This is a genomic window from Sorangium sp. So ce117 (assembly GCF_051524395.1).
Classification (GTDB): Bacteria; Myxococcota_A; Polyangia; order Polyangiales; family Polyangiaceae; genus Sorangium; species Sorangium cellulosum_B.
In genome coordinates, this window is the sequence record NZ_CP150309.1 from 4,750,586 (window position 1) to 4,808,256 (window position 57,671).

A 57,671-nucleotide genomic window follows, 5' to 3' on the forward strand; every position below is an offset into this window, starting at 1 on the left:
CGCAGTCCAGTACCGCAAGCCGGCGGAGTGTCTGGACCGGGTATTCCAGATCATCTCCGAGCGGCGCTACAAGAAGGGGCGCGACGACGAGGATCTCCTGCGCGTTCGGATCAGGCCAGGCTCGGCTCGACGCGCCGAGGTGCTGAGCCGCTGCCCGGATCTCGGTCGCCTCCTCGACGTGCTCGGGCCTTGAGCTGGGGCCGAGGAGGGAGCTCGCGCGATTGGATGGAAGCGTCGCGCCCCTTCATGTCGACCAAGATGCGCACCGCGACCGCCGCGGTGAGGAGCTCGACGAGGTAGCGCCGCGCTGGCGCGACGGACGGGGGGGTCCGGGGTCGTAGCTCGTCCGCTCTAGCCTAAGCGCGCCGGAGGAGCGCATGCTCGGCGACGACCACGAGGCACGTGCGACGACACGGCGTAGGTGGCGAGCACGCTGTCACGGATGACAGCGGGCACAGCAAGACTGTAGCCTCGTCGTGCATGCTGAAGGCGCTCCTGCACGGGAAGCTCGGCCGGGTGGCGGTCGGCGTCGACGAGGAAAGCGACGGAGACACGCTGGAGGAGGGAAACACCCAGGAGACGGCGGCGGACGGGCTGACGGAGCTCGAGGACCCGCTCACGTCGATGGTGTTCGAGCGGCTGGAGTACCTGCCGGCCGAGCTCGCGTGGGCCATCCTGCGTGGCGCGAGCAAGCCCTTGGGCGATGGTCCGCCGATGCCCGCGATCCCTCCCGTGGGGGTGCCCTCGTGGTCGTTCTGGCCCAGCCTCCGGCCAGGCGATGGCGGGCGGAACAAGGTGCGGGTCGAGCCCGATGTGCTCGTCTCGTGGGGCGACACGCTGCTCCTGATCGAGGCCAAGCATAGAGGATTCCAGGACCCGGCACAGTGGGTGGAGCAGATTCGCGCGGCGCGGGCGACTCCCGTGCACTCAAGCAAGCAGCTATGGCTCATCGCGGTGGGGGGGCTCGTGATGCAGGAGGGGCATGCCTACCTTGCTCGTGTCCGGCGCGAGGTCGCGAGCGATGTCGCCGGGGTGCTCACGATCCGATGGGAGGATCTGCGCGAGGTGCTCTATCCGATCGAGGCCTCGGTGCGCGCATCACCGCAAGCGGCGCTCCTGCGCGACATGGCTGCGGCGCTCGAAGCGTGGGGGTACCGTAGGAAAACCTGGTTCTCGTCGTTGCCAACGGCCACAAAACGACTCGGGAGCGAAGGCTCGGTGTGCATGATCCAGCGGTGGAGGATCCGGTGAGCGAGAAGAACGTCGATCTGGCTGGGGCGCTCGTCGATGTGCGTCGCGCGTACAGGCTCCTGCACGCCTACCATCGGCGGCTGTGCGATCTGCTGCAACTGACAGACGAATTTCTAGCCGAGCGGGGCTTCGAATTCGAACGATGGGCTCCCATCAACGTCGCGAGGCTCCCCCAGTCGACGAAGCCGTTCTTCCGGCCTGAACACTGGGCATGGGACCTGACGCCGGCCTACCAGGTCGAGTGCGTCTGGCAGGCATCTGGCAACGGAGCTCATTGCAAGGTCCATATCCATGCCATCGCGGATACGGGTTACGATGACTCCTGCGACGGCGAACCTGACCCTGCCAGCCTCAAGCTCGCCGAGATGGCGGCCTCCGAGCTCCGGATCGGCTTGCACCGCACACGAGCCAAGAAGCCCGATTGGAGCTCCGCCTGGAGCCAGCTCTCGCGCTCTGCCAACAGGAAGAATGGGGCCGAGCACAAGGTCAGGGTCGGCGGAGATGAATACGCGTATCGTTACTTCGATCTGAATCTCGCCGCGCTCGGGGACGAGGGTGCCATCAACGAGAAGCTGCTCCTTCCGCTCGACAGGTGGCGGCTGGGGGCGTGATCCATCTCGGGAAGCGCCAGCGTCTCGGACACGTCCGGGATCTTGCGTGACCTTTCCACGGTCCGCTACCCGGCGCCGTGCCGTACCGCGCTCGAGCGCGATGAGAGGCCCCCTCGCCGCCGCTTCGCCTCAGTCGAGCCCGATCACCACCTTGCCGAAGTGCTTCCCCGCCGCGAGCTTCGCGAGCGCCTCGTTCGCCCGCTCGATCGGAAAGACCTCATCAACCACCGGCCGGATCCCGTGCAGCTCGAGCGCCGCCCCGAGCTCCACGGTCGCCTGCCGTGACCCCACCATGGTCCCCTCGACGCGGATCGCCCGGAACAGGATCGGCATCGGATCGATCTGGCTCCCAACCCCGCTGAGCAGCCCGATCAAGCTCACCACGCCCCCCGTCTTCACCGCCTGCATCGATCGTGGCAGCGTCCCCGCGCCGCCCACCTCGATCACCCGATCCACCCCTTCGCCCCCCGTCAGCCGCAGCACCTCTTCGTGCCACTCCGGCTGCTTCCGGTAGTCGATCGCCTCGGTCACGCCGAGCGCGCGCAGCCGCTCGATCTTCGCCGCGCTGGACGACGTGGCGATCACGCGCAGCCCCGCCGCGCGCGCCAGCTGCGCCGCGAACAGCGACACCCCGCCGGTCCCCTGGACGAGCACCGTTGCCCCCGGCGCCGGCCGCGGCCCTGACTCGAACAGCGCGGTCCACGCCGTCACCCCGGCGCACGTCAGCGTCGCCGCCTCGTTGAACCCGAGGTGCGCCGGCGCGCGGACGATCGCGTCCTCCCCGAACACCACCAGCTCCGCGAGTACCCCGTCGTTCCCGCCCGCACCGAGCGTCGCAGCGCTGTACTCCCTCCGGAACGGCCCCGAGGCCCACGCCGGGAAGAACGTCGAGATCACGCGATCTCCCTCCTTCCAGCGCCGCACGCCCGCTCCGACCGCAACCACCTCGCCCGCCGCATCGCTCAGCGGGACAAGCTCGTCCTTGCGCTCCCCGCCGTACCGGCCGCGCACGACCATGAGGTCACGGTAGTTGAGCGACGCCGCGCGGACGCGCACGAGAACCTGCCCCGGACCGGGCCTGGGTGCGGGGCGCTCGGCGAGCGTCCACGCGTCGGACTCCGAAGCGTTCTTCCGAATGATGACAGTCTTCATGGCGTGTCCTCCAATCTTTCCTGGACACCCCATCCGTAGATCCGTTCCTCCGGGTGCAGTAGTCCGCGCGAGGGAACGTCACCTGTGCCATTTCAGCACAGATCATGGTCTCGCTCGCCGCGATCGAGCTGCTCGTCGCCGCCCACAGTCGAGACCGGGAGCTTCTCGCGCGCCGCGCGCCGCGCGCCGCGCCGCGCACCGCGCGCCTGCACGATCACGGCTTGCTCGTGTTGCGGAGGCGCCACGCTCGGTACGAGGCACGGGCCGCCTCGAACGCGCTGCGCTCGGCGGCGTTCTGGGCGAGCCTCGCCGTCCAGGTGGCGTCCACGAGCGTCCTCTGCGCGGGCGTGAGGCCGTAGCGACGGAGCGTCTCCGGGGTGCGCTCCGGATCGAGCGAGAGATCGACGGTGAGCGATGCGTATTGCTCCAGCGAGAGCTGACCGGGCCCGCCGGCGGCGCCTTGCGTCTCGGCGCTCGCGCTCGCGGTCGGCCTCGGCGCGGGCGAGGAACCGGCCAGGAACGGCAAGATGGGCGACATCACGACCTCGCCCGGATCGACGGTCCTGTTGAAGTCGACGCGCCGCTCGGCGGCCGGAGGGGTGGGCGCCTGCACGATGGCCGGCTGTCGTGGGGACGATCGCTCGGGAGCGTGTTGTCCCGCCTTGGCGCGGGCTGCCTGATAACGATCCACAGCGACCTTCACGCGGCCCCTGAGCGCGGCGTCCGCGTCGACTCGACCCTTCCAGTACTGGAACGCCTGCGCCCGTTGCGCAGGCGTCAGCTGGTGTTTCTCGCAGAGCTGCGCCTCCGTCATGCCGAAGAGCGTGTGGTCGGCGAGCATCACCGCATACCGCTCCAGCGGGATGGGCGGCGGTGCCTCTTCCGCCTTCGCCTGACCCGGCGGGGCGGGCCGCCGGAACGGCAGGCCTTCGGGGAACGGGACGGCCGAAACCGCCACGGTCCTCCCCATCGGGATGCTCGCCGGGGCAGCACGAGCGTCGCGCATCGACGGAGGCGTCGGAGGCGGAGGCGGAGGCGACCGAGGCGGCTCCACGATCTCGCTCGCGACCTGCGCCTGAACCACCGCGGGGGGCTGCACGACCTGCTGCGCCACGACCTGCTGCGCCACGACTGCCGGCGTCACGATCGCCGGCGACGCCACGACCATCGCCGGCGCCAGCTCCGCGTCCGTCGCGGCGAGCAGCGGCGAAGGCGTCCTCGTCAGGGCAGGGCAGTCCTCGAGAGCGCCCTCCATGTGGCCTCGAAGCGTCGCGGCGAGCATCTCGTCCAGAAGGACGCGGTTCGCCCAGCCCGCCTCGATGCGCGCGTACGTCGCGAGATCGAGGTCGTGGCGCGCGAGGAACGCGATCGGCTCCGCCGCGGTCACGAAGTGCCGGCGGAAATGGGCCCACGCGCGGACATCCGACTCGATGGGCTCGAACGTCGGCTCGAACCGCCGCTTCGCGGTCAGCAGGGCGGCGTCGAAGGCCACAAGCACGGCGAGATCCGACGCGGCGCTCTCGTCGATCCTGGCCTGCCACTGCTCGGAAGCCTGCTCCCACGCCGCCGGAGCGACGCCGGCGTGCGCGAGGGCTCGCCGCAGGTCGAGCCCCGCCCCGAGGCCGGCCATCACGGCAGCGTACGATTCCAGCGAGATGACCGTCTCCTGTGACATAAGCCCTCAGCGCGCGAGGCGAGCCAGTTCGGACAAGGCTCCTTCCAATGTCGCCCCGAACGCGTCCCACGCCACCTGCGCCGGTCGGCCGGCCCGCGCGAGGAGCTCGTCGGCGCGCACGCGCAAGGCCTCGGCGGACAGGTCCGGGCGCCTCATCTCCTCGAGCACCGATCGCGGAGAATGAGGCTCGCCCCCCCGGAGGCGCGTCGGCGCGGCGGTCGCGGGGAGGGACGCGATCGCCTCCTCCCACGCCTTCGCGGAGGGCCACGCGACGCGCGATCCGAGCGCGGTCACGAGCGCGCCGTGCGCGTCCTCGTGGAGCTCGTCGCTCCCCACCTCCGCGAGGAGGCGCGGAAACAGGGAAGGCAGCCCGATCCGCCCCATGGCGTCGAGCGAGCGCGGGGTCGTGGGAAAGCCCGCCGCGAGATCGCGCGCGAGGGCCTGATCGCCCGCATCCCCCGCGAGCGCGATCACGTCGAGCGCGTACGGGCCGAGCGCGGCGACGGCGCGAGGATCCATGCTCCGTACCCGGTGCAGCGGCTCGAAGTCCCGCTGGAGGATGCGCGCGCGCGCCACCTCGTGGGCGAACGCAGGGGTCGCCACGTCGAGCCACGACGCGCGGCCCGGCGCGGCGGGCGCGGCGCCGCGCGGCGCCCGCGAGAGATACCGCTCGAGGGCCGCCTGGACGATGGGGCTCTGCGCCCGCGCCAGGGCGGCGAGCGCGTCACCCGGGAGCTCGCCGGGAGGCGTCACCTCGAGCGCGATCGCGGAGAGGACCGGCTGCTCCAGGCGCGCCGCCCAGCGCCGCGCGCGCTCACGCAGATCCGCGCTCGGCTGGGTCGCTATCGCGTCGGCGAGCTCGACGATGCCTCGGTAGGTGGGGAAGGCCGAGCCGTCCAGGGACGTGAGCCACGCCTCGAACGCGTCCTCCACGCCATGCACCTCCAGGCAGCCGAAGAGGACCGCCAGCGCCCACGAAGTGCCCGGGTGATCGAGGTCCGCCTCCTCCGCGAACGCGGCGAGCTCGACGGGCGTCAGCCCGGCCTCCGCGAGCGCGTCGATGTGCGCGAGGAGGCGGCGCGCGGCCTCGGGCCGATCGAGGTGCGGCCCCGCGCGGTGATCGGCCCCCAGCACCAGCGCCCGCTCCAGGAGACCGGTCCGCACGTGCCGCTGCCAGAGCGCCGCGGTGAGCCCCGCCGCCCGCTCGGCGTCGAGGCGGACCTCGCCTTGCCACGCGAGCGCGTGCAGATCCCGATCCGCGGGCAGCGGCTCTCGCTCGGTGAGGGGCGGGGAGGGGAGCACCCGCCGGAGCCCAGCAGAAGCCTGCCGGACGCTCATGACCGCTCGTCTCCCACGAGCGCGGCGCCAACGGTTCCATCGCACGATCGAGCCCAGGCCAGCGCGACACGCTCGCGCGCCGGCCCGGGGAGGGGGAGGCCGTGCCGCAGCCAGGCCAGCGCGAAGACCGCCGACATCAGGCCTGCGGCGCTGCCGAGGGCGCCGATCTGCCCCTCGAAGCTCGGCATCTCCGCGCGCCCGAGCCTCGCGTGGTGACGCACGGAGGCGAGGTGGAAATCGCGGATCCGGAGCGGATCCACGTCGCGAGGGCCGACGACGAGCGGCACCGTCGGACGGAGCCGGAGCGCCGCGAACACGCGCGTGAGCGCGGCGCCGTCCGTGGGCAGATCGTTGTCGTCGCGGGCCTCGCTCTCCGCGACGGCGTACGAGTGCACCTTGCCCGCGAGCGGCGCCTGCGCGCCCGCGACGAGCCGCATCGCGGCGGCGCCCTCCGAGGGCGGCAGCGGATTGCGCGTGAAGGCCGAATAGCGCAGCTCGAGCCACCGCTCGATGTCCGGCCGGTGGATCCGGGAGTCGACGGCGAGCACCACCACCTCTGGATCTTGCCGGAGAACATCTTCCGCCTCCTTCAGGGCCAGCACATACCCCGCTGCCCCCGATCGCTGGCTCACGACGGCGTGACCCGCGAGCGTCAGGAACCGCGCGACGTCCGCCTCGCCCTCCAGCGCCTCGCGGGGCGCGACGAGGAGGATGGGTGTCTTCCTCGACCCGGGCGCCGCGCGCGCGAGGGCCTGCTTCGCGAGCAGGCGGATCCGCGACGACCACGGGCGTGAAGCGGCGATCCACGGGCAGTGGTGGACGGGGAGGGACTCCCCGTCGCGGGTCGTGAACGCGCCGCTCGCGTGCGGATTGACCTCCGCTCGATGGAAGAAGACGTGCTCGCTCGGGCTCGACCCGAGCGGCGAGACAAGGGCGATCTCGGCGACGGAGAGCGCCATCAGCCGGCGTTCTCCTTGCCAGTGTGCTGGGTCTCGCCGTTGATGGTGATCGTCGCGGACTCGAGGGTGAGCCCGCCGCCGTGCACCGAGACCGTGGACGCGCCGTCGCCGACGTCGAACACCACGGTGCCGCCGTCGAGCGTGATGGCCCCACCCGCCTGGATCGACAGCGCGCCACCGGCCTTCACGGCGAACTCCGCGCCGGCATCGAGCTGGATGGCGCCGCCCGCCTTGAGGGTATGGGCGGTCTTGACGTTGCGCCCGAGCCCGGCCCTCGCCCGGAGCGAGGTCGCCGCCGCGGTGTCCGCCGACGCGGCCATCGTGAGGCGCGAGATGCGGACGGCGGAGGTGGCGTGGCTCCCTCCGATGGCGAAGCTCGATGCGCCGAGGGTCGTCCACTTGAGAGATCCCGGCGTCTGGATGGCGTGGACGGCGCCTATCACCTCGGTGGTCGTGCCGTTCACGACCAGCTTCCGGTGCCCCGGCGCGGCGGCGGCCGCACCGGCGCCCGCGCCGCCGGGGCCCGCAGCGCCGCCTCCGCCCTGCTGTTCGGCCGCGCGTTGCTGGGCCTGCTCGGACCACGGCGTGAGCCCGGCGCTGTCGGCGGCCGCGACGATGGCGTCGCCGCCGGGGATCCGACCGGCGACCTCGCCAAGGCCCGTCCGCACCGCGGCCGTTCCCAGGCCGCTCCACCCGCCTCGGCGGTATCCCTCGCCCAGCGCCTTTCCCCAGGTGTAGCCCCTCGAGAGGGCGGCGCCGACCCCGGGGATCTGGCCGACCCCGGCCAGCACCGCCGATTCCGCGAAACCCTTGAGCCCGCTGATCGGATCACCCACCTGCTCGATGAGGTTCGCGCCGATCGAGACGCTCTCGCTCCCCACCTTCGTCATGCCGGTGGCGTTGATCGTGATGTCCTGATTGCCACCCACGGAGGCCGTCTGGCTGTCGACGCCGACCGTCCACGCGTTCTCGAGCGACAGCGTCTCATTGCCGCCGATCTGCCACGATTGCGCTCCCTTGATGTGGATGTTCTCGAACCCCACGGTCTGGTTCTGCATGTCGGCCCCGACCGTCGTCGTCTTGCCGAAGCCGGCGTTCCACACCATGTGCTGCCGCCCGGCGGCGTCCTCCAGCGTGATCATGTTGGCCTTGCCGCCGCCGGGAGAGCTCACCGTGCCGAACGCCGTCATCGTCTTGTTGGCGGGCAACCCGAACGCTGGCAGCTGCCGGCCGTTGAACGAGCGCCCGAGCACGTAGGGCCGATCCGGATCGCCGTCCTCGAAGCCCACAAGGACCTCCCAGCCCACGCGCGGGACGAGCATGGACCCCGGGAGATGGGCCTGCATCACGCGGACTGGCAGGCTCGCGGTCTCGTCCTTCGGACCCCCGCGATCCCAGGGAAACGTGACGCGCACGCAGCCGGCCGCGTCGGTGTGGATCTCCTCGCCGCTCGCGCCGGTCACCGTGGCGCTCAGGATCCCCGGGACGCGCGGGCGAGGGGTGGCACGCGGGAGCCTGTACGGCACGCCCAGCGGGATCGCCTTCACGGACATCCGGCCTTCCGGCTCGCCCGCGCGCCACGTCAGCGAGGTCTCGACGACGAAGTACTTGCCGCTCGGCGCCAGCCCCACGGCGAGCGTCGCGTCCGCCTCGAACTGCACGCCGGGGCGGAGCTCGAGGGCCGTCGTGTCGAACTCGAGCACATCGGCGTCGGCCCGCAGCGCCTCGAGCCGCAGCGTCGCCTCGCGCTGCCCCTCGCCGTCGGTCCGGAACCGGCCGGGCGCCTGGTAGACCTCCACGGCCTTCTCCGGCTCGAGTCCGCCCTCGGCCCTGGCCTCGAGCTTCACGGCCGGCCTGGCCGGGTCGTGATCGCGGAGGGCCACCTTGCCGGGCCGGCGCCTGCGGATCTGCCTGGCGGCGAACGCCACGCGCTGCCCCGGAACCAGGCCCGATCCATCGACGAACATCAGGGGATCCGACAGGCCGTCGGGCGCCGCGTCGGACCGGTCGCACAGGACGAACGCGTCGAACCCTTCCTTCGGATCGAACCGGAAGAACAGGCCCTCTTCCTCGCAGATCCGGCGCAGGAAGACGGCGTCGGTCTCGTTCCACTGGGTCACGTGGTCGCGCTCGGGCGGCGGCTCTGCCTCGTTCACGAAGGCGTCGTCCCGGATGCCGACACCGGCGAGGAGCTCCTCCACGATCGCCGCGGCGGTCGTCTTGCGGAACACCCGCGCGTCCTTGCGCAGCGTCAGCCACTCGATGGCCGAGCGGACGTCGAGCGTGTAGAGCCGCTGCGCGCCCGGGTCCACGGTGGCGCTCGCGGTGATCCCGGCGACGATGCCGTGGTGCACCGCGATCGCGCCGTCGTCGCCGCTGATCTCGATGCGCGCGGGCGTCCCCGTGAGGGCCTCGCAGTCGAGCGGCTCCGGCGCGGACACGTCGATCTCGGCGCGCGTCGCGCCGCCGAGCGCGCTCGCGACCCGGAGCGCGATGGAGCGGGTCGTCGCCGGGGGATCGAGGGAGAGCGTGACGTGCATGGGAGTCAGCCCGAGCGCCTTCGTTCGGCCTTCGGAGGCCGCACGAGCAGCGCGTCCATCGCGGGGCCGAGGCCACGCCATCCGTGCTTCTCCCGCCGCCAGAGCTTGCCGTCGCCGGTGAGGGCGTAGCCGGCGACCCCCAGCGGCCAGCTCGTCCGCCGATCCTCCTCGGCGAAGAGCTCCTCCTCCTGAAGATCGCGGTCGAGCCGAGGCCGCACCTGGTACAGGGGGCCGAGGTGCTCCCCGGACGCGCGGCAATACACCCTGTACCGGTCCGGGTACCCCGCCGGGAAGGCGCCTTCCAGGCGTGCCGCGGAGACGCCGAGGCGCGACGGCGGCCAGAGGCCCGCGTCGACGAGCGTCTGCCTCGCGAAGCCGGGCGCGATCAGCTCCGCGGCGAGCCGGAGAGCGGTCAAGCTGCCGCCGTCGAACGCGGCTCCGATCTGCTGGAGCGCGCTCTTCAGCAGCGGCTCCAGGTGCCTCTCGCGCGTCACACGGCTCAGCGCCCACCAGTCGATCAACCGGAGCCATTCTGCGCTGCGAAAGCGTCGGTCCACCGACCGGAGCTCCTTGAGCGCCCGTCCGAGGGGAGACTTCGGCGCGATCGACGGCGTGAGGGACTGCACGTGCGCCCGGTACTCCCGGAACGTCCTCGGCCGCGCCACACCATCCCATGGGACCGCGTCGACCTCTTCCGCCGTGACCCTGTGTGGATGACCGAGCACCCGGCTCCCCTTCAGCATCACCTCACACTCGCTAGGTCCATACGTGAGGAACTGAACCTCGCGGGGAGGCCCGGAGAGCTCGCCGTCGGTGAAGAAGAAGTCCGGGAAGCCCAGCTCCTGATAGAGCTCGATCTCGGGCGCGCGGCGCGCGGCGAGCTCGTTCATGAAGTCGACGGTGGGTCGCGGCAGGAGCATATCAATGACCCTTGTGGGCGATGAGCCTCGCCAGAGCGGCCCTGACCTGTTCCATCCTCGCGGCGAGGGCCCTGTCGCTCGGGGTCCCTGTCGAGGCGCGCTGGATGCCCTCAGAGAGGTTCCGGAGCAGCTGCCATCGCCAGCCCGCGTCGGTCCTCAGCCTCTCCCTCGCGGTGTTGATCTCGGTCTGCACCGGTCCAGGTCTCCTCTCGGTGCCCGTGACACGCTCGAAGGTGACGTTGCCCCTGCCGTCGGTCCGGACTCCCAGCTCGACGCCCGGGTTGTTGGTGTAGAAGTGCGTGCCTTTCCCGTCGTTCCAGTCCTGGGTACCGGGGGAGTGCGGCTGCCATGGGTCATACGCCAGACCCAGGGGATCTACCGTCTCGGTCGGCGCCCCGCCGAACGCCATCAGGTTCAACCCGCCATGGATGTTGATGGGATCCGGCGAGAGCCACCTTCCACACGCCGGCTCGAAGTACCTGAACCTCGTGGAGCAGAGGCCCGTCTCGTCGTCCGCGACCTGGCCGAGGAGCCGGAACGGGCTCTCCACGGGCAACGTGTGCGGGTCCCTCTCGACCGACACGACGTCGCCCCACGCGCCGTGACGGGCTCGCCAGGCCACGCGCCCGCGCTCATCCACGAGCTCCTTCGGCGTGCCGACCTGATCGACGACGACGCCGAAGACCATGCCCTGCTCGACCTGGAGCAGCGGCGTGAAGGTGCCGGGATCGTGGACGTGGATCCGGGATCGCAGTCCCTGCGCCGTGACATGTCTCTCCTCGCACACGACGTCGCCGTCCCACAGGAAGTCGACCGACGCCTCCACCACCGCGCCTCCGCTCGCCCCGCCCTCGAGGGACGAGCGATCCCAGGGTGAAAGGACGGTCTTCCGGACCCGCCGGCCGAACGCGTCGTAGGTGAAGCGCACCCGCCTGCCGTCGGGGAGGACGACCTCCCTGAGCCGATCCCTGGTGTCCCAGCCGTAGATCGTCACCTCCTCGCCGCCGCCCGCGCCTCTCTCGATGCGCTGGATACGCCTGCCGCGACCGTCGACCCGATAGCGCGCGCCGCCCGCCGCTCTCAGCACGTTCCCCGGGCCGAGCGACCAGCGTCGCGCGACATCCGCTGATCCACCACCGCGCACCGCGCCCACGAGGGAGCCCGTGGGGTCGTACTCGAACGCCTCGCGCAGCCTGCTGCTCGCCGCCTCCAGCAGCTGATCCGCGCGATCGTAGCGGTACGTCGTTGTGGCGCCGCCCTGCCCGTCGGGCCCGTCGCTCACCGACGTCAGGCGGCCTGCCGTGTCATAGCCATACAGCCGCCTCACGACCAGGCTCGCGGCGCCCGCCGCTTCCGTGGAGATCACCTGCTGCTGCACGAGCCGCCCCAGGGCGTCGTGGTCGTGCTCCAGTCGAAAGGCGCCGAAGTCGCGGCGCCGCTCCCGGCCCTCCCCGTCGCGCAGGATGGATACAGCTCGTCCTTCGTGCGTGATCCCCACGAGCAGATCGTCGTCGTCATAGCGGTACTCCGTCCGCTCGCCTCCCGGCGCGACGCGCGCCGTGCGCCGGCCGCATGCGTCGACTTCGTAGCGGATGGTGCGCCCGTCCTGGCGCTCGGCGACGACCTGCCCCAGGCTGTCACGCTCGATCTCCGTCACCACCTTCGCCGTGGCGTCGGCGCAGACCGCACGGACGATCCGCCCGAGCGCGTCGCGCTCGAACGTGATCTGGACGTCGGCCCCGCGGTCCTCCACGACGTTCCCGAGCTTGTCGTAGGCGAGCTCGCGCCATTCGCCGTCGGGATAGTCGATCCGCGCGACCCGCCCCCCACGATCGTGGCGGTACGTGATCAGCCGTCCATCGAAGGTCCGCTCCGACACCACGCGATCGGCGCGGTCGTACTCCAGGCGATAGCGCTCGAGCAGCGCGTTGATGATCTCGATCGGCCGCTCGTCCGCGTCGTGCAGGAGGGCGACCACCTGCCCGTCCGGCGGGACGATCCTCGCCAGGTGCCCTGTTCCGCTGTACTCGAAGCGGGTCGTCCTGCCCGCTGCGTCGGTCGCGCTTGTGACGTTTCCCACCGGGTCGTAGCTCGCCGTCAGGCGCGCGCCGTCGGCCCGCACCAGGGCGAGCACCTGGCCGAGCCGATCGAGCTCGGTGCGCGTGACATGGCCCGACGCCTCGACCCGCGCCACGGGCCTGCCGAGCGCGTCGTGGTGGTACCAGGTCGTCTCGCCGCGCCCCGAGGTCTCCGACGCGAGGTTCCCGTGCTCATCGTAGGTGAACGTCGCGAGCGTGCCGTTCGGACCGAAGGCGCCGACGACGCGCCCGTCCGTGTCGCGCGTCAGGCTGAAGGACGCGCCCGTCGGGAGCGTGACGCTCATCAGCGCGCCATGCGCGTCGTACCGGTAGCGCATCTCGCGGCCCGCAGCGTCGATCCGCCGCACAGGCGCGTCGGCCTCGATCTCCCACGCCGTGGCGTTGCCCGCCGGGTCGGTCTCCTTCACGAGGTTCCCGCGCGCGTCGTGCTCGTACGTCATCGCCTCGCCGGCGGCGTTGCCCCGGCGGATGAGGAGCCCATCGCCATCGAGCTCGCGCTCCGACGCCCAGCCGCCGTCGAAGGTCTCCTCGCGCACCACGATGCCGTCTTTCACGTGATATCGCCGCGCGCGGCTCGTGCCGTGGGTCCGCGCCTCGCCCGCGTCGTCGTCGGTCACCAGGCGGACGTCGTGGAGGCCCCCGTCGCCCCAGGTCCGCACGCACCGGCCGGTCTCCTCGTCGTACTCGTAGCGGAACGAGATCCCGTTCCGCGCCGTCGTCTTCACCATGCGGTGCAGACCGTCGTAGTCCCATCGCTTGACGTGCGAGAGCGCATTGGTGTGGGAGGCGAGCGTCCCCTCGACATGATAGTCGTAATCGAACCAGGCCTGGAGCGCAGGCGCCTCGTCGCTCCCCGGGGCGCGCGCCCAGACCTCGACGCGGACCACGCGGCCTTTCTCGTTGCTCATCACGCGGACGTCGCGGCCGCAGCTGCCGGCGATGCGCACGAGCGAGCTCCCGCGGTACTCGAGCTCGATCCGGTGCTGGTACGGATCGGTGATCGCGGCGAGCGCGAAGCGGCCGTTCGGCAGCGCGCTGAACTCCCGCACGAGCCGGTCTTTCAGGCTCCGGACCTGGTAGCGCTTGCCGACGGCGCGGAGCTCCAGGCGCCGGCCCCGGTGGAAGCTGACCCCCTCCGGCGGCGGGACGGCGAAGTCGACAGGCAGCCCCTCCTCGTCGTGGAGCCGGATCACCCGCTCGCTCGGCTGTATCCACTGCTCGAAGGAGTGCACCCACCCCCCCTTGCCGAGCGCCGTCGTCCTCCTGTGGTAGCCCGACGAGTACGTCCTCCGCCACACCAGCTCGATCGGTCCGGGCAGCCTCAGGTCCGTGCCCTCGTCGACAACGAAGCCGGTGCCGACGTCGATCGGATCGCCGACGTTCGTCTGGTTGGCGCGCTCGGGGTGGAACGCGCGATAGTACTCCTCGTTGACCCTGTGCGCGTGGGCGGTCGACTTCGACGCACGGGCGAGATCGACCTTGTTGAGCAGGGGAACGACCATCTGAGCGATGCTCTGCTCGGCGGTCAGCACGTTCATGTTCACGAGATCGCCGGTCCCGCACACGTTCTTGCCGGCCGCCTTCACGACCATCGAGCCGGTCTTCATGACGGCGATCTTCGTGTCGGCGTGCGTCACGAGGTCTCCGCCGGCGGTCTTCGACGGCGCGTTCGCGGGCGGGTCGACGTCCATCTGGCTGCCCTCGACCAGCGCCTGCGTGTCCCAGATCCAGTAGCTGGAGTTGTGCTCGGTCCCGCTCTTGTTGGCGCTGCGCGCCGTGTACAGGAAGGGCGTCGGGACGGGGGGCGCCGGCGGGCTGACCGGGCTGATCGCGCCGGGGGCGACGGCGCCGTGGCCGCTCTTCTTGGTGGCGATCTCCTTCTTGCCGACGCTGCTCATGGTCGCTCCGGTGGGCTCATCTAGGGGATCTCGACATGCGCGCTCGCCAGCCGCACCTCGCGCGGGGCGTCCACGGTCACGGCGTCGGCCGACAGCTTCACGCGGCCGTCGGCCGACAGCTCCAGCCGCGATTTGCCCGCCCGGAGCACCAGCCGCCGCGGCGCCTCCACGACGACCTCCTCCGTCCTGCGCTCCCTCGTCTGAAGCGCGCCGAAGATCACCGCGCCGCCTCCCGCCATGCCCACGAGGACGATGCTCTGCTCGGCGAGGCACCTGTCGGCGAGCTCGAGATCCACGTCGGGCAGGACGCCCACCTCGATGGGCTCGCTGCCGAAGAGCGAGGCCTCGTACCGCCCTTCGGCGAGCTTCCTCAGCAGCTTCGCGAAATGGGCGCCGCCTCCCAGCAGCGGCGCTGCCTCCGTGCGGTGGCCGAGATTCACCACCTTGCCGGCCCGCTTCATCGTTCTCGCAGAGCTCATTTGACCTCCTCCCTCGTCGTCACGACGCTCGTCGAATCGCCCTTGAGCTTTCCCTTCACCGTGATCGACGCCGGCGTGATCGTGACCGTGACGCCGCCCGCCTTGAGCACGATCCTCGACTTCGCCTTGAAGGACACGTCGGCTCCCTTGGCCCGGATGGCCCCGCCCGCCTTGAGCTTCACGATGGGAGCCCCCACCGTGAAATCCGCGCCGGCGTGCGCCTTGTACAGCCCCGCGTAGGTCTCCGAGAGCACCGACGCGTTGATCGACACGCTCCTCGCGCTCACCGAGAGGGGCCCGCCGGCGGTGAGCGTGCTGGCGCCGAGCACGCCGGTGGACGCCGTGATGCCGCCGATCTCGGTCCACGTGCCGCCCACGGCGATGGTCGAGGCGCCGGTCACGTGGCGGTTCGTCCCCTGGATCGCGACGACGTTCTCCGCGGCCCCGACGATGCGGCCGACGGTGGCCGCCTTCATCTCGTAATCGCCCCCCACCGTGAGCTTCCGCGTCGCGCCCACGCTGACGCTCTCGCTCGCGGCGAAGATCCCGAGCGCGCCCGTCGTCGTCAGGTCGCGATTGCCACCCACCGAGTACGTCTGGGCAGATTTCACCGCTGTCACCTGCTGCAAGGTCACCGTGCTCGTGTGGTTGCCCCCGACGACGTTCTCCTCGTCGGCCGCCACGCTGACGACCTTGTCGTTCTCGGTCCTCTCGTTCGCGTCCTTCGACGCAGCGAAGTGCATCCCCTCGTTGCCCGCGGCGTCGTCGAGCCGGATCTGGTTCTTCTTCCCGCTCCCCCCGGTGCTCTGGGTCCCCCAGTTCGACCGCACCTTCTGCTTCGGCAGGCTCTCGGCGGGGGGCGCCTGCCCGTTGTCGAGGCGCCCGAGCGACAGCGGGGTATCCCCCGTCGGCGCAGGATCGTTCATGAACCCGACAAGCACCTCCCAGCCGACCCGCGGCAGGAAGAACCCACCGCTCAAGGGCGGCTGCATCGGCCGGACCCACGCGCTCGCCGTGTCGTCGTCCGGTGAGAGGCGATCCCAGCGGAAGCGGGCCTTGACCCGCCCCTGCGGGTCGGTGTGGATCTCCGCGCCCGGCGGCCCCATGATCGTCATCGTCTGGAGCCCGCCCAGCCCCTTCGCCGGCTGCCGCCTCGGCCGCACGGGTCGCGCCGCGGGGACCGCGGTGAACTCGGCCTCATAACGCAGATCGCCCGCGCCGCTCGCGGCGAAGTCGCGCCCCTTGTGTCGCACCTCCAGGACGCGAAAGCGCCCGTTCTCATCGTCCCGCGGGGCGCCCTCGAGCTCCACGATGTACCCCACAGCGACATGCCGGCAGGTCGTGCGCGCCCGGAGGATCACGCCTTCGGTCTGCTCCTCCTCCAGGAGGAGCCGCGCCCGCGAGGCGCCTGCCCCGGGCGAGCGATGGTGTCCAGGGTACGCGAAGCGCTGAAAGCGCTGCCCACCCACCGACGCGGCCTGATCGACCGCGGGATGATCGGGATCGTAATCGGATACCGCCACGCCGTCGTGCGTCACGCGGTGCAGCAGCCGCAGATCCGTGACCACCTCGCCCGTGGTGAGCCCTCCGTCGTGCGCCACCGTGACGCGCGCGCCGCCCGGGAGATCGTGGCAGGCCGAGTCGTCCTGGCCGAACACCACCACGTCTTCCGACTCCTGGTGCTCGACCCACAGCGATATCCCGTCCTCGGCAAGGATCCGCCGCACGAACGCGAGCACGGACTCGAAGGCCTGGACGCACTGGACCCGCGGCTCGGGTCGGGTCGCCACGCGGATGTCGAGGGCGAGGCCTGCCTCGCGCAGCAGCCCCTCGGCGATGGCGACCGAGTCCTGCTCCAGGAAGATACGGTGATCCGATCCGTCCTCGAGCGGCATGAGGCGCGGAACGATCGTCAGCAGCGCGCCTTGCCCCGAGCTCTCGATGACGTCGACGACCCCGTGAAACCTCCGCGGGACGTCGCGCAGCGCGTCCTTCGGCGTGATCTCCAGCGTCGCCTTCCTGCCGAGCAGCTCGTCGGGGACGAGCGCCTCGTCCCGCCCTGGAGCGACGCGCGCGAGGACACGCACGCTGCCGCCGACATGCGTCCTCTCGTGGGCATCGAACGACTGGACCGAGAGCGGCGGGGCCCCCTCGATGGTCAGATCGAACGCAGCCCTCACGGCCCCACCTTGACCTTGTCGTTCTTCTTGACCGTCGGCGCGTCGAGCTTGACGGTGGACGTCGACTTCATCGCCCCTGCGAGCTTCATCGTGCTCCCCCCCTTCGCGGTGAGCGTCGCAGCCTTGACGGAGATCGTGCTCGCCTCGAACACGACCTTGCCGCCGGCTTCGATCGACAGGACACCGCCCGCCTGGAGGGTCGCCCGGGCGCCCGCGTTGAAGGCCACCTTGGCGTCCGCGCTCTCGTTCGCCGCCCCGGCGGTGACGCTCTTTCGACCCATGGTCCCGTCGGCGTACGCGAGGCCGGCCGTGAAGCTGCGGGCGCCGCTCACGACCTCGGTCCGCGCGCCCGCCACCGACTGGTTGCTCCCGAGCCCCGCCGTGGTCGAGAGCGCCGCGCCGATGACCTGCGTGAACGCCCCCTGGATCTTCGCGTTGTACTCGTTGCAGCGCAGGCTGTAGAGGGCGCCTATCAGCTCGACGTAAGCGCCATCGACGGTCGTCTTGTAGGTGCCTGTCACGCCGATGTTCTCGCTGCCGCCGATGCTCTCCGAGCGCGCCCCCTTGACGACGATGTTCCCGTCGGCGCCCACGACGATGGACTGGTTGCCCCCGATCGTCGTCGTCTGCGCGCCGTCGACGAGGAGCTGTTGCCCTTTCTGCACGGTGTCCAGCCGGTTCGCCCCGACCTCGATCGCGTGAGCGCCGCCGACAGATACCGTCTGATCCCTCGTCGCGTGGACGAAGGTCTGCTCGCTCCCCCCGTCGTCGCCCATCCGGATCTCCTGCGTCGTCCCGTCGCTCGGCGAGGTGGCCGATTGCAGCGTGCTCGTCGCGCGCCTGTCGGGCAGCCCGTAGGGCGGCGCGGAACCGCCGTTGTAGACGCGCCCGAGGACGAAGGGCCGGTCCGGATCGCCGTTCTCGTAGATGACCGGGACCTCCCATCCGACGCGGGGCAGCATCTGCGGCGTCGTGAGGTTCATCTGAAGCGCCCGGACCCAGCGTGAGCTCTTGTCGTCGCCCACGCCCGAGCGATCCCAGAAGAAGCGCACCTTGATGCGACCGAGATCGTCGACGTGGATCTCGTCCCCCGCAGGGCCGGTGACGATCGCGCTCTCGATTCCTGCCACGATGGGCCGTGAGCGCGGTATCCCGGGCCGGTACGGCGCGTCCGGGGCGAAGGGGACGAGGGTGGCGCGATTGCGGTACGGCGTGCCCCGGGGCTGCTCCCGTGAGGCTTGCTCGAGCTCGTGCTCCACCGCGGTGATCAGGAACCTGCCCGAGAAGCAGGCGTCCGCGGCGCCGGTGATCTGCACGACCCGTCCGGCGCGGAGGCGCCCATTGCCGCTCTCGCCCACGAGCGTCGAGCGATGGCGGCGGAGCTGCTCGAGGCGGACCTTGGCCCGCGCGGTCGCCGCCGTCGGCATCATGAGGTTCGACGGATACTCGAAGACCTCGAGCGCGCCTTCGCCTGCCTCGCCGTCCACGGGCACGCCGGGGTTCTGCACGTTGATGTCGCGCAGGCTCGCCCTCGTCGAGGCGATGGACCAGCTTCGCCGCAGGGCATGGAAGGCGAACGCCATCGAGCTCATGCCGCTCGCGTCCTCGAACGGCACGACGCGGCTCGGCCCTTCGATCCCTTCATGGGAGCTCGGGTGATCGCCGAAGACGAGGAGCGGAGCGTCGTCCTCTCGATCGAGCCAGTGGTTGATGCCGTCGTCGGCGAGCAGGCGCGCGATGAACGCCCACTCGCTCTCTCCGTACTGCACCGTGTAGTCTCGCTTCGCGTACTGCCCGGCGAGGCGCCACTTCACCTGGGCGGCGGGGATGCCCGCGCGGAGCAGGAGCTCGGCCACGATCTCCTGGGTGGTCTTGTCCTGGAAGATCGCGTGGCTCACGCGCAGGGCGAGGCGCTCGGCCGCGGGCCCGAGCGTGATGTGATAGCGGTCGCTGCCGCGAAAGTGGCCGCCGTGGGAGGCCTCGAGCGCGATCAGGTGGAACGTCGTCGTGTGTCCGCTCGCGTCGGCCAGCCCGAGGGTCGCGTCCTTGTCGACGAGCGCCGCCGGGTCGAGGTGCGGGTCGGGGTGCAGGATATCGACGACGAAGGCGCCGAGCTCGTTCATGGCTTCACGCCCGCGGACCCGCACGATCTCCGCGCCCTCGAGCCCATCGAGCCGGAGCTCTGCCTGGTTGATCACGGGCGCTCCTCCGGCGGTGGGAAGACGAACGGAGACACGGTGAGCGCGGGCAGGGGCGCGAGCGGGCCCGACATCGCCGCTTCGGCCAGGGCGACGATCTCGGGCTCGGCCTCGACCAGCCGCCCGCGCCAGAGGCGCGCGAGGCGCAGCTCGTCACCCCGGGTGAGCCCCGCGCGGCGGGCGAGCTCGCCCGGATCGTCGGCCTCGAGCGCGTGGCGTTGAAACGTCATCCAGGCGCCGAACTCCCTGTCGAGCGGGTCGACGGCCCGCGCCCAGAGCGAGAGCGCTCGGCCGATGACGTCCTCGTACAGCGCGTCGAAGCTGCCGTCCTCGCCCCCGAGCGCGTCGGCCACACGTTCGCTCCAGAGCTCCTCGGCCCGCGCGAACGCTCGTCGCGGCACGCCGAGCCATTCCAGCACGGCGGGGACGGGGAGCCCGTCGAGCTGCGCCGCTTCCACGACGAGGTAGTGCGCGATGGAGACCCCCTCGATGGGAGCGCGGAGCGCTCCGGGGATCCGCCCGTCGGCGGGCAGGGAGAGCAGGAGGGCGTCACGCGTCGACATCGAGCCGCGCCTCCCGGAGCATCGTGTCGCCCCTGCCGAGCGGGACGACGCGCCGGAACGTGAGCTCGACGCGCGCCGTGTCGGGCTCGAGGACGGCCGTGTCGAGCGCGAGGGGCAGGGACACCGCCCGCCCCGTCGCCCGGCGGAGGTGCGCGACGATCGCGAGCTCGGGAATGGTCACGTCGAACAGCCCCTCGGGACACAGCCCGTGGGTGGCGATGACGTCGCCCGCCGCGAGCGGCCGATCCAGCTGCAAACCGGGATGAGCGACGTGATAGAAGCGTCGATCGAAGTCGAGCGGCGGCAGCGGCATGCGCTCGCGCTGCCAGGCCGCGTCCATCGTTCCCGACAGCGCGCGCCGCGGCAGCCACCACATCGCGATGGCGCCGAATCCGGCCGGAGGCGTCGCGTCCGTGCCCGTGACGGGGTGAGCGGGATCCTCGACGCACGGGGCCGGGCATCCATCGAGCTCCGAGGTCGATCTGTGGGCGCCGCGCCCAACGGGGTTGTGCCACTCCACGACGGTGCCGTCCTTCGATGTCCCGCCGTACGCGCGCTCGTAGGTGATCGCGGCGCGCTCGAACGGCGCTGCCGGGGAGATCTTGATGCCGAGGCCGCTCTTGTAGAAGACCCGCTCGCCGTGCACGGTGAGCGACATCGAGCGGCCCGGCGCGCGAACGGCGACGTCGAGGCTGCTGACGGCCTTCGAGGAGACCGCGCTGCCCACGATCACGACGTCAGCCCCCGGCTTCTCGCAGCAGACGTCGCTGGGGTAGCGAATGCTCGACTCACGGCCGTCCCGGACGGCCGTCTCGTCCGTTGGCACGTCATTCAGGCGAAGGGGAGCCTGCTCCTCCAGGAGCACGAGCCTGGGACCGCGCCTGGCGAAGGTGGCCTTGGCCAGAAGGATGACGACGTCGACACCCCGCTCATCGTGCAGGGGCACGGCCAGAGCAGCGACCGGTGTGGCGTTCGCAAACATTCCGTGCCTCCTCGGAACGTATCGGAACGCAGGGCATGGCATCAAGAATCGAGAGAATGAATCCAGCTCGGCCAATGGCTCGATCGAGCCATCCGGGGCGCATCAGTCCGCGCGAGGGAACGTCATCTGTGCTATTTCAGCACAGATCATGATCTCGCTCGCCGCGATAGAGCTGCTCGTCGCCACCGTCGAGTCCGGTAGCTTCTCGGGCGCCGCGCGCCGGCTCGGCGTCACGCCGTCCGCGGTGAGCCGGCGCGTGATGCGCCTCGAGCAGGAGCTCGGCGTGGCGCTCCTGGCGCGCACGACGCGGTCGCTCCGCCTGACGGACGACGGGCAGGCCTTCTACGCGCGCTGCGTCCGCATCGTCGAGGAGCTAGGGGAGGCGACCGAGGCGATCGCGCGTGCGAGCAAGAAGCCGGTGGGGCTGCTGCGCGTCGACGCGCCGGTGGCGCTCGGACGGGACGTGATCGCGCCGGGCCTGCCGCGCTTCGCGGCGCGCTACCCCGACGTGCGGGTCAACCTGACGCTGCGCGATCAGCACGTCGACCCCGTGGCCGAGGGGCTCGACCTGCTCGTGCGCATCGGCCCGCTCGGCGACTCGAGCCTCGTCGCGCGCCGGCTCGGCGCGAGCCGCATCGTCCACTGCGCGGCGCCGTCGTACATCGCGCGGCGCGGCGCGCCCGCGACGCCGGCCGATCTCTCGGGCCACGACTGCGTCGGGTACCTGCGCGACGGGCGGCCCACAGCGTTCCGCTTCCTGACCGGGGACGGCGACGCCCTGCTCGAGGTGCCCATCTCCGGGCCGTTCCACGCGAACGACGTGGATGTCCTGAGGCGCCTCGCGATCGCCGGGAGCGGGATCATCGCGATGTTCGACTTCCTCGCGAAGGACGCGCTGGCCGAGGGGACGCTCGTGACCGTGCTCGACGAGTTCCCGACGACGACCTGGCCGATTCACGCGCTGTACCCGAAGAACCGGCACCTCTTGCCGAAGGTGCGCGTGTTCGTCGATTTTCTCGCGGAGATCTTCGCTCCACCCTCGCCCGAGCGCCGGGGAGAGCGCCGGCGGAGCGGGCGACGTTGAGCGCGCTCCGTCGCGTGAGCCGCCAGACCTGTCAGAACTGGTAGAGCCCGCCCGCCTCGACGCCAAAGCCCGTGCGGTCGGCGTCATGCTGCGCTGCGGCCGCCGGATCGAGCTTGTGGCGCGTGAGCAACAGCGAAGGCTCGAGCACGATCGAGAGCCCCTTCATGGGCGCGAAGGCATACCCCGCGCGCAGGGTCACGTTGCGCTCGATGCCGGGACCATTGGCGCCCACGCGCGCGGGAGCGGTGGCAGGCGTGCCGCCCGCCGCGGGGGTTCCGGGCGTGTAGCCGAGCTGCATCTCGTCGGTGCTGAGCACCATCGCGGTCCCGGCGACGAGGTGCAAAGAGTGCTTGTCGAACGTGACCTTCCCCGACACCCAGCCGCCCACCTCGGCGACGTCGTTCGTGCGATAACCCTGCCCGAGCGTCAGGAGGCCCAGGTTGGCGAGGTTCTTCCCGCCGTACGCCTCGGCCCGCACGTTCAGCGAACCGCTCGTGATCTCGCCGAACAGGTTGCCGCCGAGCGCCAGCTTCCCCTCTTCGGTCGGCAGGTTCGCGTCGAAGGCGAGCCGCGTCCCGATCACCGAGGCGCCCACCCACGCTGTCTTCTCGGCGCGATAGCTCGCGCGCAGCGAGACGGTCGGCGTGCGCGAGTACTCGACGTTGTTGAGGATGGCCGTGACGTTCTGGCTGACCAGACCGAGCGCGGCGCCCACCTCGACGCTGCCGACGTTCGCCAGGTAGATGAACTGGTGGCGCACGAAGCCCGAGTTTCCGGACTGAAACATCCCACCCACGAGGTTGTACGTGTGCGTGTTCAGCGGCGAGAACAGATCCCAGGTCTGGCCGAGCGTGAGCTTGTGTCCCTCGGCGGGAGTCCAATCCAGGAACGCCTGACGCACGCGAAGGCTCATCCCCTGGGCCGGAGAGGACTTGCCGAAATCGATGAAATCGACCTCGACCTGCCCCTTCACAGGCGTGCCCTCCCCGACGGCCACGCCAAGGCGCGTCTGCTGCGCCTGAAAGGTGAGGCCCACGGCGTCCGGATCGGCGAGGAACAGCGGGTTCACCGCGGCCGTCGGGGCGGAGTAGTTCGGGTTGCCGAAGGACTCAAGGCCGTTCCCCACGACGACCGTGGGCTTGAGGATCCCGTAGACACGCACGAGAGGCTTGTCATCGGCCTTCTTCTGCTCGACCGGCGGAGGAGGAGCAGGACGGGGCTCTTCCACGGGCGTCGGCGCGGCCGCGCCCGGCGCAGCCTGCTGAGCCGGCTCCGCCGGCTGCGCGTTGCTCGTGGCCGGCGCAGCGATCCCGGCCAGCGAGAGAGAGACGACAAGGGTTGCGCTGGGCGTCTTCCAGGTGCTCATGATCAATCTCCTACGGCGGTGAATCGGACACGCGGGTTCACGTTCCGACATCCACGAGGGCCACATCGGCGCCGCCGTCGACCACGCCACTTGTCATGTTGGTGTTCACGTGGGTCTCCCGAGAGCATGGTCCGCGCAAAGCGATTTCAATACGCCGACAATCTTATTGTGGGCTGTGAATGGCGGGACACCCTACTACCGAATCCGTCGGGCTGCCAAAAAATATGCCCCAAATCAACGGGGATCCCCGCGGCGAGCGCTCGACGCGGTGGCGCGAGCTGGAGCGCGTGGACGCCGACAGATAAAGATCAATCCGGATCGTAACTTCCCGCCAGCCGAGGGGGCCAACCCAACGACTAGACCGTGCCCTCCGGCGCGCGCTGGCGGAGCGCGTCCTCCAGCGCGCGCTCGAACACCGCGCGCGACGGATGGACGGTCAGCTTCCGGATGGCGGTATTCGCGATCTGAACCCCGAAGATGACCACCCTGGATTGGAGCAGGAAGTGACCTCCCTCGACCGCATGGAGGACGGAAATCGTCGCCGCGGTCAGCCGCGTGCGCGTCACGTGCTCGTAATCGGTCATCGCCTCCCAGTCATTGAAGACCAGCACTCGGCCCTCCGCGGCCACCCGCCGCAACATGACCTCCTCGATCGCCGCGGCGCCCGCCTCCACCAGCACCCCGGTGACACACGTGACCATCAGCGCCGGCGCGGGACACCAGATCTTTACCGTGCCCTCGCTGCACCAGTGGGTCTGAAGCGGGCGGGCAGGGAGCGGGACCATACAGCTGGCGGGTAGACTGGGCCGCGGGCGACCCTTCGTCGAGGACCTCGTCGCACGATCTGCATCCAGAGGAGGAGCAGCGCAACGGGCCAGGTTCTCTGCACTGTTGTGTTGTGAGGCGCCCGACCATCACGCGAAGTGAAACATTCAATTCGGGCGGCTGAAAACAACCTGTGCAGTTCTCCTGTTACAGCGACGGATCTTTATGCTGCCCGGGGCCGAGCCCCGCCTCGCCTGCGGGCGGCGCGCGCTCTGGACAGCCTGCCCCGTCAGGGCTTCGCAGCGCCCGCCATGAACGCGGCGAACGCCTCGGCGTACTCCGGATGCCAGCGCGACAGCGCAGGTCGGTTCCGGATCAGGTCGTCGGCAGCCCACTGCACGCGGCGCTCGTCCATCTCGCGCGTCACCGCGTTGTCGGGACAGAGCAGATAGAAGTCGCCCCGGGCCATGCCGCCGATCATCAGATCCACCACCTGATCGGCGGTCCATGCCTCCGCGGGCTTCTCCGGGCCTCGCGCCGTCATCCCGGTGAACGTGTAGCCCGGGATCAGCAGATGGGCGGTGATCTTGCAGCCCGCCACGTTGCGCAGCTCGTGGGCGAGCTGCTCCGTCAGCACCTTCACGCCGGCCTTCGACACGTTGTAGGCAGCGTCGCCGGGCGGGGTGGTGATGCCCTGCTTCGAGCCCGTGTTGACGATGGCGCAGGGGGTGCCCTGCGCGATCATCGCCTCGGTGAACGCCTGCACGCCGTGGATCACGCCCCACAGATTGACCTCGATGAGCCGCCGCCAGCGATCGATGTCCTTCCACGGCTTGCCGCCGCCGCCGACTCCGGCGTTGTTCATCAGGACCGCCACCTCCCCGAACGCGTCGTAGGCGGCCTGCTTCAACCGATGCACGTCCTCGAGCCTGGCGACGTCGGTCGGCACCGCGCGCACGTCGGCCTGGCCGCCGGGCGCGGCGGCGGCGACGCGCCCGGCGGCCTCGTGAAGCGCCGGTCCGTCCAGGTCGGCGAGACAGACCTTCAGGCCCATGCGCGCGAAGCGCTCGGCGGCCGCGAGGCCGATGCCGCCGGCGGCGCCGGTCACAACGGCGGCGCGGCCAGGTGTCAATGCGGGATGGTCATTCACAGCGGATCTCCGTCATGCGTTGATGGCGCGCCGCCTCTGGCGCGGCGATCGGGGCGAGCATAGTGGGCGCCGGCGGGTCGGGCCACGATCCTCCGGCGCGAGTGGCCTCCTCCAGGAACGGCTTGCATATCACGGCAGCGGCCCCTACCATGCGCGCTGGCAGACAGCCGCGCAGGTGCATGATGAGCGACTCCGAGGACAGCGAGACCATCTTCCGGGTGGTCGTCAATCACGAAGAGCAGTACTCGATCTGGCCGGCAACCCGTGATCTGCCGCTCGGCTGGCGTGCTGAGGGCGCCGAGGGGACGCGCGCGGCGTGCCTCCAGCACATCGAGAAGGTCTGGACCGACATGCGGCCGCTGAGCCTGCGCCAGGCCATGGACGGTCAATGACCGGCGTCCCGCGCTCGCCCGCCGGCCTCGCTCTGGGCCCTTGACGGGGCGAGTCGCGCCGGCTGGAGCTCGCGCCCGGCGGCCGCTCCCCGCGTGCGTGCTCCAGCTCCAGGGCGCTCGCGCCGCAAGGCCGCCTCAGCCCGCCACCCATCCGATCATCAGTCGGCCGACGGCGACGATCACCAGCAGACTGACCGCGAAGCAGCCGAGTCCCGGGCGCTTGCCGTTATCGCCTGCTCCCGCCGCCTTCAGGCTCACCGCGCCCGGGGGATCCGGGCACTTTTTTTTTAAGGTGGGCACCCGCTTCCACCGCGCGGGCGCGGCTTCGCCTTCGAGCAGCGCCACCGGGGGCGTGCGCTTCACGATCGCCATCGCGCGCGCCGCCCGGCTCTCCGGAACACCCCGCCTCGACGCGCGGATCGCCGCCTCGGGCAGCCCGAACACCTCGCCGGAGCCGTACGTCCCCGCGAGGCCATCGAGCACGCGAAGGTGCCAGTCGGCGGGCATCGCCCCGGGCAGCGCCTCGATCGCATCCTCCGGGATCGGCGGGAACCACACGGCGAAGTGCTGGACCTGCCTTCCGGTCCAGTCCTTCCGCGCCGGATCGAGGAACCGCGTCGCCACGTAGGGAACCACGAGAGGGCCTCTCGGCCCGTGCTCGTCGATCTCGAGCAGGCCATAACGGAGCTCTCCGGCGCTCGCGTCGGCGTCGCCGATCATGGCCTCGAGCGTCGTGAGCCAGGCGGGGAGGGCGGGGATCTCGGGCACGCAGATGAACTCGTAGTCCCAGTGCTCGCCGCGCGTCCTCCAGAGGAGGCGCGAGGTCTCGACGACGGGCGCTGGCGCTGGCGCGAGCATGGCTGTCCTACTGGTTCTGGTGGTAGGCCCGCGCCCCCTCGTCGTTGCGCAGGGCCGCGGCCATCGCGCTCAGGACCGCCGTGAACGCGTCGCCCCTCCGGATCGCGCCCTCGCGGGTCTTCTGGAGCCTGTCGAGCCGCGTTGTCGCGAAGTCCTTGATCGAGACGAACCGCAGGATCTTGCTCACGATCTGGTATCGCTTCGGGAGGAAGTCGTCGAGGGAGTCGACGAACGTGACCAGATCGCGCAGCCCCTGGAAGAACGTCTCACCGGCCGACCTCTCCTTCCGCGTGGCCTGCGCCTCGCGGACCGCGCCCTCGACGGTGCTCACCAGGACCGCGGGCGCGAGCGTGCGCACGCCGAGCGAGGTGCCAGGGTCGACCTGCGCGTCGGCGTCGACCGGCGCGGCGACCGACGAGAGCAGCATGAAGCGGTGGCCGAACGCGCGCTCGGCGCGGAGCACGGCGCAGAGCTTCGCGAGCTGATCGTCGGCGTCGCGGCACACCTCGCGCTCGAAGTCGCTCGCGCTGTACTCCGGCGGGAACAGGTCGGCCTTGCTGAGGGCGAGGATCCACTCGCGCGGGAAGCTCACCTCGTCCCCCGTGGCGGCGCTGGTCCGGCGCAGCCGGTCGCACTCGTCGGCGAAGTGCTCGAAGAGCCACCGGATGTAGCCGGTCCCCTCGCTCCGGTACTTCGCGCCGTCCGCAAGGAGGATCCCGACGTGGCTCATGCCGAGCTTGAGCAGGCCCTGGCGCATCGCCTCCCGCTCTTCCGCGTCGATCGGCTCGTCCTCCCACCAGCGCCCGGGGTAGTCGTACCAGTGGATGCGGACCGCCGCCTCCGGCAGGTCCCTCGGGAAGAAGTCGAACTCGTACGCGTCGAAGCGCGTGCTGCCGTCCGGGAACCTGCCCTCTTCGAGGCGGTAGAAGCGCCCGAGGAGCTGGTTGCCCTGCGCCTTGTTGACCGCCTGGATCTTGTACGCGTGCTCGAGCTGAAACGAGGGCTGCGTCTGCGCCCGGTAGAAGGCCGCCAGGAGGACCGTCTTGCCTGCGCCGGAGGCGCCGAACAGGGCGACGTGCAGATCGAGCGGCGGCATGACCAGATTGCGATACGGGAGCGCGCGCCTCGGCACAAGCGCCGGCGCGCGCGGCCTCACCCCGGAGCCCCGGCAGCGCTCGCCTGAGCGCCGCCGCGCCCCGGCGCGCTACTCCTTCTCCCGCACCTCGACCTCGATCTGCTTCACGCTCGATCCGCCCCGCGTGTCGTGGACGACCGCCCACAGCGACACGCGTCCCGGCTTCGAGGGCGGCGTCCAGGTGGTCCCGTGGCGCTCGCCGGGGCCCGTCACCGCGTCGCTCACGAGGCGCCTCGCCCCGTCGAATCCGCCCCCGTCCGTGTAGTAGTCGACCCAGATCGCCTCGCGCGCGGGCGGCCCCCCGAGCCCCGTGGCCTCCACGTCCACGTCGGCGGCGTCGGACGGCACGATCACGTCGATGTCGTAGGTCGTGCAGTCGTCGGCGTCCGGCTCTGCCGGGCCGCATCCCTGCGCCTTCGTTTCCGGCTGGATGCACGGTTCCACGACGGGCAGGCCGCTCTCGCCGAGCGCGACCTCCTTGTCGTCCAGCTTCAGCGTGAAGCCGTCGATGGGCGGGTTCGTGTTGGCCCGTTGATCCGAATCCTGGAAGACAAACACCTGCGTGTAGCCCACGACGAAGCTGTCCGGACCGAGCACCCTCCCGTCCTCGTCGACGCACTCCAGTGGAATCTTCAGGCCGTCGCCTGCCAGGTCTGCCAGCGCCGCGGACGGGTCAGCGCCTGTCTGCAGCGCCTCCAGCGCTGCGGACAGCGGCGGGGATGGCCGCACCTTGCCGGCGCACACGGCGAACAACACGTAGGCCGACGAGTACTTCGTTCCGCTCGCGGTGGTTGCTGCGTCCTCCCGCCTGAGGATGTCGCCGGACAGCGTCCACGTAAACGACGCTGCGTTGGGCTTGCCGCTCAGCTCCGATTCGAGCTCCTGTCGCTTCAAGAGAGCGGTCTGCTCCTCCTGGCCGCCATTGCCGCCGCCGTTGCCTCCGTCGCCATCGTTGGCACCGCCGCCGCCGTTGGCGCTGCCGCCGTTGCCACCGTCGCCGTTGGCGTTGCCGCCGCCGCCATTGGCGCTGCCGCCGTTGCCGCCGCCGCCGTTGCCGCCGCCACCTCCGCCTCCCTGCGGCGGGGCCATTGCCGCCATGTAGGTGCCTATCCACTGCCCGAGGCACCCGATCTGCGCGTCCACCCCGACAGGCGGGTTCACGCAGCCCCCGATCCACATGACCTCGACGTTCCGCGGGTTGCCGTTGGCGTCGCCCAGCGCGTCGGCGTACGTCATCTGGAACGTCACGGGCGTGCCCCGTGCCGGGTACGGCTTGTCCGCCGTCACGGCCAGGATGCGGAGTCCCTCCACCTCGGACGACGGAGCCAGGTCGCTCCCCGAGCAGCAGGGGATTCCGAGGGCCAGGGTCGAGAGCGCGGCGAGCAGCGCGCGGCGAGAGGGCAGTCGGGTCCGTTTCATCAGAAGTCTCCTCGCAGCCCGAGCGTGGGCAGGAAGGGGAGCCCCGTCACGTACTCCCGCTTCGTGTAGTTGAAGTTGTAGCTGATGCCCTCCGCAGCCTGGTAGTTGTAGACGTTCTGCACATCCAGGTAGAGCCCGAGCTGCCACCTCTTGAATCGCCACGTCTTGTCGACGCGGACGTCGAGCTGATGGAACAGCGGCATCCTCTCGCTGTTGTCGCCCCCGAGCGGGAAGGGCGAGTACTTGCCCGAGGAAGCATGGTAGATCGCGTTCAACCGGTTCGGATCACACCCCTTCTGCTCCGGATCGCAGACATAGGGTGTCTGCAGGTTGCCCGACACGAGGCGGAAGCGCGCGCCGACCTCCCAGCCCCGGCCGAGCTGCAGGTTCCCGAGCACGGTCAGCACGTGCGTCTGGTCCCATGGCGTCGGGTGCTCCTCCTCGCCGGGGCCGTCCGTGCGCACCGACCGCGAGAGGGTGTAGGCCGCCCAGCCGAAGAAGCGATCGTCTGGCTTGTACTTCAAGAGCACCTCGCCGCCCACCGCGTACCCGGTGCCGTCGTTGGCATATCCGTCCTTCTCGGCCGAGAAGACGACCTGCCGATCGAGCTGCTTGTAGAACCCGTCCACCGTCACGTCGATCTGCGGCGTGATCTCCTGCTCCACCCCGAGGCCGTAGTGGATGGATCGGTTCGACTTGATATCCGGGTTTCCGAACGGCTCGACGCTCTCCTGGAACTGGGGCGCCTGGTAGTAGAGGCCCACGCCGCCCTTGGCCGTCGTCCGCGGGAAGCCGCTCCGGATGTCGTAGCGCGCGTTGATCCGCGGGCTCACGTCGAGGGTGTGCGTGTCGAGCGCGTAGTCGACGCGCACCCCGGGGACGATCCGCGCGCGCGACGAGGGGACCACCTCGAACTCGGCGTAGGCGGCGGGCCGGGAGTACGGGCCGTCGAACGACTGGTCCTGCGCGGGGAGCGTCGAGAACGGCTGGTTCGACGGGTGGCCTGCGGGCTGCCTCGTCGGCGCGTGGAGCTTGACCGTCGCGATGCCGCTCGTCAGGTCGGTGCCGACGTTCATCGTGAGGAACCTGGCGAACCGGTGCGAGTACTCCAGCCGCAGGTCGAGCGAGGCCGTTGTGATGTTGAAGGCGAAGGGCGCGATCCCGAAGTCGAAGACGTCCCTGCCGAGGGCCAGCGACCAGAGGATCCTGTCCCGGTTCCCCAGGCGGTTCTCGTAGCTGACCTGGAAGCGCTGGAAGGCGGTGTGCAGCCCGAAGTCGCCCGTCAGCGCCGGCTCGTCCTCCGGCGGCTTGTCCAGGGTGATCTTGAAGGCGTCGTCCGATCCGTAGAAGCTCGCGCGCACGCGCTCGCCGGCGGAGGGGCGGCCCTCCAGGACGAACTGGTAGTCGTAGTAGACGGGCGCCTGCGTCACGCTGGAGCCCGTCTCCTTGAGCACGGGCCCGAGCCACGCGTCGACCCAGCTCCGCCGGCCCGCCGCGATGAACTTCCAGTCCTTGAGGTACGGGACGGGCCCCTCGAGGAGCACGCGCCCGTCGATGAGATCGAGCTGGACGACGCCGTGGTACTTGCCGTCCTGCTTCGGCGAGCGGAGCCCGACGTCGACGATGCCGCCCATGGCGCGGCCGTACACGGCGCTGAAATTGCCCGGGTAGAAGTCGATCTTCTCGAGCATCTCGGTCGGCACGACCGAGGAGAGGCCGCCGAAGTGGTAGATGATCGGCACCGGGGTGCGATCGATGAACGTGAGCGTGTCCTGCGGCGCGGACCCGCGCACGATGAGCAGCCCGAACCCGCTGCGCGCGACGCCGGGCAGGCTCTGCAGCGAGCGCAGCGCGTCGCCGCCGGTCCCCGGGATGCGGTCGATCTCGCGGCGCTCGAGCGTCCTCCGGGTCACCTCGCGCGGCGGGCGCTCGCCCTGCACGGTCACCTCGATGCCCTGCGCCTGGCCGTCCTTGGGCTTCGCGAGCGAGATGCGGTAGCGCACCTCGATCGCCTCGCCCTCCGCGATGTCCTCGTCGGCGGTGAACGGCTCGAACCCCGCGGCGGCGACCTCGACGCGGTACTTGCCGGGCGGGAGGTTCTTGAAGCGGAACTTGCCGCGCTGGTCGGTCTTCACGTCCTCGCGGCCGCCGTCGGGCCGGAGGAGGCTGACCGAGATGTCCGGGAGCCCCTCGCCGGTGCTCGCGGACAGGACGGTCCCGACGACCGTCTCGACGTCGGCGGGCGGCGCCGGCGCCGCCGCGTCGGCGGGCTTGGGGGTGAGCGTGAACCCGTACCGGTAAAGGATGCGCGCCGGCGCCGGCGTGCCGTCCGGGCGCCGCGCCGGCTCGAACACGAGGCCGGGCGCGGCCGCGAGCGCGGCCTCGTCGAAGCCGTGTCCGCCCGGCGTCTGGACCTCGGCCTTGGTGACGCGCCCGGTCTTGTCGATGTCGAGCTTGAGGATGACGCTCCCCTCGACGCCCGCGCGCTGGGCCTCTTCCGGATACACGGGCGGGGCGTACGTGATCAGCTTCGGCGGGCTGACGGCGGCGGGCTGCGCCGGCTGGGCCGTGCCCGGCTGGGGGACGACGACCGCGCCGGCTCCGCCGCGGGGAACGGAGGCCCCGCCCACGTCTCCCTCGGGCGGAGGCTCGGGCGGAGGCTCGTCGGCGGGCTGCGCGCGCGCTGCGCTGGCGGTCATCGTGACCGCGAGCAGCAGCGCTTCCGAGACAGCGAGGCGCATCGCAGAGGGCGCTTTGGAAGGCATGCGCGCGCACTCTCGCATGATGCGGACGAAGAGAGAAATATGCATCCGGGACGGGAGTGTGCTCGGCCGTGTGCGTACATCGGCTCCACGAGGCGCCGGGGCGAGCGCGCTCCGTGGTCGCCGGGCGCGCTCCGGGTAACGTGGTTCGCGGCTCAGCCACCCGTGGTTCGCAGCCCGGGCCGAGGCGCGCCGCCGGCGCTCAGTAGAGCGCGTCCTGGTGCCGCCACCGCTCCGAGATCCACGCCTTCACGTACGCGATCTCCTCCTCGTACGTCGTGAAGTCGCCGCGCCCGCTCCATTCCTCGTAGCTCCGGTACGCCTCGCCCCACCTCGCCTCGTCCCGGCGCGCGCTCGCGTCGATGCGCGCCACGTAGCCGTCCACGATCGCCTGGATCTCGGCGTCGTCGAACGCGCCGCGCAGGACCTCGCCATAGCGGGCGCGCAGCGGATCGCCGATCGAGGGCTCCTCCAGGAGGCGCTGGAAGAGGAGGTTCACGCCGAGGTACTCGACGCGATCGGAGGCCGGCTGGCGCTCCGTCTGCCACGCCTGGCCGAAGCTCGCGTTGAAGTCCCACGGCGCGAAGCGGAACACGGTGCCTGCGACCGGATCGCGGTAGTGGTAGCTGTTCTTTCCGGCCGAGTCGTCGGCCATGATGAACGTGACGAAGATCCACCAGTCCTCGTAATCGCGCAGATCGATCCGCGACCCGATCTCGGCCGCGAACGCGGCGTTGTCGGACGTGGCGACGAAGCTCACGAGGTCCTCCAGGTCCGCGAACGCCTCCGGCTCGCCCTCCGGCGGCGTCCCCTCTTTCTTCTCGAAGCCGTCGTGCAGCGTCTCCTTCGGCTCGTCGTTGTGCGCGGTCAGCGCGAAGTTCGCGTCGTGGCTGACCGCCTTGTAGAGGTTGCCGTCCTGCGAGTACCCGTGGTCCTCCATGAGGTAGCCGTCGACGTGATCGGCGACGGTGTAGAGCCCGGCGTACTGCCCGTCGAGGTACACAACGGCGCTGTACGTCTTGATCTGGATGTGCTCCGGATCGAGGCGGTTCCAGAGGTCGTACGCAAGGCGCTGCCGGACATAGGAGTTGTCGTCGAACGTCGTGATGAGCACGACCTTGCGGCGATCGCTGAACCCGCCGGCCTCGTCGGGCTCGTTGAACTTGTCTTCCTTGGGGAACTTGAGGGTGAAGCTGTTCTTCGGATACCCGAGCGAGCTCTCGCCGCGGAGCTCCGCCTCGGCGGTGTACGTGTGGCCGCGGTAGACCACCGTGGCCGGCGCGTACTCCTTCGCTTCGGGGGTCGGCGAGAGGAAGAGCACCGGCAGGCCGTACTCCTCGGGATACCGGGCCGGATCGACGACAGGCACGTTCGACGGATCGGCAAAGGCGTCGGCGACGCCGATCTTGACGCGCCCGACCTCGGACGTCTGCGCGACGCGGATCTCGATCTCGTAGACGGCGGCCTGATCGAGCCCGGGTGAGAACGTCACCTCGCGCGCGACCGGGTCGTAGGTGGCGCCGTCGGGGAGCGGGCCGACCTCGATCGCGTCGTCGGGGAGCGCGAGGCCGGTCGCGCACGTCACGGGGAACGTCACGGTCTCGCCCTCGACGAGCCAGTGCGGTCCGCCGCCCGACGGCTCGCAGCGTGACCCATCGGGGCCCGACGACCCGCCGCCGGGCGTCTCGCCGGAGCAGCCGGCACCTTGCAAGGATCCCAGGACCAGGGCCGTCGCCAGCGGCAGGAGAAGGCGGGGTTTGCGCATGCGGGCGATCCTAGCCGAGCGCGCGCGGCGCGGCCCCCCGTGCTGGATGTGCGCTGGCATCCGCACGCGCGCCGACACGCGCCTCTCCGTTCTCACGTCGCCGCCGCTCGAGGACCGCCGCCGCGCTCGTCGAGCTCGGCCCTTGACACACCGCCGACTGGCTATTAAACAACTGTTTGAAACGGTCGATTGACAGGAGCCCTCGCGGAGATGCGGCTCCTGAGCCGGCCGTGACGACAGGAGGCGTGGGATGACGAGGGGCGAAGCTGTGCGCAGGGCGCGGAGCGCGGTGGTGTTCGTGCTCGGGGCGGTGGGGATGATGGGGTGTGGGGGCGACGGGGAGGCGCCCGCGTCGCCGGGGCCGGAGGTGACGTGGTACCGGGACATCCAGCCGCTCGTGGAGCGCTCGTGCGCCTCCTGCCATGACGGCGCGGGCGTCGGCGGGGTGGCGCTGACGGACGCGGCGACGGCGCAGCGGCTGGCCGCGCTCATGTCGCTGCGGGTGAGCGCGGGGGACATGCCGCCGCCGGTGCTGGACCCGAGCTGCCGAAGCTACGAAGGCGCGGAGAGGATGAGCCTCGGTCAAGAGGAGCGCCTCCTCTTCGAGGCATGGGCGCGCGACGGCGCTCCGCTCGGCGATCCTGTCGATTCGCCGCCGCCGCGGGGCCGGGCGGACAGCATCGAATCGCCCGACGCCACGCTCGGGATGCCCGAGGAGCACGAGGTCTCCCTCGACGACGACGGCAACGAGTACTTCTGCACGATCATCGACAACCCCTTCTCCGCGCCGGCCTGGATCACGGCGTTCGAGGCGGAGGTCGGCAATCCGGCCGTTGTGCACCACATGGCCGTGTACCGGGATCTCGGCGGCGACGCGGGCATCGGTTATGGCGTCGCGCCGGGGACGCGCGCATTTCCGTGCCGCGATCCGGTCATCGAGCTCGACTGGCAGCTGCTCCACAGCTGGGCGCCCGGCGTCGGGGTGACGCGGCTGCCGGAGGGGGCCGGGGTCCGGGTCGAGCCCGGCGAGCAGCTCGTGCTGCAGATGCACTATTTCGGGCGCAGGAACTCGGAGGCGCGCGATCGGTCCGGCTACCGCCTGGAGCTCTCGCGCGAGGCGCCTCGCGCCGAGGTCTACATGGATGTCTTCGGCCCGGTCCCCTTCACGATCCCCGCGGGCGCCGAGGCGCACACCGAGCAGAGCTCCGCGCCGAACGAGGGCCCGCCGCTGCTCGTGTACGGCGTCATGCCGCACATGCACGTGCTCGGCCGGTCGTACCGGGCCTGGATCGAGCGCGACGGCGGAGAGAGCGAGTGCGCCGCGCGCGGCGAGTTCGAGTTCCACCACCAGGCGCTCTACATGTTCGATGAGCCGATGCGCTGGGGGACCGGGGATCGCTTCGTCACCGAATGCACATGGGACAACACGGTGGACAGCGAGGGGCAGTTCTCGCTCCCGCCGCAGGACGTGCCCTGGGGGGAAGGGACGAATCAGGAGATGTGCTTCATGATCGCTTATCTGTCGAAGGAGTGAGCTCCGGCGGCGATCGGGCCCGCGGTGGGGGGACGGGCCGTGTTCCGCGGGCGCCCGTGCGACATCGCGCCGCAGGACAACGTGTCGCATGGTCGCGCCGCTCGGAAGCGCCTACGCAGGCCGCATGAGACGCCGACAAATCCTGGATCTCGCCGCCGCGAGCGCCGCGCTCGCCACCCTGCAAACGCTCGGCGGGTGCGCGCAAGACGACGCCGGTCCCGGGCGATCGCCCACGACACCTGGAGGAGAGAGCTCCCCGATGAAGCACATCGCCATGCTGATTTACCCGGCCTTCACCGCGCTTGACCTCATCGGTCCTCAGGCCGTGTTCAGTACGTTTGACAATGCGCGGATACACCTCGTGTGGAAGACGCTCGACCCCGTGACGACGGATACGGGGATCACCCTCCTTCCCACGGCGACCTTCGACACGTGCCCCGAGGAGCTCGAGATCCTCTTCGTTCCGGGCGGCATCGAGGGCACGATCGCCGTGATGAAGGACGGCGAGGTCCTCGATTTCCTCGCGGCGCGCGCGGAGCAGGCGAGCTACGTGACGAGCGTTTGCACGGGGTCGCTCGTGCTCGGCTCGGCGGGGCTGCTCCGCGGCTACCGTGCGACCACGCACTGGGCCATGCGCGAGGTGCTGCCCCTCCTGGCGGCCGAGCCCGTCGACGCGCGGTACGTCGAGGACCGCAACCGCATCACGGGAGGCGGCGTGACGTCAGGCATCGATTTCGGCCTCCGGATCGCCGCGAAGCTGCAGGGCGAGGAGGCCGCGCAGCTGGCGCAGCTCGCCATCGAGTATGCTCCCGATCCGCCGTTCCAGGCGGGTACGCCCGAGTCCGCGCCCGCGGCGGTGGTCGAGCGGTTTCGCGGCATCGCCGCGCCGGCGGTCGCGCAGGCCAGGCAGGCGGCGGAGCAGGCCGCGGCGCGCTGGTGAAGCGCGCCGCGTCCCCGAAGGGCCGCTGAGCCGCCGCTCGCCGGACAGGGCACGTCGGCTCGTCCGGATGGCGCGGTGGCGCTGGTCACTTCTCCGTCGACGTCTCGGCTTCCTCGAGCGTCAGCGCCGCGCCGGGCGCCGGCGTCCCGGACAGCACGAGCCTGCCGACGAGGAGCCCCACCACGGCCGCCACGGCCGAGGCGAGCAGGACGCCCAGCTTCGCCGCGGCGAGCAGCGCGGCGTCGCCGAACGCGAGGCCCGCGATGAAGATCGCCATCGTGAAGCCGATGCCCGCGACGCAGCCGATGACAGCGATCCCGCGCCAGCCGACGCCGCGCGGCAAGGCGCAGACGCCGAGCCGGACCATCGCGAAGCACGCGAGGAAGACGCCGAGCGGCTTGCCGGCGACCAGGCCGAGCGTGACCCCGAGCAGGATCGTCCCCGAGGCCGGGTGGCCGAGCGAGGAAGCATCGATGCGGACGCCGGCGTTGGCGAAGGCGAACAGCGGCATGATGCCGTACGCGACCCACGGGTGGAGCGCCGCCTGGAGCCGGACCACGGGCGGCAGGGCCTCGCGCTGGGCCTGCCGGATCCGACCGAGGGGCTTGAGCAGCTCGTCCGCGCGGTGGCCGTCGCGCTCGGTGAGCGCGGCGACCCTGTCCACCGCGTCGCGCGCCGCGGCGACGAACCCCTGGCTGCCGAACCAGGAGCGCACCGGCGTCAGCAGCCCGATGACGACGCCGGCGATCGTGGGGTGGACGCCGGCGCGGAGCATGCCCCACCAGACGACGGCGCCGGGGGCCACGTAGGCGGCGGGCGAGCGGACGCCGAAGCGCTGGAGCACCGCCACCGCGAGCGCCCCGCCGGCCGCGACGAGCAGGCCGCTCCACGCGACGCCGGAGGAGTAGAACAGCGCGATGACGATGATGGCGCCGATGTCGTCGATGATGGCGAGCGCGAGGAGGAGCACGCGCAGGGCAGGGGGCACGCGCTTGCCGAGCAACGCCAGGACGCCCACCGCGAACGCGATGTCGGTCGCCATGGGGACGCCCCAGCCGTGCCGCGAGGCCGGCGACGCGTTGAGCGACAGGTAGACGAGCGCGGGCGCGATCATGCCGCCCACCGCCGCGGCGACCGGCAGCGCCGCGCGCTTGAGATCCGAGAGCTCCCCCTCGTGGATCTCCCGCCGGATCTCCAGGCCGGCGACGAAGAAGAAGATCGTCATCAGCCCCTCGTTGATCCAGAAGTGGAGGGGCTGCGTGAACGCCAGCGAGCCCGCGCTGAGCGTGATCGGGACGTGCCAGAGGTGCTCGTAGGCGTCGCCCCACGGCGAGTTCGCCCACGCGAGGGCGACGGCGGACGCGATCAGCAGGACGATCCCGCTGGCGGCCTCGACGTGCATGAAGCGCTCGATCGGGCCGAGGACGCGCTCGGCGATGCGGCGCGCGGGGCCCCAGGTTCCGGGGGCAAGCTCCTGAGAGGGGGATCGGCTCAATGGACCACCGAGGCGCGAGCGACGTCGCGCGAGGGGGGAAGGCGGCCCGACCATCCCATGAAGACCTGTCGCGGCGCTCCGCCGCCGCGACACCCGCACGGGAGAATACTCGTTCAGGCGACCGGATCCAGCGCGAACGGGCGCGCCAGGCTGGGCGCGTCGCTCCGGGGCGGTCGGGCGCCGCCGCTCCGGCACGGCCAGGCGCCTGGAGGGGATTCGAGGCGCAGGCTGGAGCGTGAGCTGGTCTCGGCGCATCGTGGGGCCGGGAGGCGGCGGATGACGCGAGATGCCCTGGAGCGCGCTGCGGTGACGGCCTTTCTGGTCGCCCGCCACGGCGATTCGGTCTGCGACTCGGCCATCGAGATACGCCCGCTCCCCGGCGGGCTCTGCTCGGAGGTCGCGCTCGTCACCGCGCGGCTCCGCGGCGGCGCGCGGGCTCGCCGGGTCACGCTCGTGGCCAAGCTCGTGCACGGCACCGCCGCGCGCGAGGCGGCCGTCTACCGGCGGCTCTCGAGGTCCGTCGGGCGGCGCTTCTCGCCCGAGCTGCTCGGCGCGGAGCGGCTCGGGCGCGGGCGCTGGCTGCTCTACCTCGAGCGGATCGAGCCGGCGCACGCCTGGCCCTGGGCCGACAGCGGGCACACGGCCCGTGTGCTCGATCGGCTGGCGCGCCTCCACGAGGACACGGCGCAGGGCGCCGCGCTGCCGGCCTGGGACTACGAGGCCGAGAACCTGGCCGTGGCGCGCGATACGCTCTCGCTGGCCGAGCGCCTGCCCCGCGGCGAGATCCCGGCGCTCGCCCGGACGCTGCCCGCCCTGCGGCGGGTCATCTCGGCGCTGCCCGCGATGCGCCGCCAGCTCCTCGCGTTCCAGCCGCTCGGCCGCGCGGTGATCCACGGCGACGTGCACCCGGGCAACGTCATGGTCCGCCGGCGCGACGGCGTCGTGGAGCCGGTGCTGCTCGACTGGGCGCGCGCGCGGATCGGCTCGCCGCTGGAGGACGTGAGCTCGTGGCTCCAGGCCCTCGGGTACTGGGAGCCGGAGGCGCGGCGCCGCCACGATACGTTGCTCGCCGGCTACCTCTCGGCGCGCGGGCTCGCCCCCGCGCTGACCCGGCCGCTGCGCGACGTCTACTGGTTCGCGGCGGCGTCCAACGCGCTCGCGGGCGCGCTCGGGCACCACCTCGCGATGGCCTGCGGCGCGAGCGCGCCCGGCGCGCTCGAGGCCGCGGCACGGAACGCGGCGGACTGGCTGCGCGTCATCCGCCGGGCCGACGCGTGCTGGAGCTGAGGTGCTTCGCGGTCGTCGAAGCGCAGGAGGACGCCGTGCTCGCTCTGCCAGGAGAGCGACGTGAGGCTGGCGTTGCCCGGTCGGAACGGCTCCCAGCGCGCGGGCGGGACGCCGTGCAGCGCCCCGAGGATCTGGCCGATGGCGCCCGCGTGCGTGACCACGAGCACGCGCTGCCCCGGGTGCGCCGCGGCGATCGCCGCGATCGTCGCGAGGCAGCGCGCGCGGAGCTCGCGGTAGCTCTCCCCGCCTGGCCAGCGGAAATCGTCGTCGGCCTGGCGCAGGTGCGCCTCCCAGAGCGGGGCGTGCCGCGCCTTGACCTCCTCGATCGGGAGGCTGTCCACGTCGCCGCAGCAGAGCTCGCGCAGCCCGTCGTGGGGGCGGACCGGGCCCCACGCGCCGGCCGCGATCCGCGCCGTCTCGAGCGCGCGGCTCAGCGGGCTGGAATACACGGCGTCGAACGCCGGGCCTCCGGCGAGGCGGCGGCGCAGCGCCTCGGCCTCCTCGCGCCCTCGCGCGTCGAGCGGCGTGTCGGTCCACCCGCTCATCGGCGTCGCGGGGCCGGCGCGGTTACCGGCGGTGTGGCCGTGGCGCACGAGGACCAGGAGAGAGGGGCGCATGGGTCGGACCGAAGCAGGGGGGCTCGGCCCGGAAGCTAGCGTGAGCCGCGGCCAGATCGAGCGCCGCGCGCGACGGGCTCACCCCAGCGCCGTGGTCGCCCGGCGGTGCGAGCGAGCCGGGCCGGCGCGGGCGCGCGCTTCGTCCGCGGGCGTCGAGCGGCCTGCGCGCGCCTTCAGCTCAGCTCGTATGTGTCGTGAAGCCGGTTCCCGTGGAGACGTGCAGGGTCACCGTGCATCCGGAGGCTGTCATGATATCGGCCTTGCCGTCACCGGTGAAGTCTCCTGCCCGCGTGTACCGCGCGCCACCCCAGCCGGTCGGCACCGACCAAATGAATGTGGTGAAGCCGCTCCCGGTGGAGAGCTTCATGTAGATGTCGCTGCCGTTCGCCGAGGCGATATCCGCTCTGCCGTCGCCGTTGAAGTCGGCGGCCCAGGTATAGCCCGCTCCGCCGCACCTCTTCGCCTCGGCCCGGTCGTGGAAGGCGAAGGTCGTCCCGCTGGACGTATACGTGTAGACTCGGCCGCTGTTGGGAGAAGCGACATCCAGCCTGCCATCGGCGTTGAAGTTTCCGGCCCTCACGAAGTCGCCGCCGCCGGATCCGTCCCGATCGCTCCCGGAGCCGTCCCTGCCACGCCGCCTCGGCCTCGCGGGCGGGCGCGCTGGCAGATCGGGCTCGGCGGCGCCGCCGCGGTGCTGGGCGTCTTCGCGCTCGCCGCCGCGCTCAAGGAGCCGCCCGGGGCGCCGCGGACGACGGCATCACCCAGGACCACGCCGAGCTCGCCGCTCGCCGCGCCGGGCCGCGGGGAGAGGCGGCGGAGCTGTCGCCGAACGCAGCGGCCCACGCGCGCCCCTGCGCCGGAGCTCACTCCGCGCATGCCCACCTGGCCGACTTGCCGTTCGTGACGGTGATCGTCCAGTTTCCGTCAATCGTCGAGGGCTGGTTGATGACCGCGCCATCGGTCCAGCTGTTCTGGTTGAAGGCGCCGACGAGCGTCCTGAGAGCGCATCCCTTGATGCCCGGGCCCGAGGTGATGGTCACGGTCTTCGTTTCTCCCGGGTCAGCGGACACGAAGCCTGAGGTGAACACGGTTCCTTCGGGGAAATCCACGCATACCGCGTTCGTGAGCGCGGCCCCCGCACCGGGAGTTGCTGTGAGGTCGCCATAGAGATACCATCCAGTTGTCGGAAACCTGGAGCTGGTAGTCGTCACCTTGGCCACGGTCACATAGCTCTCCGCGCTGTTCCACGCGCCGTTGACGCTCCACAGCGCATAGAGATAGCATTGCCGTCGGTTGGCAGGGTCCAAGTCGGCGACCTTCCAGGGAGGTGGCCCATCGGGCTGGCTGCCGCTGTGTCCGCCCCACCACGACTCCGCCAAAGTCCGGTTGAGCGTGGTCTTAAAGCACGTTGCATGGGCAATGACAGGGTTATTGTACCAGATTGGCTGGTCGTTGCTGTCCAGGTGTGCACCCCCATGCCCGAAGAGACTGTAGCCCAAGAAGGAATTGACGGTTGCGCCTATCGCCGCCGCCGACATCGTGTCGGCGGTGGCACTCGTACCCCGACTGAGATTTCCCGCGACGCCGCGGAGGACGCAGGTGCGATCGGTGGACGGTCCCATGTCGTGGGGTTCCGGGTCCGTCGTGGTCCCCTTCCAGTAATAATACCAGCCGGTCAGCTCGTCGGCGGCCTCGCCCAGCTCCTCCTCCGTATGGATCCCTCCATCGGCGATGCATCCGAGAGAGAGCCCACCTGCGAGCAGCGCCGCGCTGACGCAGGTGAGGTAACGAAATGTCGATGTGGTGGTGGCATGATTGGCGCTCATGGGACTCCCTTTCGTGACTTCGAGGCTCGGGGCATGGCCTCGGCTCTTGAACCCCAAGCTTGCTCGCCCAGGAGCGGGTTCGTCGTCGCGACGGGAATGCAGCAAGCGTGCCAGCTCATGAAGCCCCTGGCGTCGGCTCCAGCGCCGCGGCTGCGGCCCGAATATTGGCCCGAGATACGCGTCGTCATTCAACCAACTGAACTGGTGGTGATGGAAGACGACACCGTGAGAGTACCGGGCGTCACATGTCACGGTTCGCGCGTGACATGTCACAGTTCGGGGCGTGACATGCCACGGCGCGGCGCGCTTCCTCCGGCTCGCCGCGCTGTTCATCATGGCCGATGGCGCCTAGACTGGCGTGACGGTCGATGGCCACCTGCCCCGCGTGTCGCTCGGTGTATCCGGAGGATGTGGCGACCTGTCCGGAGCACGGGGACGCGCTGCTGCCGGACGAGGCCTTCTTCGAGGACGACGCGCGGCTGGCGCCGGGCACGATGCTCGGCGAGTACCGCGTCGAGCGGCTGCTCGGCGCGGGGACGTTCGGCGACGTCTACGCGGGAGAGCACCCCCTCATCGGCAAGCGGGTCGCGATCAAGGTGCTGAACCGGCGGTTCGCGTCCGATCCGACCGTCGTCTCGCGCTTCGTCGGCGAGGCGCGCGCGGTGAACCGCATCCGGCACCGCAACATCATCGACATCTTCTCCTTCGGCGTCGTCGACGGGCGGCACTACTTCGTCATGGAGCTGCTCGACGGGCTCACGCTCGGCGCGCTGATCCGGCGCGAGGGGCGCCTCTCCCCGGGCCGCGCCGTCCCCATCCTCGAGGGCATCGCCGACGCGCTCGACGCCGCGCACGCGGCGGGGATCACGCACCGCGATCTGAAGCCCGAGAACATCTTCGTGGCGATCGAGAAGGGCGGCCGCCACTTCCCCAAGCTGCTCGATTTCGGCGTGGCGAAGCTCGCCGACGAGGCGCTCGCCCACAAGACGGCCACGGGGGTCGCGGTCGGAACGCCCGCGTACATGTCGCCCGAGCAGGTCCGCGGCAAGGGCGTCGATCATCGCTCGGACATCTACGCCCTCGGCGTGATCGCCCACGAGGTGCTCACGGGAACGCTCGTCTTCCAGGGCGAGTCGATGATGGACGTGATGATGATGCACCTCCTCCACCCGCCGCCGCGGGCGTCGGAGGTCTGCGCGGACCTCCCGCCCGAGCTCGACGCGCCGGTGACGGCGATGCTGGAGAAGCGCGCCGACGATCGCCCGCCGTCCGCTGGCGCGGCGGTCCAGGCGTTCGTCGAGCAGGTGCGCAAGCTCGGCCTCGAGGGGCTCGACAGCGCGGGCGCCGCGCGGCCCAGGAGCAGCGCGCGCGTGGTGTCCGTCGGCTCGCAGGACGTCAGCTCCGAGGCGGCGACCGACGTGGTGGACGCGCTCGATCCGGAGGAGGGCGTCGGCGCGTCCCGGAGCGGCGCCTCCGGGAACGGCGGCTCCTCCGGCACGCTGCGCAGCCCTGGCGTGAGCGGGGCGGTCGAGGCGGGGCGCACGCAGCCCATGCCGCCGGGCCCGGTGGCGCCCGTCGAGATCGGCCGGACGGCGGCGTTCGCCCCGCTCACCGAGCCCGCGCGTGTGCCGAGAGCCGAGGCCCGCCGCGCAGGGGTGCTCGCGGTGCTGCTCCTCGGCGGCGCGGTGGCCGGGGCGATCGCGTGGCTCCGCCCCGGCGGCGACGCTGCCTCGACCCGCGATGCCGCCCCGACAGCGGCCACGGGCGCGCCGCTCGGCGCTGCAGACGCCACCGGCGGGCCGTCCAGCACCCAGGGCCCCTTCGGCGCGCCGCTGGCCGGCGCGGGCGCCACGGGCGGGCCGTCCGGCGCCGCGGATCCTTCCGGCGCGCCGCCCGTCGCGGGCGCCGCGCCCCTCGGTGCCCAGGCGGCTCCGGGAGCCGCCGCGGGGGGACCGGCGCCGACCGCGCCTGTCGCCGGGGCGGCCGGCGCGGCGTCGACCACGGCGCCGTCGGGCGTCCGGGCGACCCGACCGCGCAAGCACCACACCGATCTGGAGAAGCCGGCGTTCGAAAGCCTCCGCGGAGCACCCTGACCATGAAGGCATCTCACGGAGCGTCGATCGTCCTGGCGATCGCGGCGGCGGGCTGCGCGAACCTCTCGCTGCTCGAGGAGGACGTCTGCGGCAACCGCGTCGTCGAGGCGCCGGACGAGGCCTGCGACGGGCAGGAAGGCTGCGGCGCGCCCGGGAGCGCGCACCAGTGCCGCTACCTCTGCGGGGGCGCCGAAGCGTTCGTGTGCCCCGGCGGCTACGGGTGCGGCGCGGACGGCGTCTGCCGGCGGCCCACGGGCGTGTTCGAGGAGCTCTCGGCGCGCACCATGGTCACGGCGATGGAGCTCTCGGCCGGCGACATCAACGCCGACGGCTGTGACGAGCTCGTGCACACGACGCTCGAGAGCACGACGATCACGGCGCTTCCCAGCCAGGCCCCGGGCCTGTGCGCGCAGGCGGAGCAGGCGCTCCCGATCGCCCGGGCGCCGTCGAGCGACGAGACGTCGCCCGCTCCGATCCTGCGCGACCTCACGAGCGACGGCCAGCTCGATCTCATCGTCGCCGGCCGCGGGGACGTGGTCTCCGCGCCGGGGGGCGCCGCGAACGGCCTCTTCGTGTTCTCCGCCTCGGAGAGCGGGGCCATGGCGCCCACGCTCTACGCGACGACGCGCCTCGACAGCGAGGCCGCGCGCCTCCTGTCGGCGCGGCTGCGCGGCCGCGACGCCGCGCTGATCTTCCTCGGAGCAGCCGCCGCGATGGGGGACCCGAGCGGCGGCGGTACGGGCGGCGAGCCGCCGGCGAGCGGCGGCCCCGGCCGCATCGCGGTGATGTCGGACCCGGCCGCGACGCCCCAGACGCTCGACGGCGACGTCGTGGCCCCCGTCGACATCGCGGCCGCTGTCGCCGCCGATCTGGACGGAGACGCCGCCGCGGACCCGGAGCCCTGCGACGAGGCGATCGTGGCGAAGCGGGGCGACGATCGAATCCGCATCTACGCCGTCTGCGGCCCCGCGGGCTCGAGCGCGCTCGCGGCGCTGCCCGAGGTGCTGCTCGGCGGCGGCGCGAGGATCCGCGACGTCAACGCGTCGCTCGCCGTGCACGATCAGAACGGCGACGGCTTCCTCGACATCGTCGTGAACGCCGTCCGCGCCGACAGCGGCGAGATCCACGTCGCGTACGGCCTCGGCGACGGGCGCTTCCATTCGACGCCGACCCTTCCGTCCAGCGGCTCGCCCGACCAGCGCACGGGCGCGCTCTCGCTCGACGACGCGGAGCTCGAGGCCGCGCTCGCCGATCCGGACCGGATCTTCGTCGCCGGCGACTTCGAGGCAGACCGCCCCGGGCCGGAGCTCGTGCCGCTCGACTGCCGCCCCGGCGCGCCGTTCCAGTCTCCCGTCTGCGGCTCGATCGGCGGAGGGTGCGAGGCGATCGCCGCCGACGTGAACGCCGACGGCCACCTCGATATCGTCGCCACCGAGACGCAGCTGCCCGACATCACGGTGTACACCGGCGCTTCGGACGGCTCGTTCTACACGCAGCGCGTCGCGACGCAGTGCCCGCCCCACTACCTCGCCGTCGGCGACTTCGACGGCGATCGGGTGAACGACATCGCCTACTTCGACCAGCAGGCGCGGCCGTCGTCGCCGCAGCCCTCGACCCGGCTCGACATCGCCTATGGCAACGCCTTCGCCGCGCCCTCCGCGCCGGCCGGGCACGGCCGCCTCGATCTCGCCAGCGGCCTCGTCGCGGGCCGCGTGCTCCCGGAGGCCACGGGCGCGCAGCTCTTCGCGTTGCGCGGTCTCCCGCGGCCGCCCGACGCGCCGGTGGGCTCCGGCTCCGGGCTGGCGCTCATCGAGGGGGGCCGCGATCGCCTCATCCGCGCGCCGTTCTACTTCGCCGCGCCTCCCGGAGCGCCGGGTGGCATGCCGCCTGGTCCTGGCGCGCCGAGCTCCATCCTGCCCGTGCGGCTCCTCGGCGTCGCGGGCGGCATGTTCGCGGTCGGGCCCGACGGCGAACCCCGGCAGCGCCTTGCGGCGATCACGGAGCTCGCCGTCGAGGGCGCGCCCGGTCCCGTGCCCGAAGGCACGCAGATCTGGCTGATCGCCGTCTCACCGGAGGGGGACAACCTGCGCGCCGAGGCGTCCGGCCGGCCCGGCGAGGGGGCGCCGCCGTGCGAGGCGTGTGTGCTCGCGCCGATCGACACCGACGGCGACCGCCGCGACGAGCTCGTGTGGTTGAACGACGGCGAGCTCGCGCTGTACGCGGCCGACGGCGAGAAGCTTGTCGAGGCGGCCCGGCAGGAGACGGCGCACGTGTTCAAGGCCATCGTGGAGGACGTGAACCCGCCGAAGTACGCGCCGCGCCCGCTCGTCGCGGATCTGGACGGCGACGGGCAACAGGATCTCCTCGCCCGCGCGGAGAGCGGCGAGATCGTCGCGCTCTGGGGCCGCGCCGGCGGGGGCTTCGACGAGACGGCGCTCGTCGCGCCGGAGCCTTGCGAGGGCGACAAGGCCTGCGCGGGCCTCGCCGTGGCGCTGCTCAACGCCGACGCCGACGTCGCGCTCGAGGTCGCCGTAGCCGGGCCCGGGCGGCTCGAGCTCTACGATCTCGACGCCGGCGCGCGGGCGCTGCGCCGCATCGACACCGCGTTCCCCGGGCCTCCGCCGGAGGCCGGCAGCGATTTCGTCGCGCTGGTCGCGGGCGACGTCGACGGGGATGGCGTCGACGATCTCGCGGTGGCGATGAGCTCCGCGTTCCTGAAGGTGTTCCGCGGCAAGCCGGTGCTGCAATGAGGGCGGCGGCGCGTTGCTTCGGCCCGTTGCTCGCCTGGGCCGCGCTGGGCCTCGCGGCGGCGCCCGCCGCGGCCCAGGCGGACGCGCGCCCGACGCCCGAGCAGGTGGCGCAGGCGGAGAGCTACTTCAACGCCGGCGCGCAGGCCTACGAGGCGGGCCAGTACCATGTCGCCGCGGAGGCGTTCCTGGAGGCGCACGAGCGCGTGCCGAGCCCGTCGCTCCTGTTCTCGGCGGCGCAGGCGTTCCGGCGGCAGCACCTCACGGAGCCGTCGCCGGACGCGCTGCGCCGCGCGATCGCCCTCTACCGCGAGTACCTGCGCCAGGATCCGAAGGCGGCGCGTCGCGAGGAGGCGGTGACGGCCCTCGGGTCGCTCGTGCCGCTGGAGGCGCGGCTCCCCGGCGAGGGCGCGGAGGCGGCGGGCGGCGAGGGCGCGACGGCGCCGGGCGGCGGCGCCGCGGCGGCCGCGAGGCCGGCGGCGGGCGGGACGCGGCTCCTGCTGTCGTCGCCGGCCGAGGGGGCCCGGGTGTCGGTGGATGGCCAGCCGTTCGTCGCGGCGCCGCTCGTGGCCCCGGTCGCTCCCGGCCCGCACCGCGTGCGGGTGCAGGCGGCCGGGCACGACGAGGAAGAGCTCACTGTCGTCGCGGTCGCCGGCGAGCTGATGCCGCGGCACGTCGTGCTGCGCGTGAAGCCGGCGCAGCTGCGCGTGACCGGCACGGGCGGCGCGCGCATCGCGGTGGACGGGCAGGTGAGGGGGACGGTGCCGACGGCGGGCGCGATCGCGATCGAGCCGGGGGTTCATGTGGTCGAGGTCTCGCTGCCTGGATACGAGCTCTTCCGGCGAGGGCTCCGCGTGACGCGCGAGCAGGCCGTGGGGCTCGACGCCGATCTCCGCATGACGTCCCGCCGCGTCGCCGCGTGGACGGTGCTCGGCGTCGGCGCCGCGGGCGCCGTCGCGACCGGCGTGCTCGGGGGCCTCGCCCTCGCGAGCCAGAGCGAGGCGGTCGAGCTGCGGGACAGGAAGGACGCGGACTCTCTCACGCCGTCGGAGCGGGATCGCTACAACGCCGCGGTCGACGCGCGCGGCAGTCTTGGCGCGGCGGCGGCCGTCGCCGGCGGGGTGTCGTTGCTCGCCGCCGCCGTGGGATTCGGGCTCTTCGCGTTCGACGAGCCGAAGGGCCTTGGCGCCGCCCCGCCCGCCGCGCCGCCGCCGCGGGATCCCGGCGTGGATGCGGAGTTCACGGTGGGCGTGCTTTCGGCGGGTGTTCGAGGGCGCTTCTAGATCGACAAGCGGGTTAAAACCCCCAGAAAAAGCTCAGGAATTCAAACCGCCGAGGACGCCAAGGACTCGTTCTGCTCCTGGCGTCCTTGGCGGCTTGGCGGCTCATCTCCGTCTCGCCGCAGGTCGTCCCCGCGGCGGGCTCGGGCCGCGATCAACCAGGCACGACGACGATCTCGCCGGTCGTGTACAGCGCCGAGGTGTCCCAGGCGAGCCCGGGGGCGAGCGGCACATCGATGCTCACCTCGGAGAACGTCCCCAGGAGGGCGCCGCTCCAGCCGAGCACGGCGACTGTATCGCCGGCCTGGAAGGGCATGGCCTCGTCCTCCACGTGGATCTCCAGGGCCCCGTCGAGGGTCACGTCCCCGTCCACGAACAGGAGCGGCGCGGCGCTCGGCCCGGCGACGGTCACGCTCAGCCTCGCGAGCCAGCCTTGGCTGTAGCTCCCGGCGACGCTCGTCGAGGGGTACACCTCGCCCACGACCAGCGTGCCGAGCGCGGGGTTCGCGAGATCGCCCGTGAAGCTGCTGGTCTCGAGGCGCCCCCGGTAGAAATCAATGACGTCGCCGGCCTGGACCTCGATCTCTCCCGCGATGAGCTCGCCGTCCGCGAGCCGCACCGCCCACCTCGGGCCGCCTGGAGCGCCGGGCAGCGGCGCGAGCCGGAGGAGGCCGCCGATGCGGACGGATCCACCCCCGTCGATGTGCAGCGCCGGATAGACCGACGAGTCGGTGGACGCGAGGATCGTGACGTCACCGCTGTTGATCCACGACGCATAGACGTCGGTCACGTAGATGTACGCCGCGCCGCCTCGCGAGCAGATCTCGGTCTCCTCCGTGGCCAGGGTCCCCAGTGCTCCAAGGGCGATCCCGCCGATTCCATCGTCTCCCCCCACCGACAGCAGCCCCGCGTTCGTCCAGGTGCCGCCCCAGCCGCTCACGCGGACAACGCTGTTCTCGAGCTCGTTGCCGAGGACCTGCGCGTTCACGGTGGAGAGCTCGCCCCTGTAGATGGACAGCTGCGCGGCCCTGCCCGCGCCGACGACGAACTCCCCCGTGCTCACCCACCTCGTCGCGGAGCCTGTGATGATCGCCTCGATCGGGCGGAAAGGGTCCGGCAGGGCGTTGGCACCGAAATAGACGTTGTGCGAGAAGAAGCTCGCTCCTTTTCGGATCTCGAACCTGCCGCCCCACAGGTCACCGATGTAGGCGTTGGTTCGGCTCGTCAGGGTCGCGTCGTACCCCTCGACGAGCACGTCGCCGTAGGCGTGGAAGTATGGCCCGCTGACCAGGAGATCGTCGGTGATGACCCTGGCGCCGGTCCGTACCATGAGCGAGCCCCAGGCGAAGTGGCCTGCGCCGACCGCGAGAGAGCCATTGTTGGTCCACCGCGATCCGTACCCGACCACCTCGACCGCACCGGTGCCCTCGTAAGGCCCGCCGATGATGGCGCCGGGGCTGAGCATCCTCCCCTTGTTGAAGACGCGCACGCTCCCCGAGCGGGGCGTGCTCGGTATCGTGCCGCCGACCAGCAGAGGGCTATCGCCGAGGTCCCACGGATCCGACGGGCTCGAGGGCGATACATCGTCCGAGATGGTCACCTCCGCCCGGACCGGCACTGCCACGCTCACTGACACCGCCGCAAGCAACGCCGAAAGGGCGCATCGGACATGCTGGTTCATAGGCCTCCTGCTCAGCAAGAAAATTCACAGCACAAGAATTCCGTCCGCACTTCCCCCTACTGCAGGAGCCGGGTGGATCGCGAGACCGATATTCCCGCGCGCACTCTAGCAGGTAAAAAGTCCGACGACCGCACGTCCTCGAATCAGCGCCACGGATGAGTCCGGTGTGATGGGCCTCGCCGCCGGGACGCGTTGGCCGGGCAGGGTGGAGCGGATGGCCGGTGGCGGGGTACTTACCCCACCCTGCCCGAATGATGGGACCGCGAGGACGCCATAAGACGCCAAGAGACGCCATAAGGCGCCAAGATTCATTTCTTTTATTTTCTTTGGCGTCTCTTGGCGTCTCTTGGCGTCTTATGGCGTCCTCTCGGTTCAAACGACCCCACCTTCGGCCAAAGTACCCCACCGCCGGATGGCCCCTCTCCCGGGAGATATCCGGAGTCGACTTTGCTGTCTCCGCCGCCCGTCGGTCCGATTTGCGAGACCGCGCTCGATCGCCTCGGGTCGGGCCCGAGCGGCGCCCATGTGGGCCTCTCGATGACCAATCGGCTCCGACCCCTCCGTTTTCCATCACGGAACGCGCGCGCTCCGGAGACAGTCACCGGCATGAAGCGCTCCTCGTTGATCGTGCAGGCTGCCCTCGTCCTCCTCGCGTGCGCCTGCGGTGACGGAGGCGATGTCGGAGGGCAGGGCGGCCAGGGGGGCCAGGCGAGCGGAGGTCCGTCCACCGGCACGACGGGCGCCGGCGCAGGCTCGTCCGCCAGCACGACGGTCGCCGGCGCAGGCCCGTCCGCCAGCACGACGGGCGCCGGCGGGGGTCTCGGCCCCCACGTCCCCGAGCCGAGCACGCCAACGCGCGGCGGGACGATGACGTTCACGAACATCGGCGCGCCCGGCTGGTGGCCCCGCCGCATCGACCGCGAGCCGGGCGACCCGGCGTGCGACTACAAGGACGGCGACGACACCTGGGGCGGGCACTGCTGCATGACGGAGCATCCCACGACGAGCGACAGGCTCGCCCCGTTCGATGAAGAGATGACCCTCATCATGAAGGCCATCCGCGTGAAGCAGCTCGCCGTCTACCAGCCCGGCAGCGACCCTGCCGCATGGCAGATGGTCTCATCGTGGGACGCGAAAAACGGCGCAGGCTCCAATCTGCTCGTCACGGAAGGGCAGACCACCTCCGCCGACTTCACGGGCGACCTCACGAAGAAGGATTGCGTCACGTACTTCACGCAGGACAAGCCCTTCGCGTGCGGTGACGGCAAGGATTATTACTGTCCCGACGATCCGGGCGTCATGCACCTCGGCTGGGCGGGCTCGAAGCTCGTGGTCTTCCTGGCGTCGATGACGTTCGACGACGCGGGCGTCGAGAAATGCGACGGCGGCGGGCAGGGCCACCCCGGCCCGTGGGTCGCGTTCGTCGCGTCCGAGCTCATTCGCGACGGCGGCCGCAAGTGGAACGGGCTCTGCAACTGCTACTCGAAGACGGGCACCGTCGGCGACGGCTGCGGCGAGATCAACGTGTTCGAGGTCGTGATGGACAACAACGAGTACAGCAACCGCGAGTTCATGAGCACCGGTGTCCGCTCGTACCAGGAGGGGCACATCGGCGGCAGCGTCTGCGGGACCGGCTGCGATCGCGACGGGTTCGCCGAGGATGTCGAGGTGGTCGATGCGTGCGCGCAAAAGGCCTACGACAAGGGGCCCGTCATCGAGGCCGGCGGGCCCTCGGACGGCTGCCCGACATGGCGCCGGCCCAGCGGCGATCGCTACTTCATGATCCTGCTCGATGAGGCGCAGCGCACGATCCAGGTCGCGGTCATCCACCCCGAGAGGATCCCCTCCGCCGCGGCCGAGATGCTCCCCGATCTGCCGGGCGGGCTCTCGCGCGGCTCGATCGACGCCATGATCTCGATGCGCCTGCCGGAGTGAGCCCCATGAAACCGAGGAACACAATGCACAATCTCCGTCAGCTTCCGGTGCGGTGGGTCTTCATCGCCGCTATCGCGTCCTTCGCCGCGGTGCCGGCGTGCTCGAGCAGCGACGACGAGGCACAGGCGTCGTCAGGGTCGAGCGGCGCCGGCGCGGGCAGCGCGAGCAGCAGCGGCGCAGCAAGCTCGAGCGCCGGCGCCGGTAGCTCGACCAGCAGCGGCGCCGGTAGCTCGACCAGCAGCGGCGCAGCAAGCTCGAGCGGCAGCGGCGCAACAAGCTCGAGCGGCAGCGGCGGCCCTGCGCCGGCGGGCTGCAAGCGCGGCCTCGCGTATGGCTATCACTCGAAGGCGGACATGGATGTCCTCTCCCCGGCGGTGTCCTGGTGGTACAACTGGACTCATGTGCCGGACGAGGGGGTCCGGCCCGATTATTACAGGACGCTCGGCGTCGAGTACGTGCCGATGGTGTGGGGCGGGGGCAATCTCGACAGCGCCGCCGCCGGCCGCATCGCCTCCGAGATCCCCGAGGGCGCGAGGTTCCTGCTGGGGTTCAACGAGCCGAACTTCGGGGCGCAGGCCGACCTTTCCGCGGCCGAAGCCGCGGCGCTCTGGCCGCACGTCGAGGCGGTGGCCGACGCGCGCGGCCTCGCGCTCGTGTCCCCGGCCGTGAACTTCTGCGGCGGCGATTGCCAGGAGACCGATCCCTTCAAGTACCTGGACGACTTCTTCGCCGCGTGCAGCGGATGCCGGGTCGATTACATCGGCATCCACATCTACACCGGCTGCAAGGGAGAAGGCGACAACCAAGCTCAGTGGCTCATCAACCACGTCGAGACGTACAAGTCACGGTTCGACAAGCCCCTCTGGCTCACGGAGTTCGCCTGCGACAGCGCGGGCTCCCTCGCCGAGCAGAAGGAGTTCCTTGTCGACGCGCTCGCGTACCTCGAGAACGAGCCACGGATCGCGAAGTACGCGTGGTTCTCGGGCCGCGCCGACAACGTCCGGCACGCGAGCTTGCTCGGCGACGACGGCGAGCTCAACGAGCTCGGTCAAGCCTACGTCAGCGCGCCGCAGCACGCGTGCGGAGCCTCGACGGAGTGAGAATGACGCGGCGGGCAGGCCGGTCGCCTGCGCGCTCTCCGGCCGTTGCCACCACGCCGCAGCGCCCTGGACCCGCCGCCGCTCGCCCCTCGAGCGGTGTCGGCGCGGCAGGCCCGCGCCGCAACGCGTCGGTGCGGCTGCGGTCAGAGACGCGAGCGTGAGGCTCGAAGGCGCGGTCACCCCGCGCCACCAGCTCCGGTCCCCGCCAGGCGCGGGCCTCGCGCTCGCGCTCGCGCTCGCCGACGAATCGTCGACGCTCGCCGCGCCAGTTTGTGATTGACGCCGACTATGTGAGCGTTCACATTCGGCACTCCGAATATTCTTTTGCCTTCCCCTGGATGGGCCGCCAGGCGCACCGGGTCCTGCGCCCTGCGCGTCCACCTCGACGGTCGCGCCGTGGCTCCGGACGAGGCGCATGCCGGGGGAAAGGAGGGGCAGCAGCTGGGCTCGGCTGGGATGACATCAGGGCGCGCTCCAAGCGCGGAACATCTGGCGACCACTGTCTGCCAATCTCGCTGTTCGCCGTCGTCGATCTCAAGTGAGCGCTTCGCGCAGGCGTAACGCAACCAGAGGGGCATTGTGCACTACGAAAAGAAAGCCGTCAGTCGCTTCCATGTCTTCTGTTTGCTCTCGAGCGTCGCGATGCTGGCGTGCGGCGACGAGAGCGGCGACGCGGCACAAGCTGCGGGCGCGGGCAGCTCGAGCGTGTCAGCCGCCAGCGGGGCGTCGACCGGCGTGACCGCTGGGTCAAGCAGCGCTTCCGGTGGCACGAGCAGCGGCGAAGCAGCCGGTAGCGGCGGTGCGACCGCCGGCGCCGGTGGAGCGGGCTCGGGTGGAGCGGGCTCGGGTGGAACGGGCGGCGCGGGCGGCGCCGGGACAGGCGGGGACGGCGGGGACGGCGGTGGAGGTGACGCGGCGAAGTCCGCAGGCTGCGGCAAGATGCGCACGCTCCAGAACGGCGCTGGCACCGTGCAGAGCGGCGGGACGAGCCGCAAGTATGCCCTGCGCGTCCCCGACGATTACGACAACGGCCACCCGTACCGGCTCATTCTCTCCTTCCACGGGGCCACGGGCAACAGCGGCCAGGTTGCGCCGTCCTATTTCGGGCTCTGGTCGCTCTCCGAAGGGAGCACCATCTTCATCGCGCCCGACGCTGTCGGCGGGTTCTGGACAGCCGACGATGTGACCTTCGTCGACGACATCCTCAAGCAGGTCACGGGCGATCTCTGCATCGACACCTCGCGCATCGAGCTCGAAGGCTTCAGCCAGGGGGGTGCCATGGCGTGGACGCTGGCCTGCGCGCGCCCGGACGTTTACCGCGCCACGGTTGTGCACTCCGGCGGCGGTCTCCCCCGGCCGGCGAGCTGTCAGCCGGTCGCCTTCATGTCTTCGCTCGGTCAGCAGGAGAGCGGCGGAGCCGGACAGACCTCCAACAGCGATTTCTTCGCCAAGCAAAATGGATGCATGGTGGAGGCCCTGGCCAAGGCGCCCAGAGGTGGCCACGCCTGCTCGGACTACAAGGGCTGCTCGGCGGGGCACCCCACCCGCTGGTGTGACTACGACGGCGGTCATACCCCGTCGCCGAACGACGCCGGGAAGCAGATGTCGTGGATGCCCGAGGAAGTGTGGGCGTTCCTGAGTCAGTTCTAGAACACCAATCGTGTTGAAACCCTGAGACTTTCACAGGGAGGCGAGGAGGCGGGGAGGAAGAAAAGACCCCTCCTTACCCGCCATCTCTCGCTCCCCGCCTCCTCGGCTCCCTGTGAAATTTCTGCTTTTTCTCGGGGTTTCAACCCGTCTGTCGCTCTAGAGTGCGCGAAACAAAGCGGCGCTGGCTCGCGTGCCAGGCTGTCGTTGACATGGAGTCTCTGTTCGATGGACCAATTCAAAAGTCACGTCCTCGGGTTCGCGTCGCTCTCGCTGGCGCTGCTCGTTGCGCTGCCTGCGCGCGGGGCATCGCTGCAAAAAGTCAACCAGAGCGAATGGGGGGCGGACGGCCTGCCCAGCTATGTCAACATGTACATCTACGTGCCTGACAAGCTGGCGACCAAGCCTCCCATCGTCGTCGCTCCCCATCATTGCCAGGGAAATGGCCAGGGGACGTTCGGCGAGATGTCGAGCCTGGTGTCCATCGCGAACACCAGTGGCTTCATCATGATCTTCCCGGAGGCCACCGGGCAGAACTGCTGGGACGCGGGATCGACGCGATCGCTCGCCCATGGCGGCGGCGGCGACACGGGGGCCATCGTCCAGATGGTGAAATACACGCTCGCCAAGTACAGCGGCGATGCGGGCCGCGTGTACTCGGTGGGCGGGTCATCCGGCGGCATCATGACCGAGGCGCTGCTCGGTGTGTACCCCGACGTATTCATGGCCGGCGTGTCGCTCATGGGCGTTCCGTGTGGCTGCTGGGCCGAGGGCTACAACGACGTCACCGGGACGGGGAGCTCGGCCCAGTGGAGCGGGCCCTGCGGGGGCGGCAACGTCACGAAGACCGGGCAGCAGTGGGGAGACCTCGTTCGTTCGTACTATCCCGGTTACACCGGCCATCGCCCGCGCCTGCAGCACTGGCATGGCACCGCCGACACGATCCTCAGCTACAAGAACATGGCTGAAGACGTCAAAGAGTGGACGAACCTCCTGGGGTTGAGCGAAACCCCGAGCGGGACCGACACGCCGAAGCGCGGAACCACGCGTCAGTCCTGGAAGAGCTCCTGCGGCTACACGGTCTATGAGGCCTTTTCGATGGACGGCGTCGGGCACTCTGTGCCGTTCGACGGACCTGCCGTCGCCGCGTATTTCGGCCTCGACAGGGCCGGTGGTCAGGATCCAGAGACGGCAGCTTGTCCCGGCGCTGTCCCCGGCGGCAGCGACACCGGAGGCGCGGGCGGCGCGGCCGGAACCGGAGGCGCGGGGGGCGAGCCCGGAGCCGGAGGCGCGGGTGGCGAGGCCGTAACCGGAGGCGCGGGGGGCGAGGCCGCAACCGGAGGCGCGGGTGGCGAGCCCGGGACCGGAGGCGCGGGCGGGGTCATGGGAAGTGGCTCAGGCGGCAGCGCAGGCAGCGGCGGCGCGATGGACACCGCGTCCGGGGGGGCGAACGGACAGGACGCCAGCTCGGGAACCGGCGACTCGACAGAAGGAGAAAGCTCCAGCTCCGGCTGCAGCTGCGCCGTGGGCAACGACGCGAGCGACTCCGGCGCCCAGGCGGGGCTCCTCCTCGCGGCGCTGGGATTGCTGCTCGGTCGCCCGAAGCGCCGCCCGCGCTGAGCGCGCGCGAAGACCAGGGTCTCACTTGCCGTAGGCCACCCGCCACACGGTGTTGCTCTGGTCGTCGGTCACCAGCAGCGCGCCGTCCCTGGCCACGGCGACGCCGACCGGACGACCCCACACGTCGCCGGTGCTCGTGACGAAGCCGGTCATGAAGTCTTCATAATATCCCGCCGCCTTGCCGTCCTTGACCGGTATGCGGATCACCTTGTATCCGGTGCGCCGCGACCGGTTCCACGAGCCGTGCTCCGCCGCGAAGATGTGTCCCTGGTAGTCGGCCGGGAACTGCTGGCCCGTGTAGAAGCAGAGGTCGAGGGAGGCCGAGTGCGACTGGATCAGCACGTCAGGCACGATGACCTTGTCCCGGAGCTCGGGGTGCTTGCCCTCGTGCCGCGGATCCTGATGCCCGCCGAGGTAGTACCAGGGCCAGCCGTAGAAGCCGCCCTCTTGCACGCGCGTCACGTAGTCGGGGACCAGGTTGTCGCCCAGCTCGTCGCGCTCGTTCACGCTGGTCCAGAGCGCGCCCGTCGCCGGCTCGATGGCCAGGCCGACCGGGTTGCGGATGCCTGACGCATAGAGCACCTCGTTCTTGCCGTCGGGCGTGAAGGCCAGGATGCAGGCGCGCCGGATCTCGTCCTCGTCGTCATCGACGTTGGAGCGGGAGCCCACGGACACGAACATCCGCTGGTTGTCCTTGCTGAAGACGATATCGCGGGTCCAGTGGCCGCCGCCGCCCACGGCCTCCCTGCCCGAGGGGATGTTGGTGACCAGCACCTCGGCCGGGCCGCTGGCCCTTGTGTCGCCCGCCTTGTAAGGGAACCGCACCACGCTGTCGGTGTTCGCGATGTAGACGTGCGTCGGCGCGTCGGTGCCGGCCGGATAGAAGGCGATGCCGAAGGGGCGGTTCAGGTCCTCGGCGTAGACGCTGCGGACATCGGCCTTGCCGTCGCCGTCCGTATCCCGGAGCACCTGTACCCGGTCCGCCGCGCTCTCGGCCACGAACACGTCGCCGTTCGGCGCCACCTGCACGACGCGCGGCTTCTCCAGCCCTGTGGCGAGCTCGGTGACGGTGAATCCCGACGGGACTTTGGGGAACACACCGGCTGGACGTTCTGCCCTGTTCGGGCTGTTGGTCACCGACTCACCCTCGTTGGGCGCGGGGAGGTCGGCGACGGTGATCTTGCGCTTCACGCCCGGCGCGTCCGTCGTCCAGTCGCCCAGCGCGTCGGCGCCGGTGAGGATCCTGTCGGTAGGCGCCGGCTGCGGTGTGACCTCGGCGCGCTTGGGTGAGCAGGAGGCCAGCGCGCCCGCGCCGGCGCCGACCAAGAGCACCTGAGCCACCCCACGCCGGGCCCACGGGCGACCTGAGATTCGGTTGTCCATGGACTCGGGTTGCCATTCGGCTGCTCCTCTGTCCACCGCTCCACCGCTCCTCTGGACCGATGAGCCCGCCGATCGCCTCCTCTCGCCACGAGCAGACGGGGGAGCGCCCCTCCATCCGACCCCGGCTGCCGCCCCTGCGCCGACTACCAGTCCGCCTCGATCACCCCTCCGGTGTACTGCGTGCTGGTCGGCGTGTACTGGTGCACCTCGAACTTGTTGCCGTCGGGGTCCGCCAGCCAGATCTGGTACGTGTTGTCGCAGCCGAGCTTCTTCTCGGTGAAGGGGACGCCGCGGCTCTTCAGCGTCGCCATCACGGCGTCCATGTCGTCGGTCTCCAGGCAGAAGTGGGCGATCCCGGTATTGACCACCTCGCCGAGGTTCCGGTCCTCGAACATCTCCATATAGTTGCCGTCGGCGATCTCGAGGTAAGCGCCGAACGGCGCGCCTTCGCGGGTGAAGCTGAACTTGGTGGCGAACCCGAGCTTGCCGTAGAAGTCGACCGAGCGCTGCAGATCCCTCACGTTGAGACATACGTGCGCGATGCGTTTGAACATGGGGAGAGCCTCCGCGGCGGCGCCGGGGTAGGGGACCGGCGCGCGCGGCCGAGGATACCCCACCCGGAGGCCCCGGCGCGACGCCGGCCCTTCGCCGTCCCCGTTCGCCTCAGCGCAGCCCGAGCCGCTTCGCGAGGTGGTGCAGGTTGCTGCGGTGCATTCCGAGCGATCGCGCCGCGGCGGCCCAGTTGCCGTCGTGCTGCGCCACGGCCCGCTCGATGAGCCCGCGCTGGAACGCGTCGACCTGCTCGTTCAGCGGCGCTGCCGCCGCAGCGGGCGTCGCCTTCTCCGCGCCGTCCTCGCGCGGCGCGGGCTCCGGCGCCGCGGCGACGTCGACCCCGAGGTGGGCCGGCTTGACGACAACGGGCGCCCCGCGGGGCACGCCCCGCGA

The 57,671-nt window shown here is 71.2% G+C and carries 43 protein-coding genes and 2 pseudogenes (2 of these 45 running past the window's edge); 15 read left to right on the plus strand and 30 right to left on the minus strand.

Annotation, left to right across the window (positions count from 1 at the left end; all coding sequences use genetic code 11):
- The 3 genes from WMF46_RS17660 to WMF46_RS17670 all read left to right on the plus strand — a co-directional run.
- Positions 1–193, plus strand: partial view of a hypothetical protein gene (locus WMF46_RS17660; protein WP_437986669.1) — the end only. The gene continues 521 nt to the left of window position 1, outside the view; the window shows 193 of its 714 coding nt (coding positions 522–714); the start codon falls outside the window, past its left edge; it ends in the stop codon at positions 191–193.
- A 287-nt stretch (positions 194–480) separates the two neighbouring features.
- Complete coding sequence (locus WMF46_RS17665; protein ID WP_437986670.1) at positions 481–1,251, plus strand: hypothetical protein; 771 nt, start codon at positions 481–483, stop codon at positions 1,249–1,251.
- Positions 1,248–1,862 carry a hypothetical protein gene (locus WMF46_RS17670; RefSeq protein ID WP_437986671.1) on the plus strand — a complete coding sequence of 205 codons (615 nt, stop codon included), beginning with the start codon at positions 1,248–1,250 and terminating at the stop codon, positions 1,860–1,862. The genes WMF46_RS17665 and WMF46_RS17670 overlap by 4 nt, the downstream gene beginning before the upstream one ends.
- A 129-nt stretch (positions 1,863–1,991) precedes the next feature.
- On the opposite strand, the gene WMF46_RS17675 is transcribed toward WMF46_RS17670, so the two are convergent.
- The 13 genes from WMF46_RS17675 to WMF46_RS17735 form a co-directional block, all read right to left on the minus strand.
- Positions 1,992–3,014: a zinc-dependent alcohol dehydrogenase family protein gene (locus WMF46_RS17675; RefSeq protein WP_437986672.1), complete on the minus strand. Its 1,023-nt coding sequence runs from the start codon at positions 3,012–3,014 to the stop codon at positions 1,992–1,994.
- 92 nt (positions 3,015–3,106) lie between these two features.
- Entirely contained in the window at positions 3,107–3,232 is a 126-nt protein-coding gene (locus WMF46_RS17680) for a hypothetical protein (protein ID WP_437986673.1), read from the minus strand.
- Positions 3,229–4,689 carry a hypothetical protein gene (locus tag WMF46_RS17685; RefSeq protein WP_437986674.1) on the minus strand — a complete coding sequence of 487 codons (1,461 nt, stop codon included), beginning with the start codon at positions 4,687–4,689 and terminating at the stop codon, positions 3,229–3,231. The genes WMF46_RS17680 and WMF46_RS17685 overlap by 4 nt, the downstream gene beginning before the upstream one ends.
- Before the next feature lie 6 nt (positions 4,690–4,695).
- Positions 4,696–6,027, minus strand: a complete 1,332-nt coding sequence (locus WMF46_RS17690) for a hypothetical protein (RefSeq protein WP_437986675.1) — start codon at positions 6,025–6,027, stop codon at positions 4,696–4,698.
- Complete coding sequence (locus WMF46_RS17695; RefSeq protein WP_437986676.1) at positions 6,024–6,986, minus strand: hypothetical protein; 963 nt, start codon at positions 6,984–6,986, stop codon at positions 6,024–6,026. The genes WMF46_RS17690 and WMF46_RS17695 overlap by 4 nt, the downstream gene beginning before the upstream one ends.
- The gene (locus tag WMF46_RS17700; RefSeq protein ID WP_437986677.1) at positions 6,986–9,526 is read right to left on the minus strand and encodes a type VI secretion system Vgr family protein; all 2,541 of its coding nucleotides are present in this window, start codon (positions 9,524–9,526) and stop codon (positions 6,986–6,988) included. Before WMF46_RS17700 ends, WMF46_RS17695 begins: the two co-directional genes overlap by 1 nt.
- Before the next feature lie 5 nt (positions 9,527–9,531).
- Positions 9,532–10,446, minus strand: a complete 915-nt coding sequence (locus tag WMF46_RS17705) for a hypothetical protein (RefSeq protein ID WP_437986678.1) — start codon at positions 10,444–10,446, stop codon at positions 9,532–9,534.
- A 1-nt stretch (position 10,447) separates the two neighbouring features.
- Positions 10,448–14,443 (minus strand): DUF6531 domain-containing protein, encoded by a 3,996-nt coding sequence (locus WMF46_RS17710; protein ID WP_437986679.1) that lies wholly within the window; start codon positions 14,441–14,443, stop codon positions 10,448–10,450.
- A gap of 20 nt (positions 14,444–14,463) precedes the next feature.
- On the minus strand, positions 14,464–14,922 hold the full coding sequence (locus WMF46_RS17715) for a hypothetical protein (RefSeq protein WP_437986680.1): 459 nt from the start codon (positions 14,920–14,922) through the stop codon (positions 14,464–14,466).
- On the minus strand, positions 14,919–17,102 hold the full coding sequence (locus WMF46_RS17720) for a type VI secretion system Vgr family protein (RefSeq protein WP_437986681.1): 2,184 nt from the start codon (positions 17,100–17,102) through the stop codon (positions 14,919–14,921). The genes WMF46_RS17715 and WMF46_RS17720 overlap by 4 nt, the downstream gene beginning before the upstream one ends.
- Complete coding sequence (locus tag WMF46_RS17725) at positions 17,099–19,300, minus strand: type VI secretion system Vgr family protein (protein ID WP_437986682.1); 2,202 nt, start codon at positions 19,298–19,300, stop codon at positions 17,099–17,101. The genes WMF46_RS17720 and WMF46_RS17725 overlap by 4 nt, the downstream gene beginning before the upstream one ends.
- Positions 19,297–19,863 carry a hypothetical protein gene (locus tag WMF46_RS17730; RefSeq protein ID WP_437986683.1) on the minus strand — a complete coding sequence of 189 codons (567 nt, stop codon included), beginning with the start codon at positions 19,861–19,863 and terminating at the stop codon, positions 19,297–19,299. The genes WMF46_RS17725 and WMF46_RS17730 overlap by 4 nt, the downstream gene beginning before the upstream one ends.
- On the minus strand, positions 19,850–20,845 hold the full coding sequence (locus WMF46_RS17735; RefSeq protein ID WP_437986684.1) for a DUF2169 family type VI secretion system accessory protein: 996 nt from the start codon (positions 20,843–20,845) through the stop codon (positions 19,850–19,852). The genes WMF46_RS17730 and WMF46_RS17735 overlap by 14 nt, the downstream gene beginning before the upstream one ends.
- A 148-nt stretch (positions 20,846–20,993) precedes the next feature.
- Between WMF46_RS17735 and WMF46_RS17740 the strand changes: the two genes are divergently transcribed.
- Positions 20,994–21,929, plus strand: a complete 936-nt coding sequence (locus WMF46_RS17740) for a LysR family transcriptional regulator (protein ID WP_437986685.1) — start codon at positions 20,994–20,996, stop codon at positions 21,927–21,929.
- 31 nt (positions 21,930–21,960) lie between these two features.
- Here the strand turns inward: WMF46_RS17740 and WMF46_RS17745 are convergent, their stop codons facing one another.
- From WMF46_RS17745 to WMF46_RS17755, 3 genes are all read right to left on the minus strand, one after another.
- Entirely contained in the window at positions 21,961–23,295 is a 1,335-nt protein-coding gene (locus WMF46_RS17745) for a hypothetical protein (protein WP_437986686.1), read from the minus strand.
- A 356-nt stretch (positions 23,296–23,651) separates the two neighbouring features.
- Positions 23,652–24,080, minus strand: coding sequence for a hypothetical protein (locus tag WMF46_RS17750; RefSeq protein WP_437986687.1), 429 nt, complete (start codon positions 24,078–24,080; stop codon positions 23,652–23,654).
- Between the two features lie 269 nt (positions 24,081–24,349).
- Positions 24,350–25,210 carry an SDR family NAD(P)-dependent oxidoreductase gene (locus WMF46_RS17755; protein ID WP_437986688.1) on the minus strand — a complete coding sequence of 287 codons (861 nt, stop codon included), beginning with the start codon at positions 25,208–25,210 and terminating at the stop codon, positions 24,350–24,352.
- 182 nt (positions 25,211–25,392) lie between these two features.
- Between WMF46_RS17755 and WMF46_RS17760 the strand changes: the two genes are divergently transcribed.
- The gene (locus tag WMF46_RS17760; RefSeq protein WP_437987904.1) at positions 25,393–25,602 is read left to right on the plus strand and encodes an MbtH family protein; all 210 of its coding nucleotides are present in this window, start codon (positions 25,393–25,395) and stop codon (positions 25,600–25,602) included.
- Between the two features lie 135 nt (positions 25,603–25,737).
- On the opposite strand, the gene WMF46_RS17765 is transcribed toward WMF46_RS17760, so the two are convergent.
- The 5 genes from WMF46_RS17765 to WMF46_RS17785 form a co-directional block, all read right to left on the minus strand.
- Entirely contained in the window at positions 25,738–26,460 is a 723-nt protein-coding gene (locus WMF46_RS17765) for a hypothetical protein (RefSeq protein WP_437986689.1), read from the minus strand.
- Between the two features lie 7 nt (positions 26,461–26,467).
- Positions 26,468–27,556 carry a hypothetical protein gene (locus WMF46_RS17770; protein ID WP_437986690.1) on the minus strand — a complete coding sequence of 363 codons (1,089 nt, stop codon included), beginning with the start codon at positions 27,554–27,556 and terminating at the stop codon, positions 26,468–26,470.
- A 108-nt stretch (positions 27,557–27,664) separates the two neighbouring features.
- Positions 27,665–29,014, minus strand: coding sequence for a hypothetical protein (locus WMF46_RS17775; protein WP_437986691.1), 1,350 nt, complete (start codon positions 29,012–29,014; stop codon positions 27,665–27,667).
- Positions 29,014–31,755, minus strand: a complete 2,742-nt coding sequence (locus WMF46_RS17780) for a TonB-dependent receptor domain-containing protein (protein WP_437986692.1) — start codon at positions 31,753–31,755, stop codon at positions 29,014–29,016. Before WMF46_RS17780 ends, WMF46_RS17775 begins: the two co-directional genes overlap by 1 nt.
- Before the next feature lie 223 nt (positions 31,756–31,978).
- Positions 31,979–33,541, minus strand: coding sequence for a CotH kinase family protein (locus WMF46_RS17785; RefSeq protein WP_437986693.1), 1,563 nt, complete (start codon positions 33,539–33,541; stop codon positions 31,979–31,981).
- Positions 33,542–33,791: 250 nt separating this feature from the next.
- Here WMF46_RS17785 and WMF46_RS17790 point away from each other — a divergent pair, with 250 nt between their 5' ends.
- Entirely contained in the window at positions 33,792–35,075 is a 1,284-nt protein-coding gene (locus WMF46_RS17790; protein WP_437986694.1) for a hypothetical protein, read from the plus strand.
- 124 nt (positions 35,076–35,199) lie between these two features.
- The gene (locus WMF46_RS17795) at positions 35,200–36,015 is read left to right on the plus strand and encodes a DJ-1/PfpI family protein (RefSeq protein WP_437986695.1); all 816 of its coding nucleotides are present in this window, start codon (positions 35,200–35,202) and stop codon (positions 36,013–36,015) included.
- A gap of 85 nt (positions 36,016–36,100) precedes the next feature.
- On the opposite strand, the gene nhaA is transcribed toward WMF46_RS17795, so the two are convergent.
- Positions 36,101–37,510: a Na+/H+ antiporter NhaA gene (nhaA, locus tag WMF46_RS17800; RefSeq protein ID WP_437986696.1), complete on the minus strand. Its 1,410-nt coding sequence runs from the start codon at positions 37,508–37,510 to the stop codon at positions 36,101–36,103.
- 276 nt (positions 37,511–37,786) lie between these two features.
- Between nhaA and WMF46_RS17805 the strand changes: the two genes are divergently transcribed.
- Positions 37,787–38,797 carry a phosphotransferase family protein gene (locus WMF46_RS17805; protein WP_437986697.1) on the plus strand — a complete coding sequence of 337 codons (1,011 nt, stop codon included), beginning with the start codon at positions 37,787–37,789 and terminating at the stop codon, positions 38,795–38,797.
- Between the two features lie 71 nt (positions 38,798–38,868).
- Here WMF46_RS17805 and WMF46_RS17810 read toward each other — a convergent pair.
- From WMF46_RS17810 to WMF46_RS17820, 3 genes and pseudogenes are all read right to left on the minus strand, one after another.
- Positions 38,869–39,414 (minus strand): annotated as a pseudogene (locus tag WMF46_RS17810) (histidine phosphatase family protein); the annotation flags it as partial.
- Between the two features lie 178 nt (positions 39,415–39,592).
- Complete coding sequence (locus tag WMF46_RS17815; protein ID WP_437986698.1) at positions 39,593–39,994, minus strand: FG-GAP repeat domain-containing protein; 402 nt, start codon at positions 39,992–39,994, stop codon at positions 39,593–39,595.
- Between the two features lie 283 nt (positions 39,995–40,277).
- Positions 40,278–41,240: a hypothetical protein gene (locus WMF46_RS17820; RefSeq protein WP_437986699.1), complete on the minus strand. Its 963-nt coding sequence runs from the start codon at positions 41,238–41,240 to the stop codon at positions 40,278–40,280.
- 368 nt (positions 41,241–41,608) lie between these two features.
- Here WMF46_RS17820 and WMF46_RS17825 point away from each other — a divergent pair, with 368 nt between their 5' ends.
- Genes WMF46_RS17825 through WMF46_RS17835 form a run of 3 tightly spaced genes read left to right on the plus strand, consistent with a single transcriptional unit; the run spans position 41,609 to position 47,363 of the window.
- Complete coding sequence (locus tag WMF46_RS17825) at positions 41,609–43,333, plus strand: serine/threonine-protein kinase (protein WP_437986700.1); 1,725 nt, start codon at positions 41,609–41,611, stop codon at positions 43,331–43,333.
- A gap of 2 nt (positions 43,334–43,335) precedes the next feature.
- On the plus strand, positions 43,336–46,083 hold the full coding sequence (locus WMF46_RS17830; protein ID WP_437986701.1) for an FG-GAP repeat domain-containing protein: 2,748 nt from the start codon (positions 43,336–43,338) through the stop codon (positions 46,081–46,083).
- Positions 46,080–47,363 carry a PEGA domain-containing protein gene (locus WMF46_RS17835; RefSeq protein WP_437986702.1) on the plus strand — a complete coding sequence of 428 codons (1,284 nt, stop codon included), beginning with the start codon at positions 46,080–46,082 and terminating at the stop codon, positions 47,361–47,363. The genes WMF46_RS17830 and WMF46_RS17835 overlap by 4 nt, the downstream gene beginning before the upstream one ends.
- 151 nt (positions 47,364–47,514) lie before the next feature.
- On the opposite strand, the gene WMF46_RS17840 is transcribed toward WMF46_RS17835, so the two are convergent.
- On the minus strand, positions 47,515–48,990 hold the full coding sequence (locus tag WMF46_RS17840) for a hypothetical protein (protein ID WP_437986703.1): 1,476 nt from the start codon (positions 48,988–48,990) through the stop codon (positions 47,515–47,517).
- 657 nt (positions 48,991–49,647) lie between these two features.
- Here WMF46_RS17840 and WMF46_RS17845 point away from each other — a divergent pair.
- Positions 49,648–50,976 carry a DUF2403 domain-containing lipoprotein gene (locus tag WMF46_RS17845; protein WP_437986704.1) on the plus strand — a complete coding sequence of 443 codons (1,329 nt, stop codon included), beginning with the start codon at positions 49,648–49,650 and terminating at the stop codon, positions 50,974–50,976.
- Between the two features lie 37 nt (positions 50,977–51,013).
- Here the strand turns inward: WMF46_RS17845 and WMF46_RS17850 are convergent, their stop codons facing one another.
- Positions 51,014–51,292 carry a hypothetical protein gene (locus WMF46_RS17850; RefSeq protein WP_437988047.1) on the minus strand — a complete coding sequence of 93 codons (279 nt, stop codon included), beginning with the start codon at positions 51,290–51,292 and terminating at the stop codon, positions 51,014–51,016.
- Between the two features lie 16 nt (positions 51,293–51,308).
- Here WMF46_RS17850 and WMF46_RS17855 point away from each other — a divergent pair.
- The 3 genes and pseudogenes from WMF46_RS17855 to WMF46_RS17865 form a co-directional block, all read left to right on the plus strand.
- A pseudogene (locus WMF46_RS17855) lies at positions 51,309–52,076 on the plus strand (glycoside hydrolase family protein); the annotation flags it as partial.
- 579 nt (positions 52,077–52,655) lie between these two features.
- Positions 52,656–53,726, plus strand: coding sequence for an alpha/beta hydrolase family esterase (locus WMF46_RS17860; protein ID WP_437986705.1), 1,071 nt, complete (start codon positions 52,656–52,658; stop codon positions 53,724–53,726).
- Between the two features lie 225 nt (positions 53,727–53,951).
- On the plus strand, positions 53,952–55,343 hold the full coding sequence (locus WMF46_RS17865; RefSeq protein ID WP_437986706.1) for an extracellular catalytic domain type 1 short-chain-length polyhydroxyalkanoate depolymerase: 1,392 nt from the start codon (positions 53,952–53,954) through the stop codon (positions 55,341–55,343).
- Positions 55,344–55,364: 21 nt separating this feature from the next.
- On the opposite strand, the gene WMF46_RS17870 is transcribed toward WMF46_RS17865, so the two are convergent.
- The 3 genes from WMF46_RS17870 to norR all read right to left on the minus strand — a co-directional run.
- Positions 55,365–56,684 (minus strand): PQQ-dependent sugar dehydrogenase, encoded by a 1,320-nt coding sequence (locus WMF46_RS17870; RefSeq protein WP_437987905.1) that lies wholly within the window; start codon positions 56,682–56,684, stop codon positions 55,365–55,367.
- A gap of 185 nt (positions 56,685–56,869) precedes the next feature.
- Positions 56,870–57,280 (minus strand): VOC family protein, encoded by a 411-nt coding sequence (locus WMF46_RS17875; RefSeq protein WP_437553290.1) that lies wholly within the window; start codon positions 57,278–57,280, stop codon positions 56,870–56,872.
- Positions 57,281–57,389: 109 nt separating this feature from the next.
- Positions 57,390–57,671, minus strand: partial view of a nitric oxide reductase transcriptional regulator NorR gene (norR, locus tag WMF46_RS17880; RefSeq protein ID WP_437986707.1) — the 3' portion only. Its footprint extends 1,278 nt past the window's final position; the window shows 282 of its 1,560 coding nt (coding positions 1,279–1,560); its start codon lies beyond the right edge, outside the window; the stop codon is at positions 57,390–57,392.

Bases quoted from the DNA above. Each gene is read 5' to 3' on its own strand.
- WMF46_RS17685 (WP_437986674.1), bottom strand. From the start codon at position 4,689: ATGTCACAGGAGACGGTCATCTCGCTGGAATCGTACGCTGCCGTGATG.
- WMF46_RS17705 (WP_437986678.1), bottom strand. From the start codon at position 10,446: ATGCTCCTGCCGCGACCCACCGTCGACTTCATGAACGAGCTCGCCGCG.
- WMF46_RS17710 (WP_437986679.1), bottom strand. From the start codon at position 14,443: ATGAGCAGCGTCGGCAAGAAGGAGATCGCCACCAAGAAGAGCGGCCAC.
- WMF46_RS17835 (WP_437986702.1), top strand. From the start codon at position 46,080: ATGAGGGCGGCGGCGCGTTGCTTCGGCCCGTTGCTCGCCTGGGCCGCG.
- WMF46_RS17830 (WP_437986701.1), top strand. From the start codon at position 43,336: ATGAAGGCATCTCACGGAGCGTCGATCGTCCTGGCGATCGCGGCGGCG.
- WMF46_RS17775 (WP_437986691.1), bottom strand. From the start codon at position 29,014: ATGAAACGGACCCGACTGCCCTCTCGCCGCGCGCTGCTCGCCGCGCTC.
- WMF46_RS17740 (WP_437986685.1), top strand. From the start codon at position 20,994: ATGATCTCGCTCGCCGCGATAGAGCTGCTCGTCGCCACCGTCGAGTCC.
- WMF46_RS17675 (WP_437986672.1), bottom strand. From the start codon at position 3,014: ATGAAGACTGTCATCATTCGGAAGAACGCTTCGGAGTCCGACGCGTGG.
- WMF46_RS17845 (WP_437986704.1), top strand. From the start codon at position 49,648: ATGAAGCGCTCCTCGTTGATCGTGCAGGCTGCCCTCGTCCTCCTCGCG.
- WMF46_RS17795 (WP_437986695.1), top strand. From the start codon at position 35,200: ATGAGACGCCGACAAATCCTGGATCTCGCCGCCGCGAGCGCCGCGCTC.
- WMF46_RS17790 (WP_437986694.1), top strand. From the start codon at position 33,792: ATGACGAGGGGCGAAGCTGTGCGCAGGGCGCGGAGCGCGGTGGTGTTC.
- WMF46_RS17865 (WP_437986706.1), top strand. From the start codon at position 53,952: ATGGACCAATTCAAAAGTCACGTCCTCGGGTTCGCGTCGCTCTCGCTG.
- WMF46_RS17730 (WP_437986683.1), bottom strand. From the start codon at position 19,863: ATGTCGACGCGTGACGCCCTCCTGCTCTCCCTGCCCGCCGACGGGCGG.
- WMF46_RS17690 (WP_437986675.1), bottom strand. From the start codon at position 6,027: ATGAGCGTCCGGCAGGCTTCTGCTGGGCTCCGGCGGGTGCTCCCCTCC.
- WMF46_RS17780 (WP_437986692.1), bottom strand. From the start codon at position 31,755: ATGCGCCTCGCTGTCTCGGAAGCGCTGCTGCTCGCGGTCACGATGACC.
- WMF46_RS17700 (WP_437986677.1), bottom strand. From the start codon at position 9,526: ATGCACGTCACGCTCTCCCTCGATCCCCCGGCGACGACCCGCTCCATC.
- WMF46_RS17760 (WP_437987904.1), top strand. From the start codon at position 25,393: ATGAGCGACTCCGAGGACAGCGAGACCATCTTCCGGGTGGTCGTCAAT.
- WMF46_RS17665 (WP_437986670.1), top strand. From the start codon at position 481: ATGCTGAAGGCGCTCCTGCACGGGAAGCTCGGCCGGGTGGCGGTCGGC.
- WMF46_RS17715 (WP_437986680.1), bottom strand. From the start codon at position 14,922: ATGAGCTCTGCGAGAACGATGAAGCGGGCCGGCAAGGTGGTGAATCTC.
- WMF46_RS17765 (WP_437986689.1), bottom strand. From the start codon at position 26,460: ATGCTCGCGCCAGCGCCAGCGCCCGTCGTCGAGACCTCGCGCCTCCTC.
- WMF46_RS17745 (WP_437986686.1), bottom strand. From the start codon at position 23,295: ATGAGCACCTGGAAGACGCCCAGCGCAACCCTTGTCGTCTCTCTCTCG.
- WMF46_RS17875 (WP_437553290.1), bottom strand. From the start codon at position 57,280: ATGTTCAAACGCATCGCGCACGTATGTCTCAACGTGAGGGATCTGCAG.
- WMF46_RS17805 (WP_437986697.1), top strand. From the start codon at position 37,787: ATGACGCGAGATGCCCTGGAGCGCGCTGCGGTGACGGCCTTTCTGGTC.
- WMF46_RS17820 (WP_437986699.1), bottom strand. From the start codon at position 41,240: ATGAGCGCCAATCATGCCACCACCACATCGACATTTCGTTACCTCACC.
- WMF46_RS17770 (WP_437986690.1), bottom strand. From the start codon at position 27,556: ATGCCGCCGCTCGATCTGCACGTCGCCCTGTTCGGCGCCTCCGGCGCA.
- WMF46_RS17825 (WP_437986700.1), top strand. From the start codon at position 41,609: ATGGCCACCTGCCCCGCGTGTCGCTCGGTGTATCCGGAGGATGTGGCG.
- WMF46_RS17695 (WP_437986676.1), bottom strand. From the start codon at position 6,986: ATGGCGCTCTCCGTCGCCGAGATCGCCCTTGTCTCGCCGCTCGGGTCG.
- WMF46_RS17750 (WP_437986687.1), bottom strand. From the start codon at position 24,080: ATGGTCCCGCTCCCTGCCCGCCCGCTTCAGACCCACTGGTGCAGCGAG.
- WMF46_RS17735 (WP_437986684.1), bottom strand. From the start codon at position 20,845: ATGTTTGCGAACGCCACACCGGTCGCTGCTCTGGCCGTGCCCCTGCAC.
- WMF46_RS17785 (WP_437986693.1), bottom strand. From the start codon at position 33,541: ATGCGCAAACCCCGCCTTCTCCTGCCGCTGGCGACGGCCCTGGTCCTG.